General features: G+C 68.5%; 57 protein-coding genes and 1 tRNA gene (1 of these 58 running past the window's edge). 27 read left to right on the forward strand and 31 right to left on the reverse strand.

All coding sequences use genetic code 11. From position 1 onward, the window contains the following. Positions 1-134: 134 nt before the first annotated feature. Positions 135-746, reverse strand: coding sequence for an HD domain-containing protein (locus AC3WLE_RS13625; RefSeq protein ID WP_492319995.1), 612 nt, complete (start codon positions 744-746; stop codon positions 135-137). A gap of 138 nt (positions 747-884) precedes the next feature. On the opposite strand from AC3WLE_RS13625, the gene AC3WLE_RS13630 reads away from it, so the two are divergent. The 5 genes from AC3WLE_RS13630 to AC3WLE_RS13650 all read left to right on the forward strand — a co-directional run bounded on the left by AC3WLE_RS13630 (position 885) and on the right by AC3WLE_RS13650 (position 4,812). Beyond that, the gene (locus AC3WLE_RS13630) at positions 885-1,304 is read left to right on the forward strand and encodes a GNAT family acetyltransferase (RefSeq protein ID WP_492319996.1); all 420 of its coding nucleotides are present in this window, start codon (positions 885-887) and stop codon (positions 1,302-1,304) included. Positions 1,305-1,336: 32 nt separating this feature from the next. Then, positions 1,337-1,687, forward strand: a complete 351-nt coding sequence (locus AC3WLE_RS13635) for a GFA family protein (protein ID WP_013958300.1) — start codon at positions 1,337-1,339, stop codon at positions 1,685-1,687. Positions 1,688-1,694: 7 nt separating this feature from the next. Further along, positions 1,695-2,114 carry a VOC family protein gene (locus tag AC3WLE_RS13640; RefSeq protein ID WP_492319997.1) on the forward strand — a complete coding sequence of 140 codons (420 nt, stop codon included), beginning with the start codon at positions 1,695-1,697 and terminating at the stop codon, positions 2,112-2,114. A gap of 97 nt (positions 2,115-2,211) precedes the next feature. Then, positions 2,212-3,501, forward strand: a complete 1,290-nt coding sequence (locus AC3WLE_RS13645) for an MFS transporter (protein ID WP_492319998.1) — start codon at positions 2,212-2,214, stop codon at positions 3,499-3,501. Positions 3,502-3,588: 87 nt separating this feature from the next. Continuing rightward, complete coding sequence (locus AC3WLE_RS13650) at positions 3,589-4,812, forward strand: MFS transporter (RefSeq protein ID WP_492319999.1); 1,224 nt, start codon at positions 3,589-3,591, stop codon at positions 4,810-4,812. Positions 4,813-4,818: 6 nt separating this feature from the next. Here AC3WLE_RS13650 and AC3WLE_RS13655 read toward each other — a convergent pair whose 3' ends face one another. Next, complete coding sequence (locus AC3WLE_RS13655) at positions 4,819-5,703, reverse strand: DODA-type extradiol aromatic ring-opening family dioxygenase (RefSeq protein WP_492352468.1); 885 nt, start codon at positions 5,701-5,703, stop codon at positions 4,819-4,821. Between the two features lie 232 nt (positions 5,704-5,935). Here AC3WLE_RS13655 and AC3WLE_RS13660 point away from each other — a divergent pair, with 232 nt between their 5' ends. The 3 genes from AC3WLE_RS13660 to AC3WLE_RS13670 all read left to right on the forward strand — a co-directional run bounded on the left by AC3WLE_RS13660 (position 5,936) and on the right by AC3WLE_RS13670 (position 8,861). Next, entirely contained in the window at positions 5,936-6,310 is a 375-nt protein-coding gene (locus tag AC3WLE_RS13660) for a hypothetical protein (protein WP_492357382.1), read from the forward strand. A 226-nt stretch (positions 6,311-6,536) separates the two neighbouring features. Continuing rightward, the gene (locus AC3WLE_RS13665) at positions 6,537-7,469 is read left to right on the forward strand and encodes a hypothetical protein (protein ID WP_492352469.1); all 933 of its coding nucleotides are present in this window, start codon (positions 6,537-6,539) and stop codon (positions 7,467-7,469) included. Between the two features lie 81 nt (positions 7,470-7,550). Next, entirely contained in the window at positions 7,551-8,861 is a 1,311-nt protein-coding gene (locus AC3WLE_RS13670) for an MFS transporter (protein WP_013958307.1), read from the forward strand. Between the two features lie 72 nt (positions 8,862-8,933). Here AC3WLE_RS13670 and AC3WLE_RS13675 read toward each other — a convergent pair whose 3' ends face one another. Continuing rightward, the gene (locus AC3WLE_RS13675; protein ID WP_492320004.1) at positions 8,934-9,290 is read right to left on the reverse strand and encodes a DUF2314 domain-containing protein; all 357 of its coding nucleotides are present in this window, start codon (positions 9,288-9,290) and stop codon (positions 8,934-8,936) included. 105 nt (positions 9,291-9,395) lie between these two features. Here AC3WLE_RS13675 and AC3WLE_RS13680 point away from each other — a divergent pair, with 105 nt between their 5' ends. Next, positions 9,396-10,013 carry a DNA-3-methyladenine glycosylase I gene (locus tag AC3WLE_RS13680; protein WP_492320005.1) on the forward strand — a complete coding sequence of 206 codons (618 nt, stop codon included), beginning with the start codon at positions 9,396-9,398 and terminating at the stop codon, positions 10,011-10,013. Positions 10,014-10,399: 386 nt separating this feature from the next. Here the strand turns inward: AC3WLE_RS13680 and AC3WLE_RS13685 are convergent, their stop codons facing one another. Continuing rightward, complete coding sequence (locus AC3WLE_RS13685) at positions 10,400-11,368, reverse strand: cation diffusion facilitator family transporter (RefSeq protein WP_492357381.1); 969 nt, start codon at positions 11,366-11,368, stop codon at positions 10,400-10,402. 150 nt (positions 11,369-11,518) lie between these two features. Here AC3WLE_RS13685 and AC3WLE_RS13690 point away from each other — a divergent pair, with 150 nt between their 5' ends. After that, positions 11,519-11,770, forward strand: coding sequence for a hypothetical protein (locus tag AC3WLE_RS13690; protein ID WP_010813430.1), 252 nt, complete (start codon positions 11,519-11,521; stop codon positions 11,768-11,770). Between the two features lie 79 nt (positions 11,771-11,849). Here the strand turns inward: AC3WLE_RS13690 and AC3WLE_RS13695 are convergent, their stop codons facing one another. The 19 genes from AC3WLE_RS13695 to AC3WLE_RS13785 form a co-directional block, all read right to left on the reverse strand. After that, positions 11,850-12,527, reverse strand: coding sequence for an aspartate/glutamate racemase family protein (locus AC3WLE_RS13695; RefSeq protein ID WP_492320007.1), 678 nt, complete (start codon positions 12,525-12,527; stop codon positions 11,850-11,852). 255 nt (positions 12,528-12,782) lie between these two features. Then, positions 12,783-12,858: transfer RNA gene (locus AC3WLE_RS13700), tRNA-Ala, on the reverse strand. A 74-nt stretch (positions 12,859-12,932) separates the two neighbouring features. Next, on the reverse strand, positions 12,933-14,654 hold the full coding sequence (gene soxB, locus AC3WLE_RS13705) for a thiosulfohydrolase SoxB (RefSeq protein ID WP_492320020.1): 1,722 nt from the start codon (positions 14,652-14,654) through the stop codon (positions 12,933-12,935). Between the two features lie 60 nt (positions 14,655-14,714). After that, the gene (locus AC3WLE_RS13710; RefSeq protein WP_492357380.1) at positions 14,715-15,209 is read right to left on the reverse strand and encodes a TlpA family protein disulfide reductase; all 495 of its coding nucleotides are present in this window, start codon (positions 15,207-15,209) and stop codon (positions 14,715-14,717) included. A 5-nt stretch (positions 15,210-15,214) separates the two neighbouring features. Next, positions 15,215-15,877 (reverse strand): sulfur oxidation c-type cytochrome SoxX, encoded by a 663-nt coding sequence (gene soxX, locus AC3WLE_RS13715; RefSeq protein ID WP_492352472.1) that lies wholly within the window; start codon positions 15,875-15,877, stop codon positions 15,215-15,217. Positions 15,878-15,896: 19 nt separating this feature from the next. Continuing rightward, a complete protein-coding gene (soxA, locus tag AC3WLE_RS13720; protein ID WP_492352473.1) occupies positions 15,897-16,724 on the reverse strand; it encodes a sulfur oxidation c-type cytochrome SoxA in 828 nt (275 codons plus the stop codon). Between the two features lie 75 nt (positions 16,725-16,799). Then, on the reverse strand, positions 16,800-17,252 hold the full coding sequence (locus AC3WLE_RS13725; RefSeq protein ID WP_010812116.1) for a DsrE family protein: 453 nt from the start codon (positions 17,250-17,252) through the stop codon (positions 16,800-16,802). Between the two features lie 86 nt (positions 17,253-17,338). Continuing rightward, the gene (soxZ, locus tag AC3WLE_RS13730; protein ID WP_018006135.1) at positions 17,339-17,650 is read right to left on the reverse strand and encodes a thiosulfate oxidation carrier complex protein SoxZ; all 312 of its coding nucleotides are present in this window, start codon (positions 17,648-17,650) and stop codon (positions 17,339-17,341) included. 46 nt (positions 17,651-17,696) lie between these two features. Next, positions 17,697-18,152 (reverse strand): thiosulfate oxidation carrier protein SoxY, encoded by a 456-nt coding sequence (gene soxY, locus AC3WLE_RS13735; RefSeq protein WP_010812118.1) that lies wholly within the window; start codon positions 18,150-18,152, stop codon positions 17,697-17,699. A 160-nt stretch (positions 18,153-18,312) separates the two neighbouring features. Continuing rightward, positions 18,313-18,639 (reverse strand): c-type cytochrome, encoded by a 327-nt coding sequence (locus AC3WLE_RS13740; RefSeq protein ID WP_492352474.1) that lies wholly within the window; start codon positions 18,637-18,639, stop codon positions 18,313-18,315. Positions 18,640-18,756: 117 nt separating this feature from the next. After that, a complete protein-coding gene (locus AC3WLE_RS13745) occupies positions 18,757-19,794 on the reverse strand; it encodes a c-type cytochrome (protein ID WP_492357379.1) in 1,038 nt (345 codons plus the stop codon). Beyond that, positions 19,778-21,127 (reverse strand): sulfite dehydrogenase, encoded by a 1,350-nt coding sequence (soxC, locus tag AC3WLE_RS13750; RefSeq protein WP_492357378.1) that lies wholly within the window; start codon positions 21,125-21,127, stop codon positions 19,778-19,780. Before soxC ends, AC3WLE_RS13745 begins: the two co-directional genes overlap by 17 nt. A 108-nt stretch (positions 21,128-21,235) precedes the next feature. Continuing rightward, positions 21,236-21,655 (reverse strand): ArsR/SmtB family transcription factor, encoded by a 420-nt coding sequence (locus AC3WLE_RS13755; protein ID WP_011616199.1) that lies wholly within the window; start codon positions 21,653-21,655, stop codon positions 21,236-21,238. Positions 21,656-21,702: 47 nt separating this feature from the next. Beyond that, positions 21,703-22,593 (reverse strand): O-acetylserine/cysteine exporter, encoded by an 891-nt coding sequence (locus tag AC3WLE_RS13760; protein ID WP_010812123.1) that lies wholly within the window; start codon positions 22,591-22,593, stop codon positions 21,703-21,705. 87 nt (positions 22,594-22,680) lie between these two features. Next, complete coding sequence (locus AC3WLE_RS13765) at positions 22,681-23,946, reverse strand: FCSD flavin-binding domain-containing protein (protein ID WP_492357377.1); 1,266 nt, start codon at positions 23,944-23,946, stop codon at positions 22,681-22,683. 15 nt (positions 23,947-23,961) lie between these two features. Further along, complete coding sequence (locus AC3WLE_RS13770; protein ID WP_010812125.1) at positions 23,962-24,312, reverse strand: c-type cytochrome; 351 nt, start codon at positions 24,310-24,312, stop codon at positions 23,962-23,964. Between the two features lie 170 nt (positions 24,313-24,482). After that, a complete protein-coding gene (locus AC3WLE_RS13775; RefSeq protein WP_492320029.1) occupies positions 24,483-25,343 on the reverse strand; it encodes a BON domain-containing protein in 861 nt (286 codons plus the stop codon). Between the two features lie 46 nt (positions 25,344-25,389). Then, complete coding sequence (locus AC3WLE_RS13780; protein WP_492320030.1) at positions 25,390-25,977, reverse strand: phosphoheptose isomerase; 588 nt, start codon at positions 25,975-25,977, stop codon at positions 25,390-25,392. 63 nt (positions 25,978-26,040) lie between these two features. After that, positions 26,041-26,436, reverse strand: a complete 396-nt coding sequence (locus tag AC3WLE_RS13785; RefSeq protein ID WP_492320031.1) for a YraN family protein — start codon at positions 26,434-26,436, stop codon at positions 26,041-26,043. Positions 26,437-26,454: 18 nt separating this feature from the next. Between AC3WLE_RS13785 and rsmI the strand changes: the two genes are divergently transcribed. After that, on the forward strand, positions 26,455-27,363 hold the full coding sequence (rsmI, locus tag AC3WLE_RS13790; RefSeq protein ID WP_492320032.1) for a 16S rRNA (cytidine(1402)-2'-O)-methyltransferase: 909 nt from the start codon (positions 26,455-26,457) through the stop codon (positions 27,361-27,363). An 87-nt stretch (positions 27,364-27,450) separates the two neighbouring features. On the opposite strand, the gene AC3WLE_RS13795 is transcribed toward rsmI, so the two are convergent. Next, the gene (locus AC3WLE_RS13795; protein ID WP_492320033.1) at positions 27,451-28,221 is read right to left on the reverse strand and encodes a septal ring lytic transglycosylase RlpA family protein; all 771 of its coding nucleotides are present in this window, start codon (positions 28,219-28,221) and stop codon (positions 27,451-27,453) included. A 282-nt stretch (positions 28,222-28,503) separates the two neighbouring features. On the opposite strand from AC3WLE_RS13795, the gene AC3WLE_RS13800 reads away from it, so the two are divergent. From AC3WLE_RS13800 to AC3WLE_RS13810, 3 genes are all read left to right on the forward strand, one after another. Next, the gene (locus AC3WLE_RS13800) at positions 28,504-29,154 is read left to right on the forward strand and encodes an MBL fold metallo-hydrolase (protein WP_492320034.1); all 651 of its coding nucleotides are present in this window, start codon (positions 28,504-28,506) and stop codon (positions 29,152-29,154) included. 4 nt (positions 29,155-29,158) lie between these two features. After that, positions 29,159-29,815: an exonuclease gene (locus AC3WLE_RS13805; protein WP_492357376.1), complete on the forward strand. Its 657-nt coding sequence runs from the start codon at positions 29,159-29,161 to the stop codon at positions 29,813-29,815. A 207-nt stretch (positions 29,816-30,022) separates the two neighbouring features. Next, a complete protein-coding gene (locus tag AC3WLE_RS13810) occupies positions 30,023-30,250 on the forward strand; it encodes a hypothetical protein (protein ID WP_010812133.1) in 228 nt (75 codons plus the stop codon). An 88-nt stretch (positions 30,251-30,338) separates the two neighbouring features. Here the strand turns inward: AC3WLE_RS13810 and arsC are convergent, their stop codons facing one another. Further along, entirely contained in the window at positions 30,339-30,698 is a 360-nt protein-coding gene (arsC, locus tag AC3WLE_RS13815) for an arsenate reductase (glutaredoxin) (protein WP_035816098.1), read from the reverse strand. A 174-nt stretch (positions 30,699-30,872) separates the two neighbouring features. Between arsC and AC3WLE_RS13820 the strand changes: the two genes are divergently transcribed. Then, positions 30,873-31,454: a GNAT family N-acetyltransferase gene (locus AC3WLE_RS13820; RefSeq protein WP_492320036.1), complete on the forward strand. Its 582-nt coding sequence runs from the start codon at positions 30,873-30,875 to the stop codon at positions 31,452-31,454. Between the two features lie 107 nt (positions 31,455-31,561). Here AC3WLE_RS13820 and AC3WLE_RS13825 read toward each other — a convergent pair whose 3' ends face one another. Both AC3WLE_RS13825 and AC3WLE_RS13830 read right to left on the reverse strand, forming a co-directional pair. Next, positions 31,562-32,830: a M20/M25/M40 family metallo-hydrolase gene (locus AC3WLE_RS13825; protein WP_492357375.1), complete on the reverse strand. Its 1,269-nt coding sequence runs from the start codon at positions 32,828-32,830 to the stop codon at positions 31,562-31,564. 57 nt (positions 32,831-32,887) lie between these two features. Next, a complete protein-coding gene (locus tag AC3WLE_RS13830) occupies positions 32,888-34,144 on the reverse strand; it encodes an allantoate amidohydrolase (protein ID WP_492357374.1) in 1,257 nt (418 codons plus the stop codon). 426 nt (positions 34,145-34,570) lie between these two features. On the opposite strand from AC3WLE_RS13830, the gene AC3WLE_RS13835 reads away from it, so the two are divergent. The 5 genes from AC3WLE_RS13835 (at position 34,571) to AC3WLE_RS13855 (ending at position 39,855) form a co-directional block, all read left to right on the forward strand. After that, positions 34,571-35,971 carry a C4-dicarboxylate transporter DctA gene (locus AC3WLE_RS13835; protein WP_492363579.1) on the forward strand — a complete coding sequence of 467 codons (1,401 nt, stop codon included), beginning with the start codon at positions 34,571-34,573 and terminating at the stop codon, positions 35,969-35,971. 119 nt (positions 35,972-36,090) lie between these two features. Beyond that, the gene (locus tag AC3WLE_RS13840; RefSeq protein WP_492320039.1) at positions 36,091-36,783 is read left to right on the forward strand and encodes a GntR family transcriptional regulator; all 693 of its coding nucleotides are present in this window, start codon (positions 36,091-36,093) and stop codon (positions 36,781-36,783) included. Between the two features lie 576 nt (positions 36,784-37,359). Continuing rightward, positions 37,360-38,163: an SDR family oxidoreductase gene (locus tag AC3WLE_RS13845; RefSeq protein ID WP_492320040.1), complete on the forward strand. Its 804-nt coding sequence runs from the start codon at positions 37,360-37,362 to the stop codon at positions 38,161-38,163. A gap of 49 nt (positions 38,164-38,212) precedes the next feature. Then, the gene (locus AC3WLE_RS13850) at positions 38,213-38,992 is read left to right on the forward strand and encodes an enoyl-CoA hydratase-related protein (protein WP_492320041.1); all 780 of its coding nucleotides are present in this window, start codon (positions 38,213-38,215) and stop codon (positions 38,990-38,992) included. Between the two features lie 26 nt (positions 38,993-39,018). Then, complete coding sequence (locus tag AC3WLE_RS13855) at positions 39,019-39,855, forward strand: crotonase/enoyl-CoA hydratase family protein (protein WP_492320042.1); 837 nt, start codon at positions 39,019-39,021, stop codon at positions 39,853-39,855. A 10-nt stretch (positions 39,856-39,865) separates the two neighbouring features. On the opposite strand, the gene AC3WLE_RS13860 is transcribed toward AC3WLE_RS13855, so the two are convergent. The 3 genes from AC3WLE_RS13860 to AC3WLE_RS13870 form a co-directional block, all read right to left on the reverse strand. Further along, the gene (locus tag AC3WLE_RS13860; protein ID WP_492357569.1) at positions 39,866-40,246 is read right to left on the reverse strand and encodes a DUF2784 domain-containing protein; all 381 of its coding nucleotides are present in this window, start codon (positions 40,244-40,246) and stop codon (positions 39,866-39,868) included. A 17-nt stretch (positions 40,247-40,263) separates the two neighbouring features. Then, on the reverse strand, positions 40,264-41,184 hold the full coding sequence (locus AC3WLE_RS13865) for a LysR family transcriptional regulator (protein ID WP_010812145.1): 921 nt from the start codon (positions 41,182-41,184) through the stop codon (positions 40,264-40,266). A gap of 148 nt (positions 41,185-41,332) precedes the next feature. After that, positions 41,333-42,028: a hypothetical protein gene (locus AC3WLE_RS13870; RefSeq protein ID WP_492320044.1), complete on the reverse strand. Its 696-nt coding sequence runs from the start codon at positions 42,026-42,028 to the stop codon at positions 41,333-41,335. Positions 42,029-42,311: 283 nt separating this feature from the next. Between AC3WLE_RS13870 and gcl the strand changes: the two genes are divergently transcribed. From gcl to AC3WLE_RS13905, 7 genes are all read left to right on the forward strand, one after another. Next, positions 42,312-44,096, forward strand: a complete 1,785-nt coding sequence (gcl, locus tag AC3WLE_RS13875) for a glyoxylate carboligase (protein WP_492357568.1) — start codon at positions 42,312-42,314, stop codon at positions 44,094-44,096. Between the two features lie 111 nt (positions 44,097-44,207). Then, positions 44,208-44,990, forward strand: coding sequence for a hydroxypyruvate isomerase (hyi, locus tag AC3WLE_RS13880; protein WP_010812148.1), 783 nt, complete (start codon positions 44,208-44,210; stop codon positions 44,988-44,990). 57 nt (positions 44,991-45,047) lie between these two features. Further along, positions 45,048-45,962 (forward strand): 2-hydroxy-3-oxopropionate reductase, encoded by a 915-nt coding sequence (glxR, locus tag AC3WLE_RS13885; RefSeq protein WP_010812149.1) that lies wholly within the window; start codon positions 45,048-45,050, stop codon positions 45,960-45,962. 66 nt (positions 45,963-46,028) lie between these two features. Then, entirely contained in the window at positions 46,029-47,351 is a 1,323-nt protein-coding gene (locus AC3WLE_RS13890) for a glycerate kinase type-2 family protein (RefSeq protein WP_492357567.1), read from the forward strand. Positions 47,352-47,459: 108 nt separating this feature from the next. Further along, on the forward strand, positions 47,460-48,923 hold the full coding sequence (pyk, locus tag AC3WLE_RS13895) for a pyruvate kinase (protein WP_492353347.1): 1,464 nt from the start codon (positions 47,460-47,462) through the stop codon (positions 48,921-48,923). Positions 48,924-49,154: 231 nt separating this feature from the next. Further along, complete coding sequence (ypfJ, locus tag AC3WLE_RS13900; protein ID WP_492320045.1) at positions 49,155-50,024, forward strand: KPN_02809 family neutral zinc metallopeptidase; 870 nt, start codon at positions 49,155-49,157, stop codon at positions 50,022-50,024. A gap of 412 nt (positions 50,025-50,436) precedes the next feature. Then, positions 50,437-53,580 (forward strand): multidrug efflux RND transporter permease subunit, encoded by a 3,144-nt coding sequence (locus tag AC3WLE_RS13905; protein ID WP_492352498.1) that lies wholly within the window; start codon positions 50,437-50,439, stop codon positions 53,578-53,580. A gap of 158 nt (positions 53,581-53,738) precedes the next feature. On the opposite strand, the gene AC3WLE_RS13910 is transcribed toward AC3WLE_RS13905, so the two are convergent. Then, positions 53,739-54,146, reverse strand: partial view of a hypothetical protein gene (locus tag AC3WLE_RS13910; RefSeq protein WP_010812154.1) — the 3' portion only. Its footprint extends 6 nt past the window's final position; only the last 408 of its 414 coding nucleotides appear in the window; its start codon lies off the right edge, out of view — the gene reads right to left on this strand; its stop codon occupies positions 53,739-53,741.

Here is a 54,146-nt window from a genome sequence, read left to right on the forward strand (position 1 = left end):
GAGAACTTGACCTGCGCGCATCATGATGCGCGCAGGTCACGTGTCACCTATGTCTCCGAACACCTGTTACCCATGTCCCCGGTCTGTACACCGCTGAGGGGAGAGGGAACACACGGTTGTGTTGTGCTGTCGCCTTACGGCCGCGCCAGCTCCTTTTCTCCCGGCTTCACATACATCGAATTCCTCGGCTGCGCCAGCACGCGCCGCACCATCGGCTCGAAGAACGACAGCGGCAGCGTGTCGTAGTCCGTCATGAAGGCGGCACCGTCGTACTTGCGGCAGAACTCCGCGGTGCGCTCGAACAGCTCGGGCTGGCTGCGGTATTGCTCGCGCAGGTTGCGGTCCAGGCCGAGGTGATGGAAGAAGTAGTAGCCCTGGAACACGCCGTGCTTTTCCACCATCCACAGGTTCTCTGGGCTGACGAATGGCTTGAGGATGGCGGCGGCAATGTCGGGATGATTGAAGCTGCCGAGCGTATCGCCGATATCGTGCAGCAGCGCGCAGACCACGTATTCCTCGTCCTGGCCGTCGCGGTGCGCCAGTGTCGCGGTCTGCAGCGAATGCGTGAGCCGGTCCACGGGGAAGCCGCCGCAATCGCCATCGAGCAGGCGCAGGTGCGCCAGCACGCGATCCGGCAGCGCCCGCGCGAATGGCATGAATTCGGCGGAGATGGCGGCCCAGTCCTCGCGGGTGCCGTGTTCCATATGGCTGAAGGTGGCGCGTGCAGGCGCGTGGGTGTCGCTCATGCGGGTCTCCTTTGGTGGCAGCGTGCGCGATGGCCGCGCATCGTCTCGCCGTGTTTTGCAGGCATTGTGGCATCCGCAGCGGCGCTACACTGTCAAAAAGCTAACAATGTGCCGGCATATTGCGGCGCACCACCAAGCATGCTGATCCGTCCTTTCCGCCCGGAAGACCAATCCTGCGTCATTGCCTTGTGGCAGGCCTGCGGCCTGACCCGTCCGTGGAACGACCCGCAGCGTGATATCGCGCGCAAGCTGACCGAGCAGCCTGAACTGTTCCTGGTCGGCGACATCGACGGCAAACCCGTCGCCACTGCCATGGTGGGGTTCGACGGGCATCGCGGCTGGGTCTACTATCTGGCGGTACAGCCCGGCCTGCAGGGCAAGGGCTACGGGCGCATGCTGATGGCGCATGCCGAGCAGTTGCTGATCGAGCGGGGCTGCCCCAAGATCAACTTGCTGGTACGCGCAGGCAACCGCGCCGTGATCGATTTCTACGACAAGCTGGGCTATGCGCCCGATGAAGTGGTCAGCCTGGGCAAACGACTGATTCCAGATATTTAGCGGGCACGCCGGACCGACCTCAAGGAGACGACATGACTTTCCACGGAAGCTGCCACTGCGGCGCCATTGCCTTCGAAGTGGAGGCCGACAGCATCCCCAGCGTGATCCGCTGCAACTGCTCGATCTGCCGCCGGCGCGGCCACCTGCTGTGGTTCGTGCCGCGCGCGACGTTCAAGCTGGAAACGCCGGAGAGCAATGCCTCCACCTACCGCTTCAACACCATGAAGATCGCGCACCGCTTCTGCCCGGTGTGCGGCTGCGGTCCGTATGCGGACGGGCAGGACAAGGACGGCAAGCCGATGGCCGCGGTCAATGTGCGCTGCCTGGACAATGTCGACCTGGACAGCCTGAAGGTCATCGACTACGACGGACTGCACCACTGAGGCCGCCATGTTCCGCATCCTGGGCATCGACCACCTGGTACTGCGCAGCGCAGACGTTGACGCGCTGCGGCGCTTCTATGTCGAGGTGCTCGGCTGCAGTGTTGAGCGCGAGCAAACCGAGCTGGGCCTGACGCAGCTGCGCGCGGGCAGCGGACTGATCGACCTGGTCGCGCTCGACGGCCCGCTCGGCCGCGCCGGCGGCGCCGGACCGGGAGCGCAGGGCCGCAACCTGGACCATTTCTGCCTGCGCATCGACCCGTTCGATGCCGACGCGGTGCGGGCGCACCTGGCGCGGCATGGCGTGGACGCCGGCGAGGTGGCGCAGCGCTTCGGCGCCGAAGGCAAGGGACCGTCGCTCTATGTGAGCGATCCGGACGGCAACGTGGTCGAGCTCAAGGGACCGCCTGTTCCGGTGACCGCACAGTAACGTGCGTGTCCCGCGCGCGGAGTGCGCGCGGGATCGCTACAATTTCCGACTGGCCCCACGCGCCGCCGTCCATGGCGACCACCCCGCTGGGCCCGCCATGACAACAATAGAAGCCAGCTCCGACGCGGACGCCGCCAGCACCGCCCCAGACGCCAGCCCGGCACGCACCGGACCCGCGCACCCCGCCACGCCGCCGCGCCGGCTGGTCTGGATCCTCGGCCTGACCGAGACCATCTCCTGGGGCACGCTGTTCTTCGCCTTCACCGTTTTCATCGACCCCATGATCCGCAGCCTGGGCTGGTCCAAGCCCTTCCTGGCGGGCGGCTATTCGCTGGGGCTGCTGGTGTGGGCGCTGTGCTCGTTCGCGGTGGGGCGGTTGCTGGACCGCGCGCCGGCGCGCAAGGTGATGGGCGCGGGCTCGGTGCTGGCCGGGCTGGGCCTGCTGCTGTGGGCATGGACGCCGTCGCAGCCGGTGTTCCTGCTGATGTGGGTGCCGATCGGGCTGGCCATGGCGACCACGCTGTACGAGCCCGCCTTCGTGGTACTGCGCCAGGCCTATGGCGACCAGTATCAGAAGCCGATCGTGGTGGTCACGCTGATGGCCGGCTTTGCCAGCACTATCTTCGTGCCGCTGGCGCAATGGCTGGTGATCCATCTGGGCTGGCGCCCGACGCTGATCGGCTTCGCCGCGCTCAACCTGCTGGTCTGCGCGCCGCTGCACGCGCGCATGCGCTACGCGCTGCATCCCACTTATTCCGGCATGACCCCCGCCGACGGCCAGGCCGGCAGCCGCGACATTGCCCGCGCCACGCTGCGTCAGCCGGTGTTCTGGGCGGTGGTGCTGGCCTTTACCGCGACCGCGGTGGTGGCCTCGCTGCTGGGGGCGCACCTGATCCCGATGCTGACCGAAAAGGGCATGCCGGTGGCGCAGCAACTGGTGGTGGCCGCGCTGATCGGCCCGGCCCAGGTGGCGGGCCGCATGCTGATGATGCGCGCGGGGGTGCGCCACCCGGTGCGGCTGTCGCTGCCGGTCTATGCGCTGATGGGCGCCGGGCTGCTGTGCTTTGCGCTGGGGCACGGCGCCTGGCTGATGGTGGCCGCGGTGCTGTACGGCTGCGCCAACGGCGTCAACACCATGCTGCGCGCGATGGCCATGCCGGAACTGATCTCGCGCCATCACTACGCCACGCTCAACGGCCTGATGATGACGCCGGTGCTGCTGATGCAGGCCGCCGCGCCGTGGCTGGGCGCGCTGCTGTGGCGTGCCGCCGGCGGCTACTGGCTGATGCTGTGGGTGATGGTGGCGCTGGCGCTGGGCGCGCTGCTGGCCTTCGGCTACGCGCTGCACCGGCGCGGGCTGCTGCGCGTGGATGCCGCCAGCCGGTAGCGCGGCGTTGTCATACCCGCCTCGCGCCGATGCGGGACAATGACGGCTTTTGCAGGGGCACCGCCGCCCCCCCTGCCGCACCCTCCCATGCCTGAGCCGCATTCCCCGACCGCTTCCGCGCCCTTGCCGGCCACGGTGTCGCGCGCCACGCGCGGCACCATGGCGCTGTTCTTCGTCAATGGCGCCACCTTTGCCACGTGGGGCGTGCATATTCCCACGATCAAGGCACGCTTCGGCCTGTCCGACGCGATGCTGTCTCTGGCGATGCTGGCCGTGGCCGGCGGCGCCATCCTGGCGATGGGCCCGGTCGGGCGCTGGGTGGCGCGCGCGGGCAGCGCGCGGGCGTCGATGACGGGCGGGCTGCTGTTTGCGCTGGCCACGGTGGCGATCCTGGCGATGCCATCGTTCTGGCTGCTGCTGCCCGCGCTGGTGGCGTTCGGCATGGCCAATGCCGCCTTCGATGTCGCCATGAACGCACAGGCGGCCACGGTCGAGGCCAGCCGCACGCGGCCCGTGATGTCGGCGCTGCACGGCATGTTCAGCCTGGGCGGCATGGCCGGCGCGGGTGCGGGCGGCCTGGTGCTGTCACTGGACGTGGCGCCGCTGGCACATGCGGCGATGATGGCGGGCGTGACCGCGGCGGTGGCGCTGGGTACGCTGCCCGGGCTGCTGGCGGACCATCCGGTGCTGCCATCGGCGGCCCACCATCGCGACCACGCGGTGCGCGCGCTGTGGCTGCTGGGCCTACTGGCGTTCCTGGGCCTGGTCGGCGAAGGCGCGATGTACGACTGGACCAGCGTCTATATGCGCGACGTGGCGCAGGCGCCCGATGGCTGGATCAGCCTGGGCTACGCTGCGTTCTCGGGCGGGATGGCGTGCGGACGCTTCGGCGGCGACCGCCTGCGCGCGCGCCTGGGCGACGGCGCCACGCTGACTGGCAGTGCCTGGCTGGGCTTTGGCGGCATTGCGCTGGCGCTGCTGGTGCCGCTGCCGCTAGCCGCGCTGGCAGGCTTTACGCTGATGGGGCTGGGCGCGGCCAATATGGTGCCGATCTTCTTCGTTGCCGCGTCGCGGCTGCCGGGCGTGGCGCCGGCCGAAGCAATTTCGCGCGTGGCGCGCTTTGCCTACCTGGGGCTGCTGCTGGGGCCGGTGCTGATCGGCGGGGTCGCGCACCTGGCCAACCTGCGCATCGGGCTGGCGCTGGTGGCGCTGACCATGGGCTGGATCGCGCTCGCGGGCGCGCGCTCGGCACGGCGCTACCTGCCGGCGCGCGCCGGCACGCCGGCGGCACAGGCCCCGGCCGAACGGTAACGCGCGTCAGGCCGCCGCGCGCAGCGGTGCGCCGGCGCCCAGGCCCTCGAACACGAAGCTGTCCATGGCGAGCACGCCATAGGTCACCTCATCGGCAACCCGCGACACGCTGGCCGGCGCCGGCCCTGCGCCACTGGCAGCCTGGGGACCCAAGGCCGCGCCCAGCGCCACGAAGAACGGCAGCAGGTGCTCGTCGGTCGGGTGCGCGCGGCGCGCATACGGCGCCTGGGCGCGGTAGTCGGCAATGCGGCCGGTATCGCCGCTGGCCAGGGCCTCGTCGAGGGCATCCGCCATCCAGCCGCGGAAGGCTTCCACATATGGCTCGGCCTGCGCCCCATGCTGGTCGCGCCGGCCGCCGCCAAACACTTCCTGCAGGTTGTGCGTGAAGCTGCCGGAGGCCAGCACCAGCACGCCCTCGTCGCGCAGCGGCGCCAGCGCGCGGCCGATCTCGATCTGCGTTGCGGGCGACAAGTAGGGGTTCAGCGCCAGTTGCACCACCGGCACGTCGGCATCCGGGAAGAAGTGGCGCATCGGCATCCAGGCGCCGTGGTCCAGCGGGCGTTCTTCGTCCTGGCCGACAAACCCGGCACCGGGGACCGCTGCCGCCTCGACCAGGGCCTTGACCCGCCCGGCCAGCGCCGGCGAACCCGGGGCGTCGTAGCGCAGTGCGTACAGCTCGCGCGGGAAGCCGCCGAAATCGTGCCAGGCTTCCTGGCGCTCGCGGCTGGTGACAGCCAGCGTGCTGTAGATCCAGTGCGCCGAGATCACCAGCACCGCGCGCGGGCGCCGGGTGCGCAGTTGCCCGCCCAGCGCATCGAAGGCGGCGCCGGTGGGGCCGGGATCGATGGCGAGCATCGGGGAACCGTGGGAGATGTAGAGCGAGGGAAGCATGGCAGGACCACCTTCAAACTGTTTGTGTACCTGCATCCAGTTTGGCAAAGATCCGCGCTGGGCACGGGCGCCATTTGCGGACACGTCGTGCAAAAAAGTTGAACGGCCGGGCCCAGCGTGGCGTGGCGCACACAGCGCCTCGGTCACCGGCAACGCAGCCAGGGGCGATCGGCCTATGATGCAACCGTGAGCCCCCGGCGGTGTCATCCGGCGGGGCTCCTGCAACGCCTTGATGCCACCGGCACGCCCCGCGCGCCATGTGTGGCCGGAGACTTCGGTGGTACCGCGCATCCTGCGCCGCCCCGGGCGGCACCCTCCCTTCCTGGCCCACTGGTGGCAACCGGGCGTCTACGGCAGCGTGCCCGCCGTCGCCCTGTGGATCCTGGCGCGCCTGCCGGCCGGCTTGCTGGCATCCCTGGCCGGCACGCCCGCTGCGGCAACCTGGCTGAACCATGCCGGCGACACCGTGTTCGTGACCGGCTGGGCCGCCAGTGCGCTGCTGCTGTGGCTCACGCGCCGCCGGCCGGCGCCCACCCATCCAGCCATGCCGGCTACGCCGCCCTCCCCGCCCTCCGGACCGTCGACCCGCCGCCATCCGGCCGCCTGACCGGCGCCGCGCCGATTTAAGGCGGCAGCAGTCCGATCTGAAAGATTTCGCGCGACGCTCCCTCACTATCCTGCGTCGCTAGAATGCGCGGGAGATTGCCGCACGGCAGCGCGCTGCGGCACTGACTGCACAGAGATTGTCCATGTCCGCACGCCGGCGACACCGACGGTTCCACCCCGCGCCTAGCCGCCGCTCGCGGCCCCTTTGGCGGACGGCCCTGGCCGCCATGGGCGCGGCGGCGCTGCTGGCCGCCGGCGCGGCACATGCCCAGGGCGCGCCCGGACTGCGCCTGGCCGGGGCCAATGTGCAGCGGCACGCCAACGCGGTGCTGTCGCTGATGGCGTACTCGGTGGTGCCGGACCTTACCTCCAGCTCGCTGTCGATCAACAACACCAGCACCGACGATCCCGGCATCGTCATGTCGCAGCTGGGCGGCGGCTTCACCATCAGCAAGTCGTTCCCGCTCTACCTGGAAGGCGCCATCGCCTACAGCCGCTACGATCCCACCTTCGTTGCCACCAATGGCGCCGAATCCCGCGCCATCCCGACCCGCTGGAACACCTTTTCCGGCACCATCGGCGTGGGCTGGGACTTTCCGCTGACGGCCAACAAGGAACTGGTGTTCCGGCCGATCTTCAACGCCTCGCTGGGCAATGTCTCCAGCGACCTGTCAATCGGCAAGTTCGCGGTCGAGCAGGTCACCGATCGCCAGCTCAACTTCCTCGACGGCGGCAGCCTGAATGCCTACGGGCTGGGCGGCTCGGTGATGCTGGACTGGGAGCACTACCGCGAGAACTACGAGATCGACGTGGAACTGCGCTACACCAATATCCACCTGCAGAGCTTCGGCGGTACGTCCAGCGCGGTCACGGGCACGGCCACGGCGCAGACCGCCAACCTGTGGGCGCGCTGGCGGGCGCCAACCGGAATGCATGCGTTCGACCGGCCGGTACGATACGTGCTTGAGCTATCACATTCACACTACCTTGGCAGCCAGGCCGGCATCCTCGGCTTCAACTACCTGACCACGCTCGGCACCGGGCTGGAACTGGACACCAGCGCGCATGAGGTCTTTGTCACGCGGATCCGGGCGGTGCTGCGCTATGTGTTCGGCAACAACGTGTCGGGCGTCTCGCTGGGGCTGGCGGTCAGCTTCTGAGCGCGTTCACGGCGGTTCAGGGGCGGATGGAAAATTAAGGAATCGCTTAATATCACGGTTTCCCCGCCTTTCCGACGCTTCATGACCGCGACTACCGCCCCCATCCCCGACATTTCAGCCGCCACCCGACGAAAGGCGATCATCGCCGCGACCATCGGCAACGGCCTGGAATGGTTCGACTTCACCGTCTACAGCTTCTTTGCCGTCATCATCGCCAAGCTGTTCTTCCCGACCGGCGATGACCTGACCTCGTTCCTGCTGACCGTCGCCACCTTCGGTGTGGGCTTCTTCATGCGCCCGGTCGGCGCCATCGTGCTGGGCGTCTACGCCGACCGCGTGGGCCGCAAGGCGGCGCTGACGCTGACCATCTTGCTGATGGCGCTGGGCACGGCCATCATCGGGCTGGCCCCGACCTACGACCAGATCGGCCTGTGGGCACCGGCGCTGATCGTGCTGGCGCGCCTGATCCAGGGCTTCTCCGCCGGCGGCGAGGTGGGAGGCGCCACCGCCTTCCTGATCGAGCACGCGCCCGACGCCGAGCGCGGCGCCTACGCCAGCTGGCAGCAGGCCAGCCAGGGCATCTCCTTCATGCTGGGCGCGGCCATGGGCGCGCTGGTCACCAATGGCCTGTCGCCCGAGCAGATCGATGCCTGGGGCTGGCGCATCCCGTTCCTGTTCGGCCTGCTGATCGGCCCGGTCGGCATGTATATCCGCTCGCACCTGGACGAGCCGCCCGAGTTCGAGGCGCGTCAGGCCGCGCGCAAGGCCGCCAAGGTCAAGTTCTCGCCGCTCACGCAGGTGCTGCGCGACCACCCGCGCGAAGTGCTGGCCGGCCTGGGCGTGACCATCCTGTGGACGGTGTGCACCTACGTGCTGGTGTTCTACATGCCGTCGTACGCCAAGCAGCAGCTGGGCCTGCCGCTGGGCGCGACCTTCAAGTCGACCGCGCTGTGCGGCGCCATCATCCTGGTGCTGTGCCCGCTGATGGGCATGCTGTCGGACCGCATGGGCCGCAAGCGCATGCTGGGCATCGTGGCGCTGCTGATCGGCGTGCTGGCTTATCCGCTGTTCCACTGGCTCAATGTGTCGCCGAGCACGCAGACGCTGCTGCAGGTGCAGATCGTGCTGGGCATCCTGCTGGCGGCCTTCACCGGCCCGGCCCCGGCGGTGCTGGCCGAGCAGTTCCCGACCGAGGTGCGCTCCACCGGGCTGTCGCTGGCCTACAACTTCGCCGTGACCATCTTCGGCGGCTTTGCGCCGCTGATCGTGACCTGGCTGATCGAGTCGACGCAGAACAAGCTGGCGCCGGCTTACTACGTGATCGCCGCTGCCGTGGTGAGTTTTATCGCGCTGGTGTTCATGCACGACCGCACGGGCAAGAAGCTGGCCTGAGCCGTCCGCGCCAGTTCCAGGCAAGAAAGCCAGCCGCGAGGCTGGCTTTTTTGTTGCGCGCGGGCAGCCCGTCTAGCCGGCTTCGTCCTCGTCCCGGTGGATATTGATCACATGCCGAGCCTCGAAGCACAGCGGCATGCCCGGGTTCATCTCGTCGGTGCAATACGGCTGGTTATCAAGCTCGCCGGTATAAAGGCTGCCCTCGCGCCCGGTGACGATGACCCACATCCGCTCCACGTGAACCTCTTCGCTGCCCGTCTCGTCCGCGACCAGGATGCGGAAGATCAGCTTGACCAGCTGGCCGGGTGCGAGTTCATCACGCTCCTCGCGCGGCGGCATCCAGAAGGTCTCGGGATGGGCGGCGGCGATGGGCTCGGCGTCGTCGAGCTCCCATCCGTCTTCGTCCAGGGTTGTCAATCGCATGTCCATTTTCAGCCTTCCGCAATCTCTCAGGTGCGGGCATGATCGCAGCAAATGCGCCGGTCGGCGAGAGCCTGGCCGGCGTGCGGGACTTTCAACAGGGAACAGGTACCCATGACAAGCAAGAAGGAAGCAGCGGTGCGCTGCGGCTGGTGCGGCACGCTGGAGGACTATTGCCACTACCACGACACCGAGTGGGGCTTTCCGGTCGCCGACGACCGCCGGCTGTTCGAGAAGCTGTGCCTGGAAGGCTTCCAGTCCGGCCTGAGCTGGCTGACCATCCTGCGCAAGCGCGAGGCCTTCCGCAAGGCGTTTGCCAATTTCGACATCGAAAAGGTGGCGCGCTTCAGCGAGCGCGATATTGCGCGCCTGCTCGGCGACGCCGGCATCGTGCGCCACCGCGGCAAGATCGAGGCGGCCATCAACAATGCGCAGCGGGCCCGCGAACTGCTGGAGACGGAATCGTCGCTGGCCGCCTACTTCTGGCGCTTCGAGCCCGATCCGTCCAGCCGGCCCAGGGTGCTGACACCCGAGGTGCTGCGCACCATGGCGACTTCGCCGGAATCCACGGCGCTGTCAAAGGACCTGAAGAAGCGCGGCTGGCGCTTTGTCGGTCCCACCACCATGTACGCGCTGATGCAGGCGATGGGGCTGGTCAATGACCACCAGGAAGGCTGCACGACCCGGGCCGAGGTGCTGGCTGCACGCAAGGTGTTCAAGGTGCCGCGCTAGCGTTGCGTGGACGTATACCCGGCGCGCGCCAGGTATACGCCGGCGCACCAGCGCCATGGCCCGCGTAAACGTCAGGCCAATGCGAACGGCGCAACGGTCCTGTCTATGTCTTTAATATTGTTTACGTATGTAAACATAGTAGTAGTAGGTAAACCAGGCATCAGGCCGTGGATAAGTCACCTTTCTCCTTTCGGCTCAGGGACTTGCAGCAAAGATAACCACCGCGGGATAACCCTGATTCGCCGGGATAGCGTGGCAGTCACGTATACGTCAGCAGTGCGGGCGCCGCAGTTATCCGTATACGTCCCACAAGGCGCCCCCAGGCGGGGCACAGCTTGTCCGGCCGGTTATCCCCAGCAACCGGCAAAGATGTCCACAGGCCGGGCTCAGGCAGCGCTGGCCTGGCTGCTCATGTATACGGGATCGACGTGCGTCATCACGTTGAGCACGTGATGGTGCTCCAGGGTGCGGCGCCGGGCTTCGACCGCGATCGCATGCCCCTGCGCCACCGTCAGCGCGGCATCGATCTCCAGGTGCACGTCAACCAGCACCTGGTCGCCCATCTTGCGGGTGCGCAGGTCGTGCAGGCCCAGCACGCCGGGCGTGCCCAGCATGGTCGCGCGGATCGCCGCGACGGTTTCCTCGTCGGCCGCGCGGTCCATCAGGTCGTTGAGCGCATCCCAGCCGAAACGCAGGCCCATGCGCGCAACCATCAGCCCGACCACGATGGCCGCCACCGGGTCGAGCATGTGGTAGCCCAGCAGGTTGCCGCCAATACCCAGCGCCACCACCAGCGACGAGGCCGCATCCGAGCGCGCATGCCAGGCATTGGCCACCAGCATGCCCGAGCGCACGCGCCGCGCCACCGCGAGCATGTAGCGGAACAGCAGTTCCTTGGACACCAGCGCGACCAGTGCCACCCACAAGGCCACTGGCTGCACCGGCTGCAGGCTGGCCGGGTGCTGCAATTTGTCCACCGCCGCCCACAGCATGCCTGCCCCCACCGCCAGCAGCAGCGCGCCGAGTGCCAGCGACGCCGCGGTCTCGAAGCGCAGGTGGCCGTACTGGTGTTGGGCGTCCGGATCCTTGCGGCTCTGCCAGGCGGCCAGCAGCACCACGAAGTCGGACAGCAGGTCCGAGAGGGAATGCGCGGCGTCGGCGATCAGCGCCTGCGAGCCAGAGATGACACCGGCCACCGCCTGCGCGGCGGTCAGGCCGATATTGACGGCCACGCTGACCAGCGTGCTGCGCCGGCCAGCCCGGTGGCGCGCGTCGGCCTCGGCCGGGCTGGCGGCGGTGGCGTCGTCCGGAAGGCCGGCGGATGCCGGCCGCAGAGGGTTGTGTTCCGATTCCATCGGGTGACTATAGCCCAACATCCGCGACAGGCGGACCGGGCCACGGCGGCGCTGCCGTGCCGATTTCGTAACAGCGCTGGCGAAGTTCTGGTGTCGCCTTTACCGTTACACAGGACGGGAACACCCGGACACTGCAAGGAGGACCCAACGATGGCGATTCGGTCACTTGCCTCGCACAGCACATCCCAGCTGCGCCGCCTGGTCGGACAGATGCAGGCGGAAGTCGATGCATTAGAGAACCTTTCCACCCCAGACGCCGACGCGCAAAGCCGCCTTGGCTATGCCATCGGCCGCCTGCGCGACGGCATCGAGGCGGTCGAGGACGCGCTGCAGTCGCTGCGCGCGCTGCAACAGGTACGGCCGTCGGCGATGAAGGCCCGCCGGCCGACCCGGGTGGCCTAGCCTACCCGCGCCTGCACGCTGGCGCGACCCACACGGCCGGGCAAATCGCTCGCGCTCCTTGTTGTCCCCACGGGCCGGCTTACGCCGCCGGGCAATAGCGCAGCGCCTGCGACATGGCCGCGCACGCCGCCGGCACCGGGCCGATGACGGGAATCGGAAAGCGCTGGCCCAGCGCCCGGGCGGCCTCGCCCAGCGGGCCGCCGCCGATGATCACGGCTTGCGCGCCGTCGGCTCGGATGCAGGTATCGACCGCGCCCGCCAGCAGGTCTTCCTGCTGCTGCGGCGCGCCGCCCAGCGCGCGCGGATCGCCCTCGGTGAAGCGCGTGCCCGTGAACAGCTCGTCCAACCCCTGCCGGCGCACGCTGGCGCTGATCGACGCCGCCAGCCGCGGCGTGGTGGTGGCGATGCCGAAGCGCCGCCGCCCGGCTGCGGCCGCGTGCATCGAGGCTTCGCCGATACCCACCACCGGCACTGACAGCTGCGCGCGCAGGGCCTCGATGCCGGGGTCGCCGAAGGCGCCGACGATCACGCCGTCGGCACCGCCGGCCAGGCGCAGCATGTCTGCAGCGCAGATCGCCTCGGCGGCCACGGCAAGATCGTCTTCGTCGATGATCATCGGCGCGCCGCGCGTGACCGTCGCGCCGACCACGGCCGGCGGCGCGGGCATGGCCTGCGCGAACCAGGCGCGCGCGATCTCGACCATCATCTGCGTGGTGGCGCTCGACGTATTCGGGTTGATCAGCAGGATGTGGCTCATGGATGCCTCTTGAGATTCAGGAATGCCAGCGCAGGGACATCGCCAGCGGGTGGCTCGATTTCCTGTTGGCTTGCATGGGATCGAACAAGGCCCCGGCGGGCGTAGGTTGGCGGCGGCACAAGGCGCGTACGCCTGTGCCGAGGTGTCAACGATAGCGTATGGCGGCTGCCAGCGCGAGATGGCGGACAGCGCAGGCGGCAGAAACACAAAAGCCCCGGAAAGCGTTGGCTTTCCGGGGCTTTTGCGCGGGATATCTGGTGGACCGAAGGAGGATCGAACTCCCGACCTCTGCATTGCGAACGCAGCGCTCTCCCAGCTGAGCTATCGGCCCGTGGCGGTTGATTGTAGCGTAATACGGCAGCGCCCTTCAATCCTCTGCGCGGCGCGTGACGGGGCCGCACAACATCAGGCGGCCATGCCCGGATTGCCGTCCATGCCGCGCACGCGCGGCAGGTTCAGCGGGCGGGCGCTGACTTCCCTGGTGCTGCGCAGCCACTGCGCCATCACGTCCCAGATCGGCGCGCCGCCGGCCTGGCGCGCCTCTTCGGCCACCGGGGCCCAGCCCGCCACCTTGTAGGTCTTGCCGGCTTCCAGCGGCTTGCCGGCCAGGCGCATGTCGCTGATGCGCTTGCCCATGCCGGCGGTCGGATCGATGGTGTATTGCAGCCCGCCCACGCGCACCATGTCGCCGCCCTGCTGGTAGTACGGGTCGGGATTGAACAGGTTGTCGGCCACGTCTTCCAGGATGGTCTTGATGGTCTCGCCGCTCATCTGCGTCACCGTGGTGTACGGGTAGGTGATGGCGGTCTGGTCCATCAGGTGTTCCATGGTGATGGCCTCGCCCGGCAGCAGCGTGGTGCCCCAGCGGAAGCCCGGCGAGAACGCGATCTGCGCGCCCTGGGCCTGCATCAGGCCGTCCAGGATCAGCTGGTCGAAGGTGCCGTTGAAATTGCCGCGGCGGTACAGCAGGCCGCGGTTGACGGCCAGCACTTCGCCCAGTTTTTGCTCATAGGGCGCGCGTACCTTCCTGATCAGCGCGTCCATGGCGGGGTCGGCCGGCAGGTAGTTGGCGAACACCGGCAGCAGCCGGTAGCGAAAGTCCGCGACCTTGCCGCCCTTCACGTCAAAGTCCAGCACGCCGAGGAACTTGCCGTTGGAGCCGGCATTGGTCACCAGCGTGGTGCCGCCGGCATTCTTCACCGGCACCGGCGCGGGCATGCCGTCATGGGTATGGCCGCCCAGGATGGCGTCGAGCCCGCGCACGCGCGAGGCCAGCTTCAGGTCCACGTCCATGCCGTTGTGGGACAGCAGCACCACCGCCTGCGCGCCCTTGCCGCGCGCTGCGTCGATGACCTGCTGCAGATTCTCTTCCTGGATGCCGAAGGTCCAGTCCGGCACGAAGTAGCGCGGGTTGGCGATGGGCGTGTACGGGAACGCCTGGCCGATGATGGCCACCGGCACGCCGTTGATCTCGCGGATCACGTACGGATCGAACACCGGATCGCCGAAATCGTTGGTCTTGATGTTCTGCGCCAGGAAGGCGACCTTGCCCTTGAAGTCCTTGTCGACGATCTCCTTGACGCGGTCCGCGCCCAGGGTCATCTCCCAGTGCGGCGTCATCACGTCCACGCCCAGCGCCAGCGCGGCATCGACCATGTCCTGGCCCTTGGTCCACAGCGCGGTGGCCGAGCCTTGCCAGGTATCGCCGCCATCGAGCAGCAGGGCGCCCGGCCGGCCTGCCTTCAGCCGTTTCACCAGCGTGGCCAGGTGCGCAAACCCGCCGACCTTGCCATAGCGGCGCGCGGCCTCGTTGAAATCCAGGTAGGTGAACGCATGCGCCTGCGGCGTGCCGGGGCGGATGCCGTACTGGCGCAGCAGCGCGTCGCCGACCAGGTGCGGCGGCTTGCCGGCATAGTCGCCGATACCGAGGTTGACGTTGGGCTCGCGGAAATACACCGGCCGCAGCTGCGCATGGCAGTCGGTGAAATGCAGCAGGTGGACGTTGCCGAAGCGCGGCAGGTCGTACATGGCCTCGGCGGCCTGCGCGGCGTGCGCGTCTTGATGGGGGAACGTCATGCCGCCGGCGCCGGCAATGGCCAGCACCTGCAGGAACTCGCGTCGGTTCATGTCTCTTCCTGGAATTGACGGTGGCGGTCGGCCCTGGCGCGGGCGTCCGCCATCGCAAAACTATGGCCGCGCGTACCGCTCCAGCGCCGCCACGTCGTCTTCAAGCATTTCGCCCACTTCCTTCTGCACCACGCGGCCGCGCGCGTCGATCACGTACAGCTCCGGCAGTCCCTTGCGCTTGCCGAACACGGCCTGCAGCGCGGGCGAATCCATCGTCGCCGGGAAGGTGTAGCCGCGCTTCTTCATGTAGTCGGCAGCCTCGCGCGGATCCTTGTCGATGCTGATGGTCAGCACCTGCAGCGGCGTGCCGCGCGTGCGTTCATAAAGCTTCTGCAGGCGCGGGTTCTGCATCGCGCAGAACGGGCACCACGAGGCCCAGTATTCGACCACCAGCGGCTTGCCGGCCAGCGCGCCAGCGCTGAGGGTGCGCCCGTCGAGCGTGCGCACGTCGGACAGGCGCACGGTGTCGCCGACCTCCAGCGCTGCCGCGCCGGCTGCGGCGCCGGCCAGGCTGAAGGCCAGCAGCCAGCGCAGCAGCACGGCAGGCGCGCGCATCGGCCTTACTGGTTGACCGGCGAGGCCGGGTCGAGCAGCAGCGCCATCACGTCGCGGATCTGGGCCTCGGTCAGGATGCCCTTGTGGCCGAAGCGCGGCATGTTGGAGCAGGCGGCGTAGGCGCTGGAGTCCCAGATCTTGCCCCAGGTGTACTTGATGACTTCCTGCGAGTTGCCGCGCAGCTTGCCGTACTGGTACAGCGACGGGCCGATATTGCCGAACGAGATCTCGGCCTTGGTCATCTGGTGGCAGGCGTAGCAATTGCCGCCGTTGGTGCCGCCGACCTGGTCGGTGAACTGCATGCCGCGGCCGTTCTGGGCGACCTTTTCGCCTTCCTTCCAGTCGCCCAGCCATTTGTCTTCGGCGGGGTATTTCACCTGCTTGAGCTCGGCGGCTTCGATCTTCTTGGCAAGCTTTGCCGGCACCTTGGTGCGGTCCGGGTACTGGCTGCAGGCCTGCTGCATGCCGTCCTGGTTGAGCACGCCCTCGACCGTGACCGGGCCGCGTGACGAGAACGAGTCCTCGATCAGGTGCTTCATGTCGGCACCGCTGACGGCGGCGGGCTTGCCCTTGGGCGTGCGGGCCCTGGTGCTGTCCTGCGCGTGGGCGCCGCCTGCCAGCAGGGTGGCCAGGGCCGCGATGGCCAGTGCCTGGTGTTGTCGTTGCATGTTGTCTCTCCCGTACTGGTCAGCGCTTCATCGCCGGGCCGTCGTAGGTCCCGCCGTTGGCGTTCTTCGCCAGGAACATGGTCAGCGCGGTGATCACGTCCGAGCCATAGGCGGGTTCGGGAAAGCGCTGCTGGCGCAGGCAGTCGTACAGGCGGTGCTGCATGGTGCGGACCTCGCCCTGCGAGACGCGGTAGGCGGGCCAGGTGGTGTAGGCCGCCTGCGCGCCCTTGTCGGTCAGCAGGTTGGGCAGGTCCTGCAGCCGGATGCGCTGGCCGTCCACCGCATGGCAGGTGGCGCAGGCAAAGTCATAGGCGCCGCCGCGGTAGAAGAACATCTTCTCGCCCAGCGCATAGGTGCGCTTTTCTTCGGGATGGCTGAGCTGCACGTTCATCTTCACACCGCGCGACTCGCCGGTCAGGTAGGCCACCAGGCGCTCGATCTCGGACGGCTTGCCCGACGACGAGAACGGGTTCTTCGTTGCCTCCTCCCTGGTCAGCCCCTGCAGCGTCATGCGGCAGTAGGCGAGCCGCTGCTCCAGGTCCATCACCTTGCTGGCGTCCTTGAAGTAGCGCGGCAGCTCGGCGTAGGCGCCCTTGGTCACGCCCGGGCCCTTGCCCAGGTCGCATTGTTCCAGCGAGGCGTTCTTCGGGCCGGCCGGCTTCTTCCACAGTTCTTCGCCGGCGGCTTCCCACAACTCGGCGGGATTGCCTTCGGCCAGCATCTGGCGGTACTTGGCGATTTCGTCGGCGGTGCTGCCCTGCGCATGCACGGCGGCAGCAGAGGCCACCGCAGCGGTGGCCGCCGCGGCCAGCGCGGCGCGCCGGGCCAGGCTTCGGATGGTGTTCATGGGGCTTCTCCTCGCGGCCTCGCACCGTGGCGGGCCGTTCTCTCTCTCTTGTTGCCGGAAGCTACGCCGCCCGGCTCAGGGCTTGATATAGGCGTAGCCTTCTTCGGCCTGCAGGCGCGCAATCTCGACCACGCCGGCCGGTACCACCTTGGCTTCCATCAACAGGCTCGATTCCGCAATCTTGCGTGCGGTCAGCGTGTTGCGGCACACGCGGAACTCCACCCCGGCCGAGGCCAGCGCGCCCACCGGGCCGTCAAAGGTGTTGCCGCGCGCATCCTTGGCGCCTTCGACCAGGAAATCGATGCCGTAGCCGAACGCCACTACCACGATCTTCGTTCCCGGCGCGCCGTTCAGGTGGTTGCGCAGGTTGCCCATCGCGCGCACCGCCTGGTCGATGCCTTCCGACAGCTGGTACACCACCTTGATGCGCCCGCCCTTGCCCGCAGCCGGCGCGGCCTGGGCCGCGGCTTTTGCCGACAGGCCGATGGCGGCCAGCGCCGCCGATGCTCGAATAAATGCTCGCCGCATGTTGTTCCTTCCCGCCGGGCCAGTCCCGGCATCCGTCCCGAACCTTAGCAGAGGACGGCGTGGCCTGCCGGCCGCGGGAACGGCTGTCAGGCGATGGTCGCTTCGTCGGTGCGCTTGTCGCCCTTGTTGTCGATCCAGGTCACTGCGACCTTGTCGCCCTTGGCGCCGCCCTTGAACTTGAAGTTCAGGAACGGGTCCTTCGACACCGCCGGGCCGAACTGGGCGCGGAACACTTCCTTGCCCTTGCACTGGGCGGTCACGGTCTGGATATGCCAGGCCGGCACGACCTTGCCGGACGCATCCTTGCGCTGGCCGGTTTCCATGTCGTGCTTCATCAGAATCTTGACGTCAACCACGCCGCCGTTTTCGGTGGCGCGTACGCGCATCGGGTCTGCCATGTGTTTCTCCTGTTGCAGTTTGGGAATCTCGATCCGGGGCGCGGCGTCAGCCGCCGCAGCCGCCCAGCGTGACCTTGATTTCCTTCGATGCCACGTACCACTTGCCGCCGGCCTTGACCGCGGCATGCACGACCGAGGTCTGGCCCATCTTCACGCGCGTGGAGACGAACGGCTCGGTGCCGGCCGGGATGATGAAGTCGGCGGCCAGCGTGTTGGGGTTCTTTTCCACCAGGATCGCGATCTGCTCGGTATCCGGGATGGTGCTGGTCACGGCCACCGGCACCACGGCGCCGTTCTCGGCGATATCGGGGGCGGTGAAGGTGATGGCGGTGCTTTTCTCGGTGCCGCTGCCGCCGAGCGCCTTGATCACGTCGGCAACGCTCTTGCCGTCAAAGGCGTTCTTGTTCCACTCGGCCGCCTGCGCCTCGCTGATCAGGCCGGTGGCGGCCATCAGCGACAGGACAGCGGTAACCCGCAGCACTTCTCGTCGTTTGGAATTCATGTTTCTGCTCTCCGGCTACTCCGTTCCAGTCGGTAAATGACCGCTTCGGGGATTCTTCTTCATGCGGCCGGTACATGGCCGGCCGCTGGTCTGTCCTGGCCGCGCGGCATTCACCGCCCGGCCTGGTGCATCGGCGGACTGCCCGCCTGGTCGGTAAGGCTTACTTGGCGGGGGCGCCAGCCAGCACCCACTCGACCACGGTCTTCAGGTCGGCGTCGCTGAGCGACGCGTTGGCGGGCATCGGCACCGGGCCCCAGACGCCCGAGCCACCGCTCTTGACCTTCTTGGTCAGCGTCGCCAGGGCGTTCTTGTCGCCCTTGTACTTGGCGGCCACTTCCTTGTAGGAAGGACCGACCAGCTTCTTGTCGACCTGGTGGCAACCCATGCAGGCGTTCTTGTTGGCGATCTCCTGTGCCTTGGCGGCATCGACCGCGTGGGCCGATGCGGCGGCGCCGAGCATCAGCGCTGCGATGACAAACTGCTTCATTGTTAAGCTCTCCAAGCTCTGTAAAGCCGTGGGGACGGCAAAGGCCGCTGGGCCGTACTGCAATGGCTTCGCGGCACACACTGGCCGCCGCCCGGGGGCACTGCGGTGGCCAGTCCGCTATTTTGCCTCAAGAATCCAGCCCACCATGGCCTGCACGTCCGAATCCGGGATCTGCGGCTGCGCCGGCATCGGCACGCTGCCCCATGCGCCCTGTCCGCCCGCCTTGACCTTGCGCGCCAGCGCGCCGTGCGCGTCCTGGCCCTGGTACTTGCCGGCGATGTCGGCAAAGGACGGCCCAACCAGCTTGCGGTCCATCGCATGGCAGGCCATGCACTGGTACTGGCTGGTGAGCCGCGCGCCCGGCGCGGCCGGCTCCGAAGGAGCTGATGCAGCACTTTTCGATATGGTATTGCCCGCGGCCACGCCGCGCACCGGGCCGAAGCTCCGCTGCTGCTGCGCCAGTTCGCCATGGGCATCGCGGGCATAGTCCGGTATCGACGAGGTAATCGCCACCTTGCCGGCGCAATCCTTCATGCAGGCCGTATTGCGCGTGTCCGGGCGGCCGCGCCCCGGCCACAGGCCGTGGCCGGTGGTCATGCCGTCGCGGTTGGGCATGCGCCGCTGGACCTCGGCGATATTGGCGTCGGACAGCGTGAAGTCGGCCGGGACGATCTCGCCCAGGTGCAGCATATAGGCGGTGACCGCGTAGACGTCGCCCACGCTCAGGCTCTTGGGGGCGTTCCACGGCATGGCGCGGTGGATGTAGTCCCACAGCGTGCTGACGGTGCTGACCTTCATCAGCGTGGTGCGGTACGGCTGGTTGCCGGTCATGCCGGCCACGCGGCCGCGCCTGATGTCTTCGGCGGTGGTGCCGCCGACCAGCGGCGTGAACACCTCGTTGGATTCGCCGAAGTCGCCGTGGCACGACGCGCACTTGCCGTCCCAGACCTTCTGCCCCTGCGCCACCGTGCCGCTGCCCCTGGGCAGGCCCTGGAAGTCCGGGCGCACGTCGATGTCCCACGCGGCGACTTCGGCGGGCGTGGCGGTGCGGCCAAGTGCCGCACGCGCGTCGGCCGTGCCCGCCCATGCCGGGGCGGCGCTGACGGCTGCCAGCACCAGGGCGGCGGCGGTCCTGAGTTCAGCCCACATGGACATTGGACACCTCGCCGCCTGCCGCCACCTGCCAGCTCTGGATGGCGTTGTTGTGGTAGATCGAGCGCGTGCCGCGCACCGCGCGCAGCTGCCCCAGCTTCGGCTGCACATAGCCGGTGTCGTCGATGGCGCGGCTTTGCAGGATGGCGGGGCCGCCGTCCCAGACCCAGTCCAGGTTGAAGCGCGTCAGGCACTTGGACAGCACCGGCGCCTCCAGCCGCGCGCTGCGCCAGTTGCGCCCGCCGTCGGTCGAGACATCGACACGCCTGATGCGCCCGCGCCCCGACCACGCCAGCCCGCTGATGCTGTAGAAGCCCTTGCCCACCAGCTGCTGTCCGCCCGAAGGCGTGGTGATGACCGACTTGCACTCCTGGATCGAGGTGTACTGGCGCAGCTTGCCGTCCGGCATCATGTCCACGTAGTGAATGGTCTCGTCCTTGGCATTCCAGGGCTGGTCGCCCAGTTCCAACCGGCGCAGCCACTTGACCCACGACACCCCCTGCACGCCTGGCACCACCAGCCGCAGCGGATAGCCGTTCTCGGGGCGCAGCATCTCGCCGTTCATGCCCCAGGCGACGATGATCTCGTCGGCCAGCTCCATCGGGATGGTGCGCGTCATCGACGAGCCATCGCCGCCTTCGGCCAGCAGGTAGCGGCCGCGGCGCAGGTCGGCGCCGGCATCGTCCAGCAGCACCCGCAGCGGCACGCCGGTGAACTCGCAGCACGACAGCATGCCATGGGTGTACTGCACCGTGGGCACGGCCACGTTGCCCCATTCCATGCCGGTGTTGGCGCCGCATTCGATGAAATGCATGCGCGACACCGCCGGCAGGCGCATCAGGTCGTCCATGGTGTAGACGCGCGGCGTGCGCACCAGGCCGTTGAGCATCAGGCGGTGGCGGGCCGGGTCGAGATCGTGCCAGCCCTGGTGGTGGCGCTCGAAATGCAGGCCGTTGGGGGTGATGATGCCGAAGAAGCCCTGCAGCGGCGCGAAGGCCACCGAAGCAGCGGAGACGCGCGTCAGGCCCGGCGATTCGCGCCGCACCAGGTTTTTCTCATGCACGGAGGGCTGCCCGTACGGGCGTGCCGCCACCGGTTGGCCGAGCGAGGTGGCCCAGGGCTGCGGCTGCAGGATGGCGGGATCGCCGTCGGCTGCCAGTGCCTGACGGCCTGCCGTGGCGGCGGCAATCCCCGCGGCCGCGCCCAGGAAGCTCTTGCGCAGGAAGTCGCGCCGCGGCGCGTCCAGGCCGTGCCGGCCGATGTCCTGCTGCAGCGATGCGCTGACGAAGTGCTCGGGCGCGGGCACGATGCGCCCGGGCCGGTTCCGTTCCTGCAAATCGGTCTCCTCCGGCGCGCTCGCCACGGTCCCATGGACCGGTCGGCGTGCCTGTTATCGGGCCGCTGCAGCGGGTGCGGCAGCGATCCGTTTACCGGAAGAGCTGAGCTAGCCTGCGGTGCGCCGCCTGCGCGCCGGGGCTTCGGGTGCCGGCTGTGCCATGAAGCGGTCGACCACGCCGGAGGGCAAGGCGCTGTCCTCCAGCCGGCTCGCCACCTGCACGCAGACCGTGCGGCACAGCTCGATCACGCTTTCGTCCGCAATGGCGTAGAACACCAGGTTCGCCTCCTTGCGGCGCGACAGCACGCCCGAGCGGTACATCGCGTTGAGATGCCGCGACACATTGGTCTGCGACGAACCCACCGTCTCGACCACCGTGCTGACCGGCTTCTCGCCATCGCACAAGGCGTGCAGGATCTTCAGCCGCGTCGGCTCCGCCAACAGGCTGAAGTAGCCCGATACCTTTTCGAATACGCGATCCAGCTCTTCCATGGCATCCAATATATTCGTATATGCGTGAATGCGCATATAGTGTTTACCCACTGATGCAGCACAGCATAAGCGCGGCGGGAGAATCAGCGGCGCGCCAGCGCCCTGCCCGCCCACAGGCGCTGGCCGAACACATTGAGCAGCAGCCCGGCCATCACCACTGCCGCGCCCGCCCACTGCGCGCCGGAAAGGTCCTCGCCCAGCAGCACATGCGCCGACACCAGCCCCACCACCGGCACCAGCAGCGTCAGCGGCGCCACCTGGCTGGCCGGGTAGCGCGTCAGCAGCCGGCCCCACATGGTGTAGCCGAACACCGTCGCCGCAAAGGCCAGGTAAGCCACGGCGAACACGGCCATGCCCGACACATGGGTGACGCTCTGCACGATGCGCGCCGGGCCCTCGACCCACAGCGACAGCAGCGCGAACGGCACGATCGGGATCAGCGCGCCCCAGATCACCAGCCCCAGCAGGTCGACCGGGCCGATCTTCTTGCTGACGATATTGCCGCTGGCCCAGCAGAACGCCGCGCACAGCGTCAGCACGAAGCCCGCCACGCTCATGCCGCCGGCGCTGCCGGCACCGGCCCCGATCAGGGCCAGCCCGCCCGCCGCCACCGCCATGCCCGCGATGTTGTGCCAGCGCACCGGCTCGCCCAGCCACAGCGCAGCAATGGCCAGCGTGAAGAAGGCCTGCGACTGCAGCACCAGCGAGGCCAGGCCGGCCGGCATGCCGACCGCCATGGCGTAGAACAGGAAAGCGAACTGGCCCAGGCTGATGGTGACGCCGTAGGCCAGCAGCAGCCGCCACGGCACGCGCGGGCGCGGCACGAAGAAGATCGCCGGGAACGCCACCAGCAGGAAGCGCAGCGCACCCAGCAGCATCGGCGGCATGTCCGCCAGGCCAACCTTGATGACGACGAAGTTGACGCCCCAGACGCAGACGATGGCGAGGGCGAGTAGACGGTCTCTGGCTTGCATGAGGGGGCTGGGGGCGCGGCCCGGCGCAGTGCCGGACAAAACCCGTAGGGTAGCAGCCCCCGGCCTTCGGGGCATGGCCCCCTGCACCTACCCCAACATCTCCGCCCAGATGCCCTTGGCCCATGCCAGTGCGTAGTCGCCTTCGAGCTGGTTCGGCGCCTCCGACAGCCCGCCCGATCCCGGCACCGTGACCATGGTCTTCTGCGCCGCGTCATAGCGATGCACGCTGGCCACGTGCACCGCCTCGCGGTCGGAGGTGAAGCTGTAGCAGGTGTTGTTGTAGAGCGGCTGCGGATCGGGTGCCCGGCCCGACAGCAGTGCGACCATGGCCGCGGCCGCGACCTTGCCATGCTGGTTGGCCATATGGCCCGACTTGGGCATCAGCGGCGCGATCTGGATGGCATCGCCGATCACGTGGATATTGGCCGCGGCGCGCGACTCGAAGGTGACGAAGTCCACCTCGCACCACTTGCCATTGGCCGTGGCCAGCCCCGCCGACACCGCGATCGCACCGGCGCGCTGGGGTGGCAGCACGTTGAGCACGTCGGCACGCTCGTCGTCCTGCACATCGAACTTGAGCGTGCGCGTGGCGGGGTCCACATCCACCGCGTTGAACTGCGGCCGGTATTCCACCATGCCCGGGTACTGCGACGCCCACACCTTGCGGAACAGCCCGGCCTTGGAGGTGATGTCGGGGTTGGCGTCCAGGATCAGCACCTTGCTGCGCGGCTTGTGCTGCCTGAAGTAGTACGCCACCTGGCAGGCGCGCTCGTAGGGTCCCGGCGGGCAGCGGTACGGCGCCAGCGGGACGCTGATGGCATAGGTGCCGCCGTCCGGCATGGCCTCCAGCTGGCGGCGCAGCGCCACGGTCTGCGGGCCCGCCTTCCAGGCGTGCAGGACCTGGTCGCCGCCGGGCTGCTTCAGCCCGGGCAGCGCATCGCTCATCATTTCGACGCCGGGCGACAGCAGCAGGCGGTCGTAGGGCAGCGTGGCACCGCCTGCGAGGCGCACGGTCCGTTTGGCCGGGTCGATGGCCACGGCGGTATCGCGCACCAGGCGCACGCCGTGGCGGCGCACCAGCGCGTCGTACGGCAAGGTCAGGTCCGCCAGCTGCCGGCTGCCGCCGAGCACCAGGTTCGACAGCGGGCAGGAGATAAAGGCCGGATTGGGTTCGACCAGCGTGACCTCGATCGCTTGCCCGCTCCACTCGCGCAGGTAGCGCGCGGCGGTGGCGCCGCCGTAGCCGCCACCCACCACCACCACCCTGGCCGGCGCCGCGGCGCGTGCCGCCCGGACCCCGACCGAACCCAGTACTGCGGCGCCCGCAGCGCCCAGGAAGCTTCGTCTTTGCATGGTAGTCCCCTGCTGTCAGCGCACCGCGGCGAACCACGCCGTGATGGCCGCGATCTGGTCGTCGCTGTAGCCCTTGGCAATCTGGTGCATCACCGTGGCCGGCCGCGTGCCGGCCTTGAAGGCCTGCATCTGCGCGGCCAGTTCCGCCTGCGGGCGGCCGGCCAGCGGCGGGATCGTGCTGCCCGCCGGCGCGCGCCCGGCGGGGCCGTGGCAGCTGGTGCAGGCGGCGGCCTGGCTGCGCGCCCGCAGCGCGGCATCGGTGGCAGGGGCGGCGCTGTCTGCCGACAGCGCCGGCTGGGCGCCGCACAGCGCCGCGGCCAGCAGCGCCAGCCGCAGCAACACAGCGGGCCGGGGGAAGATTGTCATGGTCTCGCTCCGTGTGGGACCGGCGCTGGGTTCCGCTTGGGGGCGGCCGGCGTGGCTACCGTAGCACATCGGGCAGGGACCGTGTGCGGTGAAAACCGCAGAAGGACAAACGGCGTCCGCATGAGCGGACGCCGTCGGGACCGGCCCCGGAAGCTGGACCGGGCGCGTGCTCAGGGCAGGTTGCGGCCCGGCGGCAGCGTCACCGGCGAAGTCACCGGTGCGGCGACCGGGCTGGTGGTCGCGGTGGTGCCCGTGGCGGCCCCGGCCGGCGCATCGATCGGTCCGCCCACGCCCGGCACCGACTGCACCGGCGCCGGCGTACCGACACTGCCGTCGAACGACGGGTTCTGCGAGGTGGAAGCCGAGTCCAGGCGCGCGCGCTCGGTGTCGTTGACGTAGTCGAAGGCCTTGACCACCTTGGTCACGCCCGAGGCATTGCGCGCCACGTCGGTGGCGCGGTCGCCCTCGGCGGCGGTGACCACGCCCAGCAGGTAGACCACGCTCTTCTCGGTGGTGACCTTGATCGAGTTGGACGGCACGCCGTCGGCGGTCATCAGCAGGGTCTTGACCTTGCTGGTCAGGTAGGCGTCCTGGCTCTGGGTCATGAAGCCCGGCGAGCTGACGACCTCCAGCTCATTGATCACCACGCGCGCATTCTGCAGGCCACGCACATACTGCTCGACCTGCTGCTTGACGGTGTCGTTGCTGGCTTCGCCGGTCAGCAGCACTTTGCGGTTGAACACGGTCACGTTGACGCGGGCCTGGCCGCGGTAGCGCGAGTTGATGGTGTTTTCGGCCTCGAGCTGCAGGCCGCGGTCCACGGTCTGGGTGGCGGCCGGGCGGCGGTCGGTGGCCATGGCCACGCCGGTCCCCATGGCGCCGGCGATCACGGGGAAGCAGCCGGCGAGCTGGGTGGCGCAGACCAGCACGGCCGCCGCGGCCAGGCTGGCGCGGCCAAGACCGGCGGTGCGGGAAGGATGGCGCGCGCCGGCGCCGTTCCGGGGGGCTTGCGTAGTGGGCAGGTTCGTCATGCGGTCCTTGCTGTGGCTGGATGTTGGGAATGGGAGGAAGGCAGCATCAGGCTTCCCCGAGCAGTGCCTCGTCGATGCCGTCGCACAGGCAATGCAGGGTCAGCAGGTGCACTTCCTGGATGCGCGCGGTGCGCTCGCTCGGCACGCACAGGTGGATATCGAATTCATCGAGCAGGCCGGCGATGGTGCCGCCGCCCTTGCCGGTCAGCGCGACCACGGCCATCTCGCGCTGGCGCGCGGCTTCGATGGCGGCGATCACGTTGGCCGAATTGCCCGAGGTGGAAAGCGCCAGCAGGATGTCGCCGGGCTGGCCCAGCGCCTCGACCTGCTTGGAAAACACCTTGCTGAAGTCATAGTCGTTGCCGATCGCGGTCAGGATCGAGCTGTCGGTGGTCAGCGCGATCGCGGCCAGGCCGGGGCGCTCGCGCTCGAAACGCCCGACCAGTTCGGCGGCAAAGTGCTGCGCATCGGCTGCGGAGCCGCCGTTGCCGCAGGCCAGGATCTTGTTGCCGCTGGTCAGCGCGCCGACCATGCGTTCCACGGCGGCGTTGATATAGGGGGCCATCACCGCCGCGGCCTGTCGCTTGGTCTCGGCGCTGTCTAGAAACTGTTGCTGGATACTGTCGATACTCATGGCTCTGGGGGCCTTGTTGTTGCCATTGCGATCCGCGGATCGTACCTTAGGGTCTGCCGCGCATTATGAACCAGCCCCGGCGGCATCCTGGTCAAAGGCATGCTGCAGCCAGTCCAGCCGGCCGGGTTCCAGGGCCACCACGTCGAAGCGGCACGGCGGCACCTGCGCCAGCGTGGCCAGGTAGTGCGCTGCCGCCAGCAGCACGCGCCGCTGCTTGGCCGGCGTGACGCTGGCGGCCGCGCCGCCGAAGCCCCGCCCGCTGCGCTGGCGCACCTCCACGAACACCAGCGTGCCGTCCGGCGCGCGCATGACCAGGTCGATCTCGCCGCCTTTGCAGCGATAATTGCGGACCACGGGCTCCAGGCCCTGGCGCCGCAGGTGTGCCAGGGCCCGGTCCTCCGCCTGCGCACCGCGTAGCTGTGTGGATTGCAACTGCGTGGTGGATTTGAATGATGGCATCAACGGAAGTTCTCAAGCATGAGTGACTGGATCTCCCTGGCGGCCAGCCAGTCCTACCCGGCCGGCACCCTCTATGTCGTGGCCACGCCCATCGGCAACGTCGCCGACCTGTCGCTGCGCGCGCTGCATGTGCTCGGCCTGGCCGACGCCGTGGCCTGTGAAGACACCCGCAATACCGGCCAGCTGCTGTCGCGCGTGGGCCTGCAGCGGCCGCTGGTGGCCGTGCACGAGCACAACGAGCGCGAGGCCGCGGGCCGCATCGCGGCGCGCCTGGCGGCCGGCGAGCGCATCGCCTACGTCTCGGACGCCGGCACGCCGGGCATCTCCGACCCGGGTGCGCGCCTGGTCGAGGCGGTGCGCGCCGCCGGCCATCCGGTGGTGCCGCTGCCCGGCCCCAGTGCCGCGGTGGCCGCGCTGTCGGTGGCGGGCGACATGCTCGATGCCGGCGAAGGCCGCTTCACCTTTGTCGGCTTCCTGCCCAGCAAGCCCAAGGCGCGCACCGAGGCCATCGCCCGGCTGGCGGCGCTGGACCACGCCTGGGTCTGCTACGAGGCGCCGCACCGCATTGCCGACACGCTGGCAGCGCTGGCCACGGGCCTGCCAGCCGAGCGCCGGCTGCTGGTCGGGCGTGAACTGACCAAGCTGTTCGAGGACATCGCGGTGCTGCCGGTGGCGCAGGCGCCGGCCTGGCTGGCCGCCGACCCGAACCGGGCCAAGGGGGAATTCGTGCTGGTGGTGGAAGGCGCTGGCGCCGCAACTGCCGCGGATGGCTTGCCGGATGCCGAAGCCCAGCGCGTGCTGGCGCTGCTGCTGGCGGAACTGCCGGCCAAGCGCGCCGCCAAGCTGGCGGCCGCGATCACCGGCGCCGGCACCGATGCGCTCTACCAGCTGGCGCTGGCGCAGCGCGCGGGGCAGGCAGAGGACTGACGCGGTGCGCGCGTGATCCCGGGATTGGGAGGAGCAAGGTAAAGCAGAAGTGTCAGCGCGCGGCGGCATGCGGCGGCGCTGCCCTGGTCAGCGCCGTGTGCGCTTGACGGTCTTGCCGCCGGCCTTGGTCGACTTGCGCGCCTTGGCGGGCGCCAGCGAGTTGGCCAGTTCCGGCACGGATACGTCGTCGTCGCCGCTGCCGTCGCCGGCCTCGGTGCCGCCGGCATCGATCTGCGGACCCAGCGCGGCCACTTCGGTGCGCGTCAGGCGGCGGATTTCGACGTTGGTGGCGCCGCGTTCGACAAAGCCGAGGCGGCGCGCGGCGCCGTAGGACACGTCCAGTATGCGGTTGCCATGGTACGGCCCGCGGTCATTGATGCGCAGCACTGCCACCTTGTTATTGCGCAGGTTGCGCACCAGCACCCAGCTGTCGAGTGGCAGCGACGGATGGGCGGCCGTCATGGCGCGCATGTCGAAGCGTTCGCCGTTGGCGGTCTTGCGGCCGTGGAAGCCCTTGCCGTACCACGACGAAACACCGCGCTGCTCGAACGTGCCGATATCGGCGCGCAGGCCGTCCAGCGAGCTGCCGCTGCGGCCTTCGTCAGCGTCATAGCCGAACAGGTTCCAGCTGCCGCCGTCCGAGGCACGCGCGGACTTGTTGTCTGCGTCGGTGCGATCGGTCTTGCCGGCCTTGCCGTTCTTTGCCGCGCGCGTGGGCACGGCGCCAGCGTTGTCGTTGCTTGCGTTGTCGCCTTCAGGGGGCGTGGCACAGGCGGCCAGCACCACGGCGCATGCGGTGCATGCGCCGAGCTTGGCGAGCCGTTGCCAGCGCTTGGCGAGAGCGGAGATCCGTAACATGGGCGGCAGTCTAACATTGAGTCTTTACGACTATCTCTTTCATTTTGTTACGAAATCTGTGCGATTTCGCACCATCGTGACCTATCTGCCCGGAATCCCGCTTGTGGCAAGGGATTCCCGCCCGAGACGGGGTTTTCGCGCGGATAACGCATAAAGCACCCGACCTGCATCGCGGGCGGTGAATCGCCGCCCGGCGCTACAATGCTGGGCACCCGCCCGCCGTCCGTGCGGGCCAGTCCGTGGCACCCCGCCAGAAGGCGCCCGGCGCACAAGAAATCGTCCATGAAAGCCCTGCTCATTCCCGTCACGCCCTTCCAGCAAAACTGTTCGCTGCTGATCGATGAAAGCACCGGCCGCGCCGCGGTCTGCGATCCCGGCGGCGACCTGGACCGCATCCGCGCGGCGGTCAGGGAGCAAGGCGTCACGCTGGAAAAGATCTTCCTGACGCATGGCCATGTCGATCATTGCGCCGGCGCCGCGGCGCTCGCGCGCGAGCTGGACATCCCCATCGAAGGCCCGCAGCAGGACGAGCGCTTCTGGATCGAGCAGCTGCCCGAGCAGACGCGCCGCTTCGGCTTCGGCCACGCCGAGAGCTTCGAGCCAGACCGCTGGCTGGAGAACGGCGACACCGTGCAGTTCGGCAACGAGACGCTGGAGGTCTACCACTGCCCCGGCCACACACCCGGCCACGTGGTGTTCTTCTCGCGCGCCAACCGGCTGGCGGTGGTGGGCGACGTGCTGTTCGCCGGCTCGATCGGCCGCACCGACTTTCCGCGCGGCAACCACGCCGACCTGATCCGCTCGATCCGCACGCGGCTGTGGCCGCTGGGCGAGGACGTGACCTTCATCCCCGGGCACGGGCCGGTCTCCACCTTCGGCGAGGAACGCCGCAATAACCCGTTCGTGGCCGATCACCTGACCGACGTGGGCTGAGGCCGTGGCCAAGCGACAGGCGCCCGACACCCGCCCGGAGATCTACGTCAGCACCGACGTGGAAGCCGACGGCCCGATCCCGGGCCCGCATTCGATGCTGTCGTTCGCGTCCGCGGCAATGCTGGCGGACAAGACCGTGGTGGGCACGTTCTCCGCCAACCTCGAGACCCTGCCCAGCGCCGCCGGCCACCCGGTGCAGATGCAGTGGTGGCAAACCCAGCCCGAAGCCTGGAGCGCCTGCCGGCGCGACCTGCAGCGCCCCGAGGACGCCATGGTCCGCTATGTCGAATGGGTCGAGAGCCTGCCCGGCAAGCCGGTCTTCGTGGCCTTTCCGGCCGGCTTCGATTTCACCTGGATGTTCTGGTACATGATGCGGTTCGCCGGGCGCTCGCCCTTTGGCTGGGCCGCCCTCGACATCAAGACGCTGGGCTTTGCGCTGACCGGGCGCCCCTACCGCAAGACCGTCAAGGCGGCCTTCCCGGCCGCCTGGATGGATCCGCTGCCGCACACCCATGTGGCGCTGGACGATGCGCTCGAACAGGGTGCGCTGTTCTGCAACATGCTCGCTGCGCTGCGTGAGCGCGAGACCGCACTGACCAGCCTGGCGTCCGATGCCGCAGCGGACGCTAGCGAGCCCTCACCTTCGTCCGGGCAGCCCTGAACGGTTGCTGCGCCGCGGCAGCCACGGCGGCACGCCCCTTGCAGGCTTTGCGTTCGCATCTCACGCCAGCGCGCCTATAGTAGAAGCGGATATGGCGTACCGGGCGAAACGAGCCACAGACTATCCGGCGCACTTGCGCAGCCACGCCATATGCCGTTTGAGCCATGTTGCCCGGATCGCGCGGCGCCTGCCGAGGAGGTGTCGATCATGCGTTTTCATACCGACCTGCACTTGAGAGACCTGGCCGGCCGGATCCATTGGCCGCATGCCACGCGGGGCGCCACGCCCATCACCCATCGCCACACCTCGGATGAGGACGCCGAAGTCGCCAAGGCCACGCTATACGTCAGCACGGTGACGCTGGTGGTGCTACTGGTCGTGCTGGCGGCCATCGCTTTCGGTCAGGAGGCCATGCACTGGCTGGGTGTTCATTAGACGACCCGCCTGAAGCTGTTTGCCTCAAGCACCGGCCGGCCCCCACCACGTGGGGGCCGGTTTTATTTGGTGCCGTGCATGGCCTGGCTCAGGCCAGCAGCGGCGCCACGTTCTCGGGCGGCCGGCCGATCGCGGCGCGGCGGTTGCGCACCACCACCGGACGCTGCAGCAGGATCGGGTTGTCGGCCACGGCGGCCAGCAGCTCGGCCTCGGTCAGGCCGGGATCGGCCAGGCCCAGCTCGGCGTACGGCGCTTCGTTGTCGCGCAGCATCTCGCGCACCGGAACGCCCAGCATGGTGTGCAACTGGCGCAGCGTGGCCAGCGACGGCGGCTCTTTGAGGTATTCCACGATTTCCACCGGTTCGCCCAGCCGCTCGCTGGCGGCCTGGACCAGGGCGAGCGTTTCGCGCGACTTGGAGCAGCGGGGGTTGTGGTAGATGGTGATCATGGCATGGTCCTTTCTTGTCGTTGCCGTGCCCCGCCCCGGGGCGTTGGCACTAATGCGGTGCAAATCAATCCGCACTATATACAAGACACCGGCCCTCGCGCAGCATCACGCTGGTGCATGTGCCCGGCACGCATCCTGCGTTGCCCCAAGTCCTTGCATAGGGCACCATTCCCGATGACTTCCACTACCGTTTCCGCCACGACGCCGTCCGCCGGTACACGCAAACCCTTCACCCTGCGCGACGCCATACCCGCCGACGTTCCTGCCATCCACGCCATCTACGCGCACCATGTGCTGCACGGCCGCGCCTCGTTCGAGGAAACGCCGCCAAGCCTGGACGAGATGCAGCTGCGTTTTGCCGAAGTCCACCGCAAGGGCTTGCCCTACCTGGTCGCCGTGCGCGACGGCGAGGTGCTGGGCTATGCCTATGCATCGTCCTACCGCGCGCGCAGCGCCTACCGCTTTGCCATCGAGGATTCAATCTATATCGACCACCGCCGCGTCGGCGAGGGCCTGGGCCAGGCCCTGCTGGCCGAACTGGTCGCCCGCTGCGAGACCGGTCCCTGGCGCCAGATGGTCGCCGTGATCGCCTGCACCGCCGGCGGCGAAGGCGCCGGTTCGCTGGCCGTGCATGAGCGCCTGGGCTTCCGCACCGTCGGCCGGCTGGAGGCGGTGGGGTTCAAGCACGGGCAATGGATCGATACGGTGCTGATGCAGCGGATGCTGGGGGTGGGGGCGACGACGCTGCCGGCGTAGGCGGATCGACCTGCACGGCTTCAGCCAAGCCCCAAAGAACAAAAACGCCACGGATTCCTCCGTGGCGTCTTGCGCAGCAAAGCCCGGCGCCTGCCGGCGCCCAAGCCTTACTTCATCAGGTCCGACAGCGCCAGCGCCACCACCTTGGTCGCGCGGTTCAGGTCGTTCAGGCGCAGGTTCTCGTCCGAGTTATGGCCGCGGGCTTCCATCAGCGTGCGCGGGCCGGCGCCGTACAGCACGGTCGGGATGCCGCGCTTGGTGTAGTGGCGCGCGTCGGTGTAGAGCGGCACGCCTTGCACCGGGATCTCCACGCCGAACACGGATTCGGCACGGCTCTTCAGCGCGCCGATCAGCTTTTCCACGCCCGGCAGTTCCGATAGCGGCTCGGCCAGGATGATGCGCTCGACCTTCACCTCGATGCCCGGACGGTCCTTGGCGGCCTTTTCCACCACGGCGCGGATCTCGCCTTCGGCGTCGAAGCCGATTTCCTCGGGGATCATGCGGCGGTCGACGCGGAAGGTCACCAGGTCAGGCACCACGTTGGTGTTGATGCCGCCCTTGATCAGGCCGACGTTCAGCGTGGCGGTGTCGATGCCCGGCACCTTCGACTTGCGCGTGGCCAGCTCGGCGCGCAGGCCGTAGATGGCTTGCAGGATGTGGGTGGCGGCTTCGATCGCGTCCACCCCCGTATGCGGCATGGCGGCATGGCCCTGCTTGCCCTTGACCGTCACTTCGACGTGCAGGCAGCCGTTGTGCGACGAGGTGATGCCGTACGAGAAGCCGGCCGAGATGGCGTAGTCGGCCTTGCTCAGGTTGTTGTCGAGCAGGAACTTGGGACCGATGTCGCCGCCGGTTTCCTCGTCATAGGTGAACTGCAGCTCGACCGCGCCGTTGATCCTGGCGCCCTGCTTCTCGGCTTCCATCAGCGCCAGCACGGCGTAGGTGTAGGTGGCGAAGTCAGACTTGGACACCGCCACGCCGCGGCCGTACATGACCGGGCCGTGCTCGCTGTCGGCCACTTCACCGCCGTACGGGTCCTTGGTCCAGCCCAGGCCCGGGGGCACCACGTCGCCGTGGGCGTTCATGGCGATGGTCGGGCCGCCCGTGCCGAACTGCTTGCGCACGATCAGGTTGGTGGCGCTGATCATGCCGGCTGCCTTCACCAGCTCGTCCGGCACCTTGTGCGCCTCCACCGTGAAGCCCACGCCCTCCAGCAGTTCCTTGGCGCGCTTGCCATGGGCGTCGCAGTCGCCTGCGGGGTTGTCCGAGGGCACCTTGACCAGTTCGGCCAGGAAGGCTTCCTGTTCCGGACGGTGCTGGTCGATGAACTGCGTCAGCGTGGTTTCAGTGGGGTTCATATTGTCTCGTGCGGTCATGACTTGTTCTCTCAACTACGGAGGGGTTCGGGTGGGTTCCGGGGAATCTGCGCTGGCTTACTGCGGCAGGCGGAAGTGCTCGACGAAATCGCTGAACACGCGCGCGGACAGGGCGGCGTCCTCGGCGGTCATGGTTTCGGTGGGATGGTGGCTGATGCCGCCGTTGCCGCAGCGCACGAACAGCATGGCGACGTCGGCGATGGCGGCAATGGCCATGGCGTCGTGGCCGGCGCCCGACGGCAGGTGGCGCACCGGCACGCCCTCGCGGGCAATCGCGGCGGCCCATTGCTCTTGCAGCCACGGGGCGCAGGGAACGCTCTTCGCCTCATGGGTCTTGCGCACCTGCGTGCGCACGTTGCGGCGCGCGCACACGCGCTCGATCTCGGCCAGCACGTCGTTGACGGCGGCCTCGCGCTCGGCGTCAGCGCCGGCGCGGATGTCGATGGAGAACACGGCGCGGCCCGGCACCACGTTGGCGGCGCCGTTGGGCACGTTGAACTGGCCGACCGTGCCGACCAGGCCCGGCTTGCCGCCGCAGCGCTTCTCGATATACAGGCCGATCTCGGCCCCGGCCATGGCGGCGTCGCGGCGCATGTCCATCGGCACCGTGCCGGCGTGGCCGGCCAGGCCTTCGAGCTCGACGATAAAGCGGGTGGCGCCGGAGATGGCGGTCACCACGCCCACCGGCAGGTTTTCATTGAGCAGCACCGGACCTTGTTCGATATGGACTTCGATGAAGGCCGCGACCTTGCTGGGGTCATGCTTGGCGGCGGGCAAGGCAGCGGCGTCGAAACCGGCCTCGCGCATCACTTCACGCATGGTCTTGCCGGAGTCGTCGACGTTGTCGAGCACGTTGTTGTCGAAGGTCCCGGCGATGGCGCGGCTGCCCAGCAGCGTGGCCTTGAAGCGCACGCCCTCTTCCTCGGCAAAGCCGACCACCTCGATCGCAAACGGGAAGCGCTTGCCCTGGCGGTTCCATTCGGCCACGCACGCGGTCGGCAGGATCACGCCGAGGTTGCCGTCATAGCGGCCGCCGTCGCGCACGGTGTCGAAGTGCGAACCGGTCAGCAGCGCGGGCGCGTCGGGCGTGGTGCCCTCATAGCGGCCGATCACGTTGCCGGCGGCGTCGCGCCGCACCGTCATGCCGGCCTGCTGCATCCATTCGGTCAGCTGCGCGGCGGCGCCGTGGTGGGCCTCGGTCAGGTAGGTACGGGTGAGCATGCCGGGCTGCTCGGTGTGGACGGCCAGGGCGTCGGCCCAGGCCATGATGCGCGTGCCAGTCTCTGCGGCGGACGGCGACGGATTTGCTGCCATGCGTTGTCTCCTGCTGGAAGTGCGTGAACGCCGCGGCGGGTGGTCCGGCAAGGCCCGCCGGCGTCTGCCGCAAGGCCTGCCGGCGCGGGCGTGGCGCCCGGGCCGAAGCTCTATTCTGTGCGATTCATGTTAGCACAGTGAATTCAAAAATTGCATACAAAAATGATATGCACTATATTCGCTTCCACGTTCAGACAATTTGCCTCGGACAATCCGGTCCGGACAGGCGATTGCGTGGATTCCGCCTCAACAGGGGGGCTGTCCGCGAAGTGGCGCGCTCCCGACCCGGAAGCCCCGCACGGAACGTAAGGCCGGCAGCCACCCGCCAGTAGAGCAGTACGGGGCCGCCGGTGATTCCTGGATCAGATGGGCCAGCCAGCGCCAGCCAATGGACAGGCGCCGGACCGGCCCGGTACGGAGACAACCATGCAGCATGCAGTTCCCTCGCAGCCCCGCCCCGGCGCCCCCCAGCCCCGTTTGCATATCCGCTTCACCCGTTCGCTGTTTGGCCAGGTGCTGATTGCCCTGGTGATTGGCACCGCACTCGGCTTGGCATTCCCTGAATTCGCCGCCAAGCTCAAGCCGCTTGGCGATGCCTTTATCAAGCTGATCAAGATGCTGATCGGCCCGATCGTGTTCTGCGTGGTGGTGGCCGGCATCTGCGGCGCCGGCGAGCTGAAGAAGGTCGGCCGCGTCGGCATCAAGGCGGTGGTGTACTTCGAGATCGTCACCACCATCGCGCTGGCGCTTGGCATCCTGCTGGCCTATGTGTTCCAGCCCGGCGTCGGCATGAATGTCGACCCGCGTTCGCTCGATGCGTCGGCCATCGCCGGATTTATCGACAACGCGACCAAGGTGAAGGACCAGGGCACGGTCGACTTCCTGCTCAAGCTGATCCCCAATACCGTGTTCGGCGCCTTTGCCAACGGCGACGTGCTGCAGGTGCTGCTGGTGTCGATCCTGTTCGGCTGCGCGCTGTCGCTGGTGGGCGAGCCGGGCCGGCCGCTGGTCAGGCTGATCGACACCTTCTCGCACACGCTGTTCAAGATGATGGGCTTCATCATCAAGCTGGCGCCGCTGGGCGTGCTGGGCGCGGTGGCCTTCACCGTGGGCAAGTACGGCATCGGCTCGCTCAAGCAGCTGGGCTTCCTGGTATTCCTGTTCTACGGCGCGGTGATCATCTTCGTGCTGTTGGTGCTGGGCACGATCATGCGCGTGTGCGGCTTCTCGGTGATCAAGCTGATCCGCTACCTGCGCGCCGAGCTGCTGGTGGTGCTGGGCACGGCCTCGTCCGACAGCGTGCTGCCGCAGGTGATGAAGAAGCTGGAGTTCATGGGGATCAAGAAGTCGGTGGTGGGCCTGGTGATCCCGACCGGCTACTCGTTCAACCTCGATGCGTTCTCGATCTACCTGACGCTGGCCGCGGTCTTTATCGCGCAGGCGACCAACACGGCGCTGGCGATGGGCGACCTGCTCGGCATCCTGGCGGTGGCGCTGGTCACCTCCAAGGGCGCGCACGGCATCCCCGGCTCGGCCATCGTGATCCTGGCCGCGACACTGTCGGCACACCCGGCGATTCCCGCCATCGGGCTGGTGCTGGTGCTGTCGGTGGACTGGTTCATCGGCATCGCGCGTGCACTGGGCAACCTGATCGGCAACTGCGTGGCGACCGTGGTGGTGGCCGCCTGGGAGAAGGATATCGACCGCGAACGGGCCCATGGCGTGCTCAACGGCACCATTGAAGCGACCGACCTGGATGCGGGTCTGGCCGCGATGGCGGAGGACGGCGTGGACGCCGGATCTCCGGTCGCCGTGCCAGGGCGGTAGTCCACTGCATCAGATGAGCTCGCCCCCGCTGGACTGCGCCTCGGGGACGATTCATCTGCCGCAGTAGACTAGAATCACGCATCTCCCCAACCGCGCAGCCCCTGCGCAAGTGCGCTGCCATGCCCGAGCATATCGATCCTGACATGACCGCCGAAGCGATCGCCGAAGACATAGTCGCGGCCATCGTTTCGCACCGCCTGCCGCCCGGCACCAAGCTGCGCGAGGAGGCCCTGGCCAGTGTCTACCGCGTCAGCCGCACCAAGGTGCGCGCGGCGCTGCTGATGCTGTCCAAGGACAAGGTCATCCAGATCGTGCCCGACAAGGGTGCCTTCGTGGCCAAGCCCAGCGCCGAGGAGGCGCGCGAGGTCTTCGCGGTGCGCCGCATCCTGGAAGCGGCGCTGGCGCGCGAGTTCGTCGCCAAGGCGACCCCGGCCGACTACAAGCGCATCGACCGCCACCTGGCGGCCGAACGCAAGGCGCTGGCTGGCAGCGATGCGCAGGTGCGCACCCGGCTGCTTGGCGACTTCCATATCGTGCTGGCCGAGGTGGTCGGCAACGGCGTGCTGACCGAGATGATGCGCGAGCTGTCGACGCGCAGCGCGGTCATCACCATGCTGTACCAGTCGCGCCGCGACGCGGCCTGCTCGTCGGACGAGCACCGCGAATTCATCGAGGCCGCCCGTGCCGGCGATGTCGAGCGGGCCGTCACGCTGATGGTGGACCACCTCGGCCACGTGGAAGGTGCGCTGCATTTCGAGGAAACCGCGCCGGTGTCGCGCGGCAAGGACCTGGTGACCGCGCTGCTCGCGTAGGCGTCTGCTTGACGTGAGTCAAAGCGGCCACTGCCGCCCGCGCGCACACTTGACCCCGCCATGAAGACGCGGGGGCGCACTTCATGAGCACTCTGCCTTCCGGCACCTCATCGTCGGAAGGCTGCCCGCACGCTGCAACGGTGTGCGGGCTTTCTTTTTTCTGAGGACTGGGTTTTGCGCTGCGGAATGGCGCCCTGTCCCGCCGCTTGGCCGCGACGCAGTCCCGCACCCGTTTTTTCCTTTCCCGCCAGCTAGTTGCAGCGCCTGGAAGGCATTCCCGGCGCCGCCATTGTTGCGTCCGCGGTGGCCGGCATTGCCGGCAATACGCGAGATCGAATCCCGGCTTCGGGTTAGGATGCCGGAGGCCCGAGCCAGAGGCCGGCGCCGCCCCCCGCAGGATCCGGGGCGGACGCACACCAGAACAGAAACATGGAGACCGTCATGCGCCATCGCGCGATACCTGCGCTGCAGCCACGCCGCCGGCGCTAGCTCTCCCCTGCATTTCGCAACGCCACGGTCCTGCCTGACGCCGGATCGCGGCCCGCATCGCCTGACCATCGATCGAGAGGACTTCCCATGCCCAGTGCCTTCCGCCCCGACGCCTTTGCCGGCAAGACCGTATTCGTCGCCGGCGCCTCCTCCGGCATCAACCTCGGCATCGCGCACGGCTTCGCGCGCGCCGGGGCGAAGCTGGCGCTGATCAGCCGCACCGCCGAGCGCATCCAGGCCGCCGCCGACACCATCACCGCGGCCGGCGGCACCGCCATCGGCATGGCCGCCGACGTGCGCGACTATGCCGCCGTGGAAGCGGCCTTCGCGCGCGCCCAGGACGAACTGGGGCCGATCGACGTGGTGATCTCCGGCGCCGCGGGCAACTTCCTCGCGCCCGTGGTCGGCATGTCCGCCAATGCCTTCAAGACTGTGGTCGATATCGACCTGCTCGGCACCTTCAACGTGTTCCGCGCCAGCTTCGACCACCTGGCCAAGCCGGGTGCGTCGCTGATCGCGATCACCGCGCCGCAGGCGGTCAACGCCATGATGTTCCAGGCCCATGCCTGCGCCGCCAAGGCCGGCATCAACATGCTGATCAAGTGCCTGGCGATGGAATGGGGCCCGGCCGGCGTGCGCGTGAACGGCATCTCGCCCGGCCCGATCGCCGACACCGAAGGCATGGCCCGGCTGGCGCCCACGGCCGAGATGGAGGCGCGCTACAAGGCCCGCCTGGCGCTGCGCGACTACGGCACCAAGGACGATATCGCCGATGCCGCGATGTACCTGAGCAGCGACAACGCGCACTACGTCACCGGCACCATCCTCGACTGCGACGGCGGCAGCAAGCTGGGCGACGCCTCCGCCGACGCGCTGAAGAAGCCGCAGTAAGTTTCCGCACCCGCACCGAACCACGACCAAGCAACAAGGAGAACCACCCATGACGGCATCCGTCCTCTATCAAGCCAGCGAAAGCGTGGCCACGCTGACCCTGAACCGCCCGGACGTGCTCAACGCGATGAACGGCGACCTGATGCGCGAGCTGCGCGAGGGCGTTGAGCGCGCCGCCGGCGACGCCGGCGTGCGCGCCGTGCTGATCACCGGCGCGGGCCGCGGCTTCTGCGCCGGCGCCGACCTGGCCGCGCGCGGCAAGGATGGCATCTCCGATTCCGGCACGCTGCTGCGCGAGCGTTACCACCCGATCATCATGGCGCTGCGCCAGATGCCCAAGCCGGTCGTCACCGCTGTCAACGGCGTGGCCGCCGGTGCCGGCATGAGCCTGGCGCTGGCGGGCGACGTGGTGCTGGCGGCCCGCTCGGCCAGCTTCCTGCAGGCATTCTCCAAGATCGGCCTGGTCCCGGACGCCGGCAGCACCTACTTCGTGCCGCGCTATGCCGGCGAGATGCGCGCCCGCGCACTGGCCATCCTGGCCGAGAAGATCGATGCCGAGGAAGCACAGCGCATCGGCCTGGTGTGGAAGGTCCACGCCGACGACGCGCTGCAGGACGAGGCCGGCAAGCTGGCCCGCCACCTGGCCACCATGCCGACCATGGCCTACGGCATGATCAAGGAAGCCTTGAACCAGAGCTTCGACAACGACCTGGCCGCGCAGCTCGAAGTGGAAGCCACGCTGCAGTCGCGCGCCAGCCGCAGCGATGACTGCAAGGAAGGCGTAGCCGCCTTCATGGAGAAGCGCAAGCCGCAGTTCAAGGGCCGTTGAGAACCCGCATCACAAGGAGCCAGCGCATGAGCGCCAGCAGCAACGAACGTATCCTCGTCACCATCGAAGACGGCGTCGCCGACGTCCGCCTGAACCGCCCCGACAAGATGAACGCGCTCGACCAGGCCATGTTCGACGCACTGATCGAGACCGGCGAGCAACTGGCGCGCATGCCCGACCTGCGCGCCGTGGTCCTGTCAGGCGAGGGCCGTGCCTTCTGCGCGGGGCTGGACATGGGCCGCATGGCGGGCATGTTGTCGGACGGTGGCGGCGAATCCCACAACGACAGCATCGGCGCGGGCCGCCTCGGCAAGCGTACCAACGGCATGTCCAATCGCCCGCAGTACGCGTGCATGGTCTGGCGCGAACTGCCGGTGCCGGTCTTCGCCGCGGTCCACGGCGTGGCTTTCGGCGGCGGGCTGCAGGTGGCGCTGGGCGCTGACGTACGCTACGTCGCGCCCGATACCAGGCTGTCGGTCATGGAAATGAAGTGGGGGCTGGTGCCCGACATGGCCGGCATGGTGCTCACGCGCGGCCTGGTGCGCCCCGACGTGCTGCGCGAGCTGATCTACAGCGCGCGCGTGCTGAGCGGCACCGAAGCCTGCGAACTGGGCCTGGGCACCTACCTCGCCGACGACCCGCGCGCCGCGGCGCTGGAAGCCGCGCGCCAGGTGGCACAGAAGAACCCGGATGCGATCCGCGCAGCCAAGCGCCTGATGGCGGTGGTGGAGCGCGGCGACAATGCCCTCATCCTGCAGGCCGAGTCCGACGAGCAGGACCGGCTGGTCGGCTCGCCCAACCAGCGCGAGGCAGTGCTGGCCAATATGCAGAAGCGCGCGCCGCGCTTCGAGCCGGCGGGCTGAAGCAAGCCGCTCAGTGGTGGTGCCGCGCGGCTCGCCGGCGGCGCCACCACAACGCATAGGCCACCACATTGACCACCAGCACCACCGCGCCGAGCCACAGCTGCACCGCGGGCGTGAGCCCGGCCGGATAGATCAGCGGCAACAGGTAGCGCTCGACAAAACCGCCGCTGTAGCCCGCCTGTCCCGCGGCCCGGCGCAGCATGTTTTCCAGCGGCGTCAGCGGGCAGATCCAGCCGGACCATTCGATCAGCACGCCCCACACCGCCGCCGGCAGGTGCAGCCATGCGACACGCGGCCAGCGCAACACCAGCAGGCCGCCCGCCACCACGAACAGGATAAACAGCCCGTGCACGAGGACCACCAGGTCGGCCAGCCAGGCTGTGATCGGCATCGCGCTCGGCGGCGGCCTCAGTTGCCGCCCGCCGTGTCCATCCAGTAGCCCGGGCGCGCGAACTGCGCCTTCAGGTGCTCGATGAAGAAACGGATCTTGGCCGGCACCGGGCGCTGCTGCGGGTACACGGCAAGGATGTCGTAGGCCGGCAGCGCGTATTCGTCCAGCACCGTGATCAGCTCGCCGCTCTCCAGCTGCGGCAGGATCTCCCAGGTCGAGCGCCAGCCCAGGCCCAGGCCCTCGCCGGTCCAGCGGTGCAGCAGCTCGCCGTCGTTGCAGTCCAGGTTGCCGTTGACGCGCACGGTCACGGTCTTGCCGTTCTGGCTGAAATACCAGCCGCGCTGCTGGCCGCCCTGCAGGTTGAACGCCAGGCAGTTGTGCTGGGCCAGGTCGTCCAGCGTCTGCGGCACGCCGTACCTGGCGAAGTACGCCGGCGTGCCGCACACCACGCGCTTGTTCGAGGCCAGCTTGATCGCGACAAAGTTCGGGTCGATGGCGCCGCCGATACGGATGCCGACGTCATAGCCTTCGCGCACCAGGTCGACCACGCGGTCGGTCAGGTTGAATGAGATCTGCACTTCCGGGTTGGCCGAGAGGAACGCCGGTGCGTGCGGTGCCACGTGTTTGCGCCCGAACGCCGCCGGTGCCGAAACGATCAGGTGGCCGGTGGCCTTGTGCTTGCCTTCGGCGATCAGCATCTCGGCGCGGTCCAGGTCGGCCAGCGCCTTCTTGCACTGCTCCATGAACACCGCGCCCTGCTCGGTCACGGCGATGCGGCGCGTGGACCGGTGCAGCAGCTTGACGCCGATGCGGGCTTCCAGCGCGTTGATGCGGCGGCCGATCATCACCGGCGTCACGTTCTGCGTGAGCGCCGCGGCCGCCATGCTGCCGTGCTCCACCACGGCGATAAAGGCTTCGATTTGCTTGAGTTTGTCCATCGGATATTCGTCTCCCGGGCGCCATTGTGCGGCATCCCCGGGGATGTGGCATCCCTGCGCGGCTGATGGGCAGGATCGCGGCATCCGCATACGGCTGTGTCAGGGCCGCTGCCAGGGGCAGGTCGCGTCACCCGCAGCCGGTGCGGAATCAGGCGGCCGGAGCCGCGCGCGCCCTGACCTGCGCGTTCATCTCGGCCGCTTCGCCCAGCACATGGGCCAGCCGCCGCAGCGGCCGGCTGCATTGCACGTGCAGGTACAGGTAGCAGGCCGCGCCGGTCACCACCATCACGCCGTAGAGCCACAGCAGCGTCCCGGCCATGGCCTGCTGGCGCGGCAGTGCCGCCACCACGGCCGCGGCCGGCGCCAGTGCCAGCAGCCCTGCCAGGGTGCGCGCAGCACCTTCCCACAAGCGCAGTTGCAACACCACGCGCCGCTGGCGCGCCTGCAGCTGCGGCGGCGGGATGCGCGCCAGCCGGCGCAGCAGCGCATCCTCGGCTGCGCTGTGGCGGTCCATCTCGGCGGCCTGCCAGCGCAGCGGATGGCGCAGCCTGGCCAGCACGGTGCCGGCGCGCGTGAGTCCGGCGCCGACATAGCAGGCGGCCGACAGGGCCAGCAGCACCTCGAAGGTCCGCAGCGACCACGGCGGCACCGGGTGCTTGAGCCACAGCCGCCAGACGGCCAGGGCCACGCCGCTCAGGATGGTCGCGGCCAGCGCCGCGATAAAGCCCACCCACAGCACGCGCCCGAGGCGGCCGCCCGGCATCGGAGGGTCGGCGGCCGGCCCGGGCGGGACGGCGGCAAGCGCTTCAAGCAGTTCGTAGGTAGACGGCAGCCTGGAATACATGGTCGGCCCGGATGGCGAAGAATCCCGTCATTTTGCCGCACTGCGCTGCGGCGGCCGGCCGGCGCGGGCGCGTACCCACCGCTGCACTGCGTGCCCGCACCGTCACACCACATATCCAATTGCGTACCCCGGCGTACCCCCGCCGACCGTCCGATCTGGCTTCCAAGGCGATATTGCGTACCCCAGGTATCGAATCAACTGATCTCCCTTCTGTTTATCCCACCCCGCCTGCGGGAATAGGATCGACTCCAACGGAATTCACACCATCACTGGAGACAAGATCATGGCAAAGATGAGAGCAATCGACGCGGCAATCGCCGTGCTGGAGAAGGAAGGCGTGACCACGGCATTCGGCGTGCCGGGCGCGGCGATCAACCCGTTCTACTCGGCAATGCGCAAGTCGGGCAACATCAACCACGTGCTGGCCCGCCACGTCGAGGGCGCCTCGCACATGGCCGAAGGCTACACCCGTGCCGAGCCGGGCAACATCGGCGTCTGCGTCGGCACCTCGGGCCCCGCCGGCACCGACATGATCACCGGCCTGTACTCGGCCTGGGCCGATTCGATCCCCATCCTCTGCATTACCGGCCAGGCCCCGCGCGCCCGCCTGTACAAGGAAGACTTCCAGGCCGTCGATATCGAATCGATCGCCAAGCCCGTGACCAAGTGGGCCGTGACCGTGCGCGAGCCGGCCCTGGTGCCGCAAGTGTTCCAGCAAGCCTTCCACATCATGCGTTCGGGCCGCCCGGGTCCGGTGCTGATCGACCTGCCGTTCGACGTGCAGGTGGCCGAGATCGAATTCGATGTCGACACCTACCAGTCGCTGCAGCCGTACAAGCCGGCCGCCTCGCGCGCCCAGATCGAGAAGGCCATCTCGATGCTGAACGCGGCCGAGCGCCCGCTGATCGTGTGCGGCGGCGGCGTCATCAACGCTGACGCTTCGGACCTGCTGGTCGAATTCGCCGAGCTGGCCAACGTGCCGGTGGTGCCGACCCTGATGGGCTGGGGCGTGCTGGCCGACGACCACCCGCTGCAAGCCGGCATGGTCGGCCTGCAGACCTCGCACCGCTACGGCAACGCCACGCTGCTGGCCTCCGACTTCGTGATGGGCATCGGCAACCGCTGGGCCAACCGCCACACCGGCAGCGTCGATGTCTACACCAAGGGCCGCAAGTTCGTGCACGTCGACATCGAGCCGACCCAGATCGGCCGCGTGTTCGGCCCGGACCTGGGCATCGTGTCGGACGCCAAGGCCGCGCTGGAACTGTTCGTTGAAGTTGCCCGCGAAATGAAGATGGCCGGCCGCCTGCCGTGCCGCAAGTCGTGGGTGGCCGACGTGCAGAAGCGCCGCCGCACCATGCAGCGCAAGAGCGATTTCGACAACGTGCCGGTCAAGCCGCAGCGCGTGTACCGCGAGATGAACCAGTACTTCCCGCGCGACGTGCGTTATGTCAGCACCATCGGCCTGTCGCAGATCGCCGCGGCCCAGTTCCTGTCGGTCAACGAGCCGCGCCACTGGATCAACTGCGGCCAGGCCGGCCCGCTGGGCTGGACCATCCCGGCCGCGATCGGCGTGAAGACCGCCTCGCCGGACTCGGATGTGGTGGCGATCTCGGGCGACTACGACTTCCAGTTCATGATCGAAGAGCTGGCCGTGGCCGCGCAGTTCAAGGTGCCGTACATCCACGTGGTGGTGAACAACTCCTACCTCGGCCTGATCCGCCAGGCGCAGCGCAACTTCGAGATGGACTACTGCGTGCAGCTGGCCTTCGACAACGTCAACTCGCCAGAACTGAACGGCTACGGCGTGGACCACGTCAAGGTGGTCGAGGGCCTGGGCTGCAAGGCGATCCGCGTGTTCAAGCCGGAAGACATCGCCCCGGCCTTTGCTGAAGCGCGCGACCTGATGGCCGAGTTCTCGGTGCCGGTGGTGGTCGAGGTGATCCTGGAGCGCGTGACCAATATCGCGATGGGCACCGAGATCGACAATGTCAACGAGTTCGAGCCGATCGAAGACCTCGAGGACATCGAGGAAGCGATCCTGAAGGAAGAAGTGGAAACGGCGTAAGCAGCACCATTCCAACATGGAAGCGCGGGCTACGGCCCGCGCAAATCCAGCGCCCCTGCATCACCGGTTCTGCACCGGCAGAACGACAACACAACTAAACCGGAGAGACTCATGACTAAACTTGCGGCCAACCTCACCATGCTGTTCAACGAAGTCGGTTTCCTCGACCGCTTCGAAGCCGCCGCGCGCGCGGGCTTCCGCGGCGTGGAATTCCTCTTCCCCTATGCCTTCCACGCGGACCAGATCGCTGACCGCCTGAACCGCTTCCAGCTGGACCTGGTGCTGCACAACCTGCCCGCCGGCAAGTGGGAAGCGGGCGAGCGCGGCATTGCCTGCCACCCGGACCGCGTCGGCGAGTTCCAGGACGGCGTGGGCGAGGCCATCAAGTACGCCAAGGTGCTGGGCGTGCGCCAGCTGAACTGCCTGGTCGGCATCCAGCCGCAGAACGTCAAGCGCGAGCAGGCCCAGGAAACGCTGGTGGAAAACCTGCGCTTCGCCGCCAGCGCGCTCGCCGCCGAGCATATCGACCTGCTGGTCGAGCCGATCAACACCTTCGACATCCCTGGCTTCTTCCTGTCGCGCACGCAGCAGGCGGTGGACCTGATCAACCAGGTCAATGCGCCCAACCTGTACGTGCAGTACGACATCTACCACATGCAGCGGATGGAAGGCGAGATCGCCAACACCATCAAGGCCAACCTGCCGAAGATCAAGCACGTGCAGCTGGCCGACAACCCCGGCCGCAATGAACCGGGGACCGGCGAGCTGAACTACCGCTTCCTGTTCAAGTTCCTGGACGAGATCGGCTACAACGGCTGGATCGGCTGCGAGTACAAGCCGAAGACCACCACCGAAGCCGGCCTGGGCTGGCGCGCCGAGCACGGCGTGCAGTAACGGGTTACCACCTACGCCAACCAAGACAGACTTAATCTCATTCAAGGAGACATCAACATGGCAAACCAACGCAACGTCGGCTTCATCGGCCTGGGCATCATGGGCGCACCGATGGCGGGCCACCTGCGCGCCGCCGGCCACACGCTGTTCGTGCATGACGTCAACCCGGCCCCGCAAGCGCTGGTCGATGCAGGCGTGACCGTCTGCACCAGCGCCGAGGAAGTCGCCAAGCGTGCCGACATCATCGTCATCATGGTGCCGGACACCCCGCACGTGGAAGCCGTGCTGTTCAGCGAAAAGGGCGTGGCCGCCGCGTTCAAGGCCGCCGGCAAGGAAGCCAGCCACAGCAAGATCGTGGTCGACATGAGCTCGATTTCGCCGATCGCCACCAAGGACTTCGCCGCGCGCATCAACAAGCTGGGCGCCTCGTACCTGGACGCTCCGGTGTCGGGCGGTGAAGTGGGCGCCAAGGCTGCTTCGCTGACGATCATGGTCGGCGGCCCGCAGGAAGCCTATGACCAGGTCAAGCCGCTGTTCGACCTGATGGGCAAGAACGTCACGCTGGTCGGTGGCAACGGTGACGGCCAGACCACCAAGGTGGCCAACCAGATCATCGTCGCGCTGAACATCCAGGCCGTGTCCGAAGCCCTGCTGTTCGCCTCCAAGGCCGGCGCCGATCCGGCCAAGGTGCGTCAGGCGCTGATGGGCGGCTTTGCGGCTTCGCGCATCCTGGAAGTGCACGGCGAGCGCATGGTCAAGCGCACCTTCGACCCGGGTTTCCGCATCGAACTGCACCAGAAGGACCTGAACCTGGCGCTGCAGGGTGCCAAGGCACTGGGCGTGGCACTGCCCAACACCGCCACCGCGCAGGAGCTGTTCAACACCTGCGCCGCCAACGGCCTGGGCAAGCAGGACCATTCGGCCCTGTGCCGCGCGATCGAGATCATGTCCAACCACCAGATCGCCAAGTAAGCAGCAACCACGTCGTCCCCGCCCTGCGGGGACGACTAGCTTTCCCCGTCAGCACCAGGACTTTTCATGCTCGCCACCGAACCTCAAGCCGCCCTGCTCTCGCCCCAGCGCGCCGCAGCGCATTTCGCACAGTCCGACGCGCGCGCGCTGCTGCGCGACCTGTTCGACACCGCGGTCGCTTCCGTCAGCGCCAGCCACTGCCTGCCGCCGCACCTGCCCACGCCGCCCAAGGGCCGCACGGTAGTGATCGGCGCCGGCAAGGCCGCTGCCGCGATGGCGCAGGCGGTCGAGGCGAACTGGCAAGGCGAGCTGTCGGGCCTGGTGGTGACGCGCTACGGCCATGGTGCCGATTGCCAGCGCATTGAAGTGGTGGAAGCCGCGCACCCTGTTCCCGACGAAGCCGGCCAGCGCGCCGCGCAACGCATGGTGGAACTGGTGCAGGGCCTGACCGCCGACGACCTGGTGCTGTGCCTGATTTCCGGCGGCGGCTCCGCGCTGCTGGCCGCGCCCGCGCCGGGCCTGACGCTGGCCGACAAGCAGGCCGGGAACAAGGCGCTGCTCAAGAGCGGCGCCAGCATCGGCGAAATGAACTGCGTGCGCAAGCACCTGTCCGCGCTCAAGGGCGGACGCCTGGCGCTGCACTGCGCCCCGGCCCGCGTCGAGACCCTGCTGATTTCCGATATCCCCGGCGATGACCCGACCCTGATCGCAAGCGGCCCGACGCTGCCCGACGCGACCACCTGCGCCGACGCGCTGGCCGTCATCGCCAAGTACGGCATTGAGGTCCCCGCCAACGTGCGCACCCACCTGGAAAGCGGCGCCGGCGAAACGCCCAAGCCCGGCGATGCCCGCTTCGAAGGCCACCGCAACGTGACGCTGGCCACCGCGCAGCAATCGCTGGAAGCCGCGGCCGCGCGCGCGCGTGAACTGGGCTACGAGGCCCACATCCTGTCCGACTGCATCGAAGGCGAAGCGCGCGAAGTGGCCGAAGTGCACGCCGCCATCGCGCGCCAGGTGGCGCAGCGCGGCCAGCCCTTCAGCAAGCCCTGCGTGATCCTGTCCGGCGGCGAGACCACCGTGACCGTGCGCGGCAAGGGCCGCGGCGGGCGCAATGCCGAGTTCCTGCTGGCGCTGGCGGTGGCGCTCGACGGTCTGGCCGGCGTGCACGCGATCGCCGGCGACACCGACGGCATCGACGGCTCCGAGGACAACGCCGGCGCGCTGCTGTCGCCCGACACCCTGACCCGCGCCACCGCGCGCGGGCTGTCGGCGCGCGCGCACCTGGACAACAACGACGGCTACGGCTTCTTTGCCGGCGTGGGCGACCTGATCGTCACCGGCCCGACCCGCACCAACGTCAATGACTTCCGCGCCATCCTGATTGTGTAGGCCGGCAGTCGTCAGCGCAGCATCGCCGTACCGAAGCAGTCGTTCACCTGAACAGCATTACCCGGCGCGCCACGTGGCGCGCCGTCCGAGAATGGAAGAGGAGACATCATGAGACGCCAGCGCAAAGCGAAGATCGTTGCCACGCTTGGACCCGCAAGCACCGACATCGCGGTGATCCGCGAACTGTTCGAGGCCGGCGCCGACGTGTTCCGGCTGAACTTCAGCCACGGCACGCACGAAGACCACCGCGCGCGCTACGACGCCGTGCGCAAGATCGAGGCCGAGACCGGCCGCCCGATCGCGATCCTGGCCGACCTGCAGGGCCCGAAGCTGCGCATCGGCACCTTCGCCGCCGGCAAGGTCGCGGTGCGCGCGGGCGATGTGTTCGTGCTCGACAGCGATCCCACCCCGGGCGACGGCACCCGCGTCTACCTGCCGCACCCCGAACTGTTCGCCGCCGCGCAGCCGGGCCAGTCGCTGCTGATCGACGACGGCAAGGTACGCCTGTCGATCGAAGCGGTGACCACCGGCACCATCACCACGCGCGTGGTCAACAACGGCACGCTGTCCGACCGCAAGGGCGTGAACGTGCCCGACGCCGTGATCCCCATCCCCGCGCTGACCGAGAAGGACCGCAAGGACCTGGACTTCGCGCTGTCGCTGGGCGCTGACTGGATCGGCCTGTCGTTCGTGCAGCGCCCGTCCGACATCGTCGAAGCGCGCGAGATCGTCGGCACCCGTGCCGGCATCCTGTCCAAGATCGAGAAGCCGGCCGCGCTGCAGCAGCTCGAAGAGATCGTGCGCGTGTCCGATTCCGTGATGGTGGCGCGCGGCGACCTCGGCGTGGAGTTGCCGCCCGAGCGCGTCCCCGGCGTGCAGAAGCGCATCCTGCGCGTGTGCCGCCAGCTGGGCAAGCCGGTGGTGATCGCCACGCAGATGCTGGAATCGATGATCGACTCGCCGGTGCCGACCCGCGCCGAAGCGTCGGACGTGGCCAGCGCCATCTATGAAGGCGCCGACGCGGTGATGCTGTCGGCCGAGTCGGCCAACGGACGCTACCCGGTGCCGGCGGTGTCGATGATGAACCGCATCGTCACCGAGGTCGAACGCGACCCACTGTACCGCAACCTGCTCGATGCCCAGCATGAGACCCCGCTGAACACGCGCCAGGATGCAATCTGCGCGGCGCTGCGCGAAGTCACGCAGATCATCGGCGCCGCCGCGACCGTGACCTACACGTCCTCGGGCGCCACCGCGCTGCGCGCCGCGCGCGAGCGGCCGTGCGCGCCGATCGTCAGCATCACGCCGAACCTGGAAATCGCGCGCCGCCTGGCCATTGCCTGGGGCGTCCACTCCACCGTGAGCCCGGATGTGCAGAGCGTGGATGAAATGGTCGAAGCCGCCACACGCGCGGCGGTGGCCGAAGGTTATGCCGTGCCGGGCGACCAGATCACCATCGCCGCGGGGATGCCGTTCGGGCAAGGCGGGACCACCAACCTGCTGCGCGTGGCTGAAGTTGGCGCCAGCGCGGTGGCAACCGCACCGGCTGCGCGCGAGGCTGCCTTGGCCTGACCGCGCTGCTTGCGTTCCCGTCCCGGAACGTTCAGGTCATGACGGAACCGGGTGCAGACCCGGTTTCTTTGTTTTGCCGCACACCGCCTGCGTTGCCCGTCTCCAGGGCGAGTGGGTGGTGTTTTTTTATTCGGGCCTGGTGTCCGGCACCGAAAACAGCAGCTGACACCGGATTGCTATACTGCTTGCCATCCTCCCACCCCGCAATTCCCCCTCCCCCCGGAGCCCCCCATGCGCCTAGATGACGAAGCCGAAAGCCAGCACGTTGAAGACCGCCGCGGCGGATTCGGCGGTGTCGGCGGCAAGACCATCGGCATCGGCACGGTCATCGTCGCGCTGGCGGCGTCCTATTTCTTCGGCATCGACCCGATGCTGATCATGCAGGGCGCCTCGGTGCTGCAGGGTTCCGGCCCGCAGCAGCAACAGCAGCAGGCGAACCGCCCGCCGGCGACGGATCAGATGACGGTGTTCACGCGCAAGGTGCTGGGCAATACCGAGCGCACCTGGCAACACATCTTTGAAACCCAGCTGAACCGCCGCTATGCGCCCCCCACGCTGGTGCTGTTCTCGGGCGCCACGCCCACGGCGTGCGGCACCGGCCAGTCGGCGATGGGCCCGTTCTACTGCCCCGGCGACCAGAAGGTCTATATCGACCTGGCCTTCTATGACGAGCTGCGCCAGCGCTTCGGCGCCAGCGGCGACTTTGCCCAGGCCTATGTGATCGCGCACGAGATCGGCCACCATGTGCAGAACCTGCTGGGCGTATCGGACAAGGTCGACGGCGCGCGCCGCCGCATGGGCGAGGCGCAGGCCAACCAGCTCTCGGTGCGCATGGAACTGCAGGCCGACTGCCTGGCGGGTGTCTGGGCCGCCACCGCACAGCGCGCCAACCAGCAGCTGCTGGAGCCCGGCGATATCGAAGAAGGCCTGAAGGCCGCCGCCGCGATCGGCGACGACCGGCTGCAGCGCCAGTCGCAGGGCTATGTCGTGCCGGAGGCCTTTACCCACGGCTCCAGCGAGCAGCGCGTGCGCTGGCTGCGCCGCGGCATCGAGTCCGGCGATATCCGCAAATGCGATACCTTCGCCTCGCGCGACCTGTAAGCGCAGGCTCCACCCCCGACGTCGGAAGGCTGCCGGCAATGTGATGTTTGCGTTGCCCGGACTTTGTTCCCTGTCTATAATCGCCGGCAAGGCCGCATTGCGACGGCCAGTCGCCGGCGTCGATCCTCACCGATCCTTCCTGCCGCAGCGCCGGGTTCTCCCCTCAGGACCCCTGCAAGCGCCGCGGTGCACGCCGGCCCCGGTCTGCGGGCCACGCGCCCCCCGACCGACAGGCGACCCGACACGCGGCCAGATCTGCACCATCAGCAACATCGGCCCGGCTTTGCCGCGACTCGACGCCTCTTGCCGCTAAGCCTTACGGCGTCTCCACACCCAAGCCGTTCCGTTCCAACCGCACCGGAGCCACGGCCGATCTTCACTTGCCGTGCGCCCGTGCCAGCCCTGACCTGACATGGCGTCGTTTTTCCTGAAGCGCCCGGCGTTTGCCTGGGTGCTGGCCATCCTGACCGTGGTAGCGGGCCTGGTGGCCCTGAACCGCATCCCCATCGCCCAGTACCCGGCGGTGGCGCCGCCCACGGTGATCATCTATGCCGATTACCCGGGTGCGTCCGCGCGCACGGTGGAGGACCGCGTCACGGCGGTGCTGGAGCAGCAGATGCACGGCATCCCCGGCCTGCTCTACCTGGATTCCAGCAGCGAGGGCGGCACCGCCACGGTGACGCTGGGCTTCCGCCAGGGCACCGACCCGCAGCTGGCGCAGGTCAACGTGCGCAACCGCGTGGCGCAGGCCGAGCCCTTGCTGCCCGAGGCGGTGCGCCGCGGCGGCGTCTATGTCGACCAGGCTAGCAGCAGCGCCTTCATGTACGTGTCGCTGGTGTCCGACAGCGGGCAGCTGGACGAGACCGCGCTGGGCGACTTTGCCGCGGGCTCGATGCTGCCGCTGCTGCGCCGCCTGCCCGGCATCGGCAAGGCCGAGCCATACGGCGCCGAGTACGCGCTGCGGATCTGGTTCGATCCCGACAAGCTGCACGCCTTCAACCTGACCACGGCCGAGGTCGAGGCCGCCATCCGCGCGCGCAACGGCAACGTGACCCCCGGCCAGCTGGGCGCCGCGCCGGCAGTGCCGGGCCAGCCGTTCCAGGCGATCGTGCGCCCGCCCGCGCCGATGAGCGATGCGCAGGCGTTCGGGCGCATCGTGGTGCGCGCGGCCACCGACGGCTCGGCCGTGCTGCTGCGCGACGTGGCGCGGGTGGAGCTGGCCGCCAGCGACTACCGCTACGGCTCCACGCTGAACACGCGCAACGCCGCGTCGATCGGGCTGAAGCTGGCCGACGGCGCCAACGTGCTGCAGACCTCGCGCACCGTGCGCGCCGCGCTCGATGCCGCCAGCAAGGGCTTCCCCGGCGACGTGCGCCATGAGATCTCTTACGACGGCGCCAGCTTCGTGCAGGCGTCGATCTCGCGCGTGGTGCTGACGCTGGTCGAAGCCACGGTGCTGGTGTTCCTGATCCTGTACCTGTTTCTGGGCAACCTGCGCGCCACGCTGATCCCGTGCATCGTGGTGCCGGTATCGCTGCTGGGCACGGTCGCGTGCCTGTATGCGCTGGGGCTGTCGCTGAACGTGATCACGCTGTTCGGCGTGGTGCTGGCGATCGGCATCCTGGTGGACGACGCCATCGTGGTGGTCGAGAACGTCGAGCGCATCATGCGCACCGACGGCGTGGGCGCGATGCAGGCCGCGGCGCGCTCGATGCGCGAGGTCTCGGGCGCGCTGGTGGCGGTGACGCTGGTGTTGTGCGCGGTGTTCGTGCCGATGGCATTCTTCGGCAGCGCGGTGGGCGTGATCTACCGGCACTTCGCGGTGACGCTGGCGGTATCGATCGCGTTCTCGCTGTTCTTTGCGCTGACGCTGGCGCCGGCCATGTGCGCCAGCCTGCTGCGCCACAGCGCGGCGCCGGCGCGCGGGCCGCTGGCCTGGTTCGATGCGCGCTTTGCCGCCTTCACCGGGCGCTATGCCGGCTGGGTGCAGGCGCTGCAACGCAGGCGGCTGCGCTGGCTGGCGGTCTACCTGGCGTTGACGCTGGCATGCGGCTACGCCTTGTGGAAGATGCCCAGCGGCTTCCTGCCGGAAGAGGATACCGGCGAGATCGTGGTCGATGTCGAGCTGCCCGCCGGCAGCACGCAGGCCGACACGCGCCGGCTGGTGGCCGGGCTGGAACAGTGGATGCGTGACCAGCACTACCCGGTGCATTCGAGCTTTGCCGTGCTGGGCTGGTCCAGCGGCGGCAGCGGCGAGCAGCGCGCCAGCCTGTTTATCGGACTGACCGACTGGAAAGCGCGCGGACGCAAGCACACGGCCCAGGCCGTGCTGGCGCGGCTGTCGGCCGGGCTGGAAACCTGGCCGGGCCGCGGCGCGGCGCAGCTGTTTGCGTACAACAGCTCGGCGCTGCCTGAACTGGGCAGCATCGGCGGCCTGGACATGCGCCTGGTGGCGCGCCAGCCGGTGGGGCGCGAGGCGCTTTTCGCCGCGCGCGACAAGCTGCTTGAGCGCGCCAGGCAGGACCCGGTGCTGGGCGAGGTGCGCGCCACCACCGGCCAGCCGGTGCCCGCGCTGGACCTGAAGATCGACTACCGCAAGGCCGAGGCCTTCGGCGTCGATGCCGATACCGTGCACCACACGCTGTCGGCCACGCTGGGCTCGCGCTATATCGATGAAGTCGCGCGCGAGGGCCGCGTGCGGCGCGTGATCCTGCAGGCCGACGCGCCCTTCCGCATGCGGCCGGACCAGCTCGCGCGCGTGCACGTGCGCAACGCACAGGGCGCGATGGTGTCGCTGGCCGCGTTCGCCTCGCTGGAATGGGGGCGCGGCGAGGTGACGCTGGAGCGCTTCGACGGCTTCAGCTCGGTGCGCATCAATGCCGAGGTCGCGCCGGGCCACACCACCGGCGCGGCCATGACGCGGCTGGCCGAACTGGTGCGCGAGCTGGGGCCGGAATACGACGTGCGCTGGACCGGGCGCGCCTTCGAACAGGAGCAGACCGGCACGCAGGCGCCGTGGCTGTTCGCGCTGTCGCTGCTGTTTATCTTCCTGTGCCTGGTGGCGCTGTATGAAAGCTGGACCCTGCCGCTGGCGGTGATCGCGATCGTGCCAACCGGCCTGATGGGCGCGGCCGCGGCGATCTGGCTGCGCGGCATGCCCAACGACGTCTACTTCAAGGTGGGCGTGGTGGTGATCATGGGGCTGGCGGCCAAGAACGCGATCCTGATCGTCGAATATGCCGAGCAGTTGCGGCGCAGCGGTGCGGGCATGGGCGCGGTGGAGGCTGCAACGCGCGCGGCGCGCCAGCGGCTGCGGCCGGTGGTGATGACCTCGCTGGCCTTTGTGCTGGGCGTGGTGCCGCTGGCGATCAGCACCGGCCCGGGCGCGGGTGCGCAACAGGCGGTCGGCACCGGCGTGCTGGGCGGCATGCTGGGTGCGACGGTGCTGGGTACGCTGGCGGTGCCGCTGCTCTATGCCGCGATCGCGCGCAGGTTGCCGCGCGCGCAGCCGGAACCCGGACACGACGCGACCGCCACGCAGCCGCCTTCGGCATGAGGGGCATGCCTGCGCGCTGACGCGGTCACGAGCCGAGGGAAGAGAAAAGCGCCTGCCTGGCGAAGAGAGAAGGAGGAGGAGGTCAGCCGGGCAGGCGGGAGAGAAAACTTGCGGCCACCGCAGTGGCCGCACGAGGTCTTTGGGAAGACCTGCGAGGATCAGACGCGATAGCCGTACAGCGAACCGTCACCCGTGCGGGAATTGTCGAGCGCACGATCGGCAATATCACCGGTGAAGGTGTGCGCACCTTCGCTGAAGGTATCGAACTTGTCCTTCTTCGAGATCTCGCCGCTGAAGCTATGCGAGCCTTCGGTGAAGCTGTCGAACTTGCCGTCGCGGCGCGAGCCTTCCGAGTACGGGTCGAAGCGGCCGGTGCGGGCTCCGTCCGTGTACGTATCGAACTTGCCTTGCTTGGCGCCGTCCGTATACACGTCGTACTTGCCGGCCTTCAGCGCATCGGCATAAACATCAAACTTGCCAACCTTGCTGGCAGCGGGGGCAGCCAACGCCACAGCGGACGCGGCGACCGCCGCGAACACGAGCGCGCCGCCAAGGATACGTCTGGC

The sequence above is a fragment of the Cupriavidus sp. FW306-1B-F12B genome (genome assembly GCF_058781795.1).

Excerpts from the sequence above, each read along its gene's own strand:
- AC3WLE_RS13625 (WP_492319995.1), bottom strand. The coding sequence starts at position 746 with ATGAGCGACACCCACGCGCCTGCACGCGCCACCTTCAGCCATATGGAA.
- AC3WLE_RS13630 (WP_492319996.1), top strand. The coding sequence starts at position 885 with ATGCTGATCCGTCCTTTCCGCCCGGAAGACCAATCCTGCGTCATTGCC.
- AC3WLE_RS13635 (WP_013958300.1), top strand. The coding sequence starts at position 1,337 with ATGACTTTCCACGGAAGCTGCCACTGCGGCGCCATTGCCTTCGAAGTG.
- AC3WLE_RS13640 (WP_492319997.1), top strand. The coding sequence starts at position 1,695 with ATGTTCCGCATCCTGGGCATCGACCACCTGGTACTGCGCAGCGCAGAC.
- AC3WLE_RS13645 (WP_492319998.1), top strand. The coding sequence starts at position 2,212 with ATGACAACAATAGAAGCCAGCTCCGACGCGGACGCCGCCAGCACCGCC.
- AC3WLE_RS13650 (WP_492319999.1), top strand. The coding sequence starts at position 3,589 with ATGCCTGAGCCGCATTCCCCGACCGCTTCCGCGCCCTTGCCGGCCACG.
- AC3WLE_RS13655 (WP_492352468.1), bottom strand. The coding sequence starts at position 5,703 with ATGCTTCCCTCGCTCTACATCTCCCACGGTTCCCCGATGCTCGCCATC.
- AC3WLE_RS13660 (WP_492357382.1), top strand. The coding sequence starts at position 5,936 with ATGCCACCGGCACGCCCCGCGCGCCATGTGTGGCCGGAGACTTCGGTG.
- AC3WLE_RS13665 (WP_492352469.1), top strand. The coding sequence starts at position 6,537 with ATGGGCGCGGCGGCGCTGCTGGCCGCCGGCGCGGCACATGCCCAGGGC.
- AC3WLE_RS13670 (WP_013958307.1), top strand. The coding sequence starts at position 7,551 with ATGACCGCGACTACCGCCCCCATCCCCGACATTTCAGCCGCCACCCGA.
- AC3WLE_RS13675 (WP_492320004.1), bottom strand. The coding sequence starts at position 9,290 with ATGGACATGCGATTGACAACCCTGGACGAAGACGGATGGGAGCTCGAC.
- AC3WLE_RS13680 (WP_492320005.1), top strand. The coding sequence starts at position 9,396 with ATGACAAGCAAGAAGGAAGCAGCGGTGCGCTGCGGCTGGTGCGGCACG.
- AC3WLE_RS13685 (WP_492357381.1), bottom strand. The coding sequence starts at position 11,368 with ATGGAATCGGAACACAACCCTCTGCGGCCGGCATCCGCCGGCCTTCCG.
- AC3WLE_RS13690 (WP_010813430.1), top strand. The coding sequence starts at position 11,519 with ATGGCGATTCGGTCACTTGCCTCGCACAGCACATCCCAGCTGCGCCGC.
- AC3WLE_RS13695 (WP_492320007.1), bottom strand. The coding sequence starts at position 12,527 with ATGAGCCACATCCTGCTGATCAACCCGAATACGTCGAGCGCCACCACG.
- soxB (WP_492320020.1), bottom strand. The coding sequence starts at position 14,654 with ATGAACCGACGCGAGTTCCTGCAGGTGCTGGCCATTGCCGGCGCCGGC.
- AC3WLE_RS13710 (WP_492357380.1), bottom strand. The coding sequence starts at position 15,209 with ATGCGCGCGCCTGCCGTGCTGCTGCGCTGGCTGCTGGCCTTCAGCCTG.
- soxX (WP_492352472.1), bottom strand. The coding sequence starts at position 15,877 with ATGCAACGACAACACCAGGCACTGGCCATCGCGGCCCTGGCCACCCTG.
- soxA (WP_492352473.1), bottom strand. The coding sequence starts at position 16,724 with ATGAACACCATCCGAAGCCTGGCCCGGCGCGCCGCGCTGGCCGCGGCG.
- AC3WLE_RS13725 (WP_010812116.1), bottom strand. The coding sequence starts at position 17,252 with ATGCGGCGAGCATTTATTCGAGCATCGGCGGCGCTGGCCGCCATCGGC.
- soxZ (WP_018006135.1), bottom strand. The coding sequence starts at position 17,650 with ATGGCAGACCCGATGCGCGTACGCGCCACCGAAAACGGCGGCGTGGTT.
- soxY (WP_010812118.1), bottom strand. The coding sequence starts at position 18,152 with ATGAATTCCAAACGACGAGAAGTGCTGCGGGTTACCGCTGTCCTGTCG.
- AC3WLE_RS13740 (WP_492352474.1), bottom strand. The coding sequence starts at position 18,639 with ATGAAGCAGTTTGTCATCGCAGCGCTGATGCTCGGCGCCGCCGCATCG.
- AC3WLE_RS13745 (WP_492357379.1), bottom strand. The coding sequence starts at position 19,794 with ATGTCCATGTGGGCTGAACTCAGGACCGCCGCCGCCCTGGTGCTGGCA.
- AC3WLE_RS13755 (WP_011616199.1), bottom strand. The coding sequence starts at position 21,655 with ATGCGCATTCACGCATATACGAATATATTGGATGCCATGGAAGAGCTG.
- AC3WLE_RS13760 (WP_010812123.1), bottom strand. The coding sequence starts at position 22,593 with ATGCAAGCCAGAGACCGTCTACTCGCCCTCGCCATCGTCTGCGTCTGG.
- AC3WLE_RS13765 (WP_492357377.1), bottom strand. The coding sequence starts at position 23,946 with ATGCAAAGACGAAGCTTCCTGGGCGCTGCGGGCGCCGCAGTACTGGGT.
- AC3WLE_RS13770 (WP_010812125.1), bottom strand. The coding sequence starts at position 24,312 with ATGACAATCTTCCCCCGGCCCGCTGTGTTGCTGCGGCTGGCGCTGCTG.
- AC3WLE_RS13775 (WP_492320029.1), bottom strand. The coding sequence starts at position 25,343 with ATGACGAACCTGCCCACTACGCAAGCCCCCCGGAACGGCGCCGGCGCG.
- AC3WLE_RS13780 (WP_492320030.1), bottom strand. The coding sequence starts at position 25,977 with ATGAGTATCGACAGTATCCAGCAACAGTTTCTAGACAGCGCCGAGACC.
- AC3WLE_RS13785 (WP_492320031.1), bottom strand. The coding sequence starts at position 26,436 with ATGCCATCATTCAAATCCACCACGCAGTTGCAATCCACACAGCTACGC.
- rsmI (WP_492320032.1), top strand. The coding sequence starts at position 26,455 with ATGAGTGACTGGATCTCCCTGGCGGCCAGCCAGTCCTACCCGGCCGGC.
- AC3WLE_RS13795 (WP_492320033.1), bottom strand. The coding sequence starts at position 28,221 with ATGTTACGGATCTCCGCTCTCGCCAAGCGCTGGCAACGGCTCGCCAAG.
- AC3WLE_RS13800 (WP_492320034.1), top strand. The coding sequence starts at position 28,504 with ATGAAAGCCCTGCTCATTCCCGTCACGCCCTTCCAGCAAAACTGTTCG.
- AC3WLE_RS13810 (WP_010812133.1), top strand. The coding sequence starts at position 30,023 with ATGCGTTTTCATACCGACCTGCACTTGAGAGACCTGGCCGGCCGGATC.
- arsC (WP_035816098.1), bottom strand. The coding sequence starts at position 30,698 with ATGATCACCATCTACCACAACCCCCGCTGCTCCAAGTCGCGCGAAACG.
- AC3WLE_RS13820 (WP_492320036.1), top strand. The coding sequence starts at position 30,873 with ATGACTTCCACTACCGTTTCCGCCACGACGCCGTCCGCCGGTACACGC.
- AC3WLE_RS13825 (WP_492357375.1), bottom strand. The coding sequence starts at position 32,830 with ATGACCGCACGAGACAATATGAACCCCACTGAAACCACGCTGACGCAG.
- AC3WLE_RS13830 (WP_492357374.1), bottom strand. The coding sequence starts at position 34,144 with ATGGCAGCAAATCCGTCGCCGTCCGCCGCAGAGACTGGCACGCGCATC.
- AC3WLE_RS13835 (WP_492363579.1), top strand. The coding sequence starts at position 34,571 with ATGCAGCATGCAGTTCCCTCGCAGCCCCGCCCCGGCGCCCCCCAGCCC.
- AC3WLE_RS13840 (WP_492320039.1), top strand. The coding sequence starts at position 36,091 with ATGCCCGAGCATATCGATCCTGACATGACCGCCGAAGCGATCGCCGAA.
- AC3WLE_RS13845 (WP_492320040.1), top strand. The coding sequence starts at position 37,360 with ATGCCCAGTGCCTTCCGCCCCGACGCCTTTGCCGGCAAGACCGTATTC.
- AC3WLE_RS13850 (WP_492320041.1), top strand. The coding sequence starts at position 38,213 with ATGACGGCATCCGTCCTCTATCAAGCCAGCGAAAGCGTGGCCACGCTG.
- AC3WLE_RS13855 (WP_492320042.1), top strand. The coding sequence starts at position 39,019 with ATGAGCGCCAGCAGCAACGAACGTATCCTCGTCACCATCGAAGACGGC.
- AC3WLE_RS13860 (WP_492357569.1), bottom strand. The coding sequence starts at position 40,246 with ATGCCGATCACAGCCTGGCTGGCCGACCTGGTGGTCCTCGTGCACGGG.
- AC3WLE_RS13865 (WP_010812145.1), bottom strand. The coding sequence starts at position 41,184 with ATGGACAAACTCAAGCAAATCGAAGCCTTTATCGCCGTGGTGGAGCAC.
- AC3WLE_RS13870 (WP_492320044.1), bottom strand. The coding sequence starts at position 42,028 with ATGTATTCCAGGCTGCCGTCTACCTACGAACTGCTTGAAGCGCTTGCC.
- gcl (WP_492357568.1), top strand. The coding sequence starts at position 42,312 with ATGGCAAAGATGAGAGCAATCGACGCGGCAATCGCCGTGCTGGAGAAG.
- hyi (WP_010812148.1), top strand. The coding sequence starts at position 44,208 with ATGACTAAACTTGCGGCCAACCTCACCATGCTGTTCAACGAAGTCGGT.
- glxR (WP_010812149.1), top strand. The coding sequence starts at position 45,048 with ATGGCAAACCAACGCAACGTCGGCTTCATCGGCCTGGGCATCATGGGC.
- AC3WLE_RS13890 (WP_492357567.1), top strand. The coding sequence starts at position 46,029 with ATGCTCGCCACCGAACCTCAAGCCGCCCTGCTCTCGCCCCAGCGCGCC.
- pyk (WP_492353347.1), top strand. The coding sequence starts at position 47,460 with ATGAGACGCCAGCGCAAAGCGAAGATCGTTGCCACGCTTGGACCCGCA.
- ypfJ (WP_492320045.1), top strand. The coding sequence starts at position 49,155 with ATGCGCCTAGATGACGAAGCCGAAAGCCAGCACGTTGAAGACCGCCGC.
- AC3WLE_RS13905 (WP_492352498.1), top strand. The coding sequence starts at position 50,437 with ATGGCGTCGTTTTTCCTGAAGCGCCCGGCGTTTGCCTGGGTGCTGGCC.